We start from the raw sequence: 56,741 nt of genomic DNA on the forward strand, positions 1-56,741 counted from the left end.
CATCCCAAGGGGGCGACCGTCTTCTGTGTACCAGGCATCGGACCGCGTTTCGGCGGCGATTCGCGGCGCCGGGCGAAGAGGGGCCGAACGGCCCCATCGATTCAGGCACAGCGGCCCCACGGGTCCCGCCCGTGCGGGGGCCGGATGGTGCAGGACCGACCGCCCGTCGGCCCTGTCCGCTGCCAGTGCCGCTGTCGGAGGCGACCGAGAACGACGGCGCCCGCGGGCACATGGCCGACGCCACGCCCGCCAGATAGCCGATGAGCACGGGCCGGGACAGCAGATCCGCGAGGAAGCGGCCGCGTCGCCCGGGCCACCACGTTCAGCGGCCCCACCGCGATCGCGAGTGTGGCCGGCGTCGCGTACCGGGCCGGCTCTCCGGCGGCGAGCGGTGCGACCACCGTCGCCGTCATCAGCGCGGTCGTCGACTCCGGGCCGACCGAGAGCAGGCGGGAAGAGCCGAGCAGGGCGTACACGACGAGCGCGGGCAGGATCGCCCGCAGCCCGGTGACCGGCGGCGGCCCGGCCACCCCCGCGTACGCCATCACCCGGGGAATGAGCCGGCGGCCATCGTCACCCCGGCCAGGATGTCGCCCTTTCAGCCACGAGTACCGGTAGCCCCGTTGCCCCACCGCATGTCACCGCCCACAGGGTCCACTGGCCCCGGTCGGGGACCTGCGGCCCCCTGCGCCACCGGCCCCCGCACCACCACGCTGGACTCGAATCCCCGATGAGGAGGCAGAACATGACCCGCAGTGTCGTCATAGGTCTCGACGGCTCGGCCGAGAGCCGTGCCGCGGCGGAGTGGGCGGCCCGCGAGGCGAAGCGGCGCTTTCTGCCGCTCAAGCTCGTCCACGTCTGGGAGGCGGTCCCCGAGCCCTTGGCCCTGGCGCAGCTCCTCGGTGCCGATACACGTCAGCAGTGGAGCGAGCGAAGCGAGATGGGGGGTATCCCGCGCGAGGTGGTCGAAGGGCTCAGGTCGCGTCACCCTGGACTGGACGTGACCGTGGAGCAGGTCTCCGGCCGGCCCGCCGAGATGCTGACCCAGGCGGCGAAGGACGCCGAGCTACTGGTCCTCGGCTCCCGGGGACTGAGCGGCATCGGAGGATTCCTCGTCGGCTCCGTGGGCCAGGCCGTCGTGGCGCACGCCGAGCAGCCTGTGGTTCTGGTTCGTGCCGGCGAGCAGGCCGTCGGCGGGCCCGTCGTCCTCGGGCTCGACACCGACCACCCCGACGAAACGGTGATCGCCCACGCCTTCGAGGCGGCTGCCCGCCGTGTGACACCCCTGCTGGTTGTCCATGCCTGGGCCCTGCCGCCGTACTTCGCCTACGGCCTGCCCGCCGACCCCGAGCTCAACGCCGTGCTGGGCAAGCAGGACGCTGCCACGCTGGCCGAGGTGCTGCACCGCTGGAAGGAGAAGTACCCGGCCGTCCAGGTCATCGAGGAGTCCCGTTCCGGTAGTCCCGCCGTTCAACTGGTCGAGGCCTCCCGCGAGGCGTCCCTGCTCGTCGTCGGCCGCCGGATCCGCCACAGCCCGCTCGGCGCCCACATCGGCCCCGTGACGCACGCCGTGCTGCACCACGCCACCGCCCCCGTCGCCGTCGTCGCACACGACTGACGCGCCGCCGAGACCATCGAGGAGAAACCACCATGAACGAGGTACACCACGGCACCATGGAACTCCCTCTGGTCGTGGGCGTGGACGGCTCCGAGCCGAGTCTGCGGGCCGTCGACTGGGCGGCGGACGAGGCCGTGCTGCGCGGGGTGCCGCTGCGGCTGGTGCACGCCTCGTTGTGGGAGTGGTACGAGGGTGCCGCGCTGGCCGAGGACCTCGGCAAGCCGTCCGACAAGGTGCTGGCCGACGAGATCGTCGACGGCGCCGCCCGACGGGCACGCACCCGGCAACCGGACCTGAAGGTGTCCACCGAGGTACTGGCCGAGGAGCCGGAGTACGCGCTGGTGCGGGAGGGACGACGCGCCTCCGCACTGGTCCTGGGCAGCCGGGGGCGCGGCGGCATCGCCGAGCTGCTGCTCGGTTCCGTCAGCCTGACCGTGGCCGCATACGCCACCTGCCCGGTGGTCGTTCTGCGCGGCCGCCAGGACAAACAGGAACAGCCGGTGACGCATGGACGCATCCTGCTCGGTGTCGGCGAGGAGACGCACGGTTCTGCGGCTGTGCGTTTCGCCTTCGAGGAGGCGGAGCGACGGGGTGCCGTACTGGAGGCCGTCCGGGCCTGGCGGTGCCCCGCACACGAGACCGCCGACCACCCCCTCCTCGCCGGCGAGCCTGCCCACCTGCATGAACAGCGGGCCGCCGAGACGCTGGAGGCCGCGCTGAACGAGACGGCCGCCAAGTACCCGTCCGTGCAGGTGCGCCGGCGCACCGCCGAGGGCCCGGCCCGCAAGGTGCTGCTCGACGCTTCGGCCACCGCCGACCTGCTGGTCGTCGGCGCCCGGCGGCGGAAGCAGACCTTCGGACTCCAGCTCGGGCGCGTCGCCCACACCCTTCTGCACCACTCCGCCTGCCCGGTCGCCGTCGTGCCGCAGCGGAGTTGATACGACGACCGGCTCAGAGACCCGCCGCGTGATCGGGGACGCAGGTCTGCAGATCGCGCGGCGGCCGTACGTGGCCGGTCGACGGGGCGCGGCGGCAGGTCGAGCACCAGCGGCGGTACCTCGTGGTACGGCACGGTGCTCAGCAGGTGCGCGATCATGTTCAGCCGGGCGCGCCGCTTGTCCCGCGGCCGACGGCGGCGACGGGTTCCCCTGCCTGGTGTCGGGCCATGGGCCGGCCGACCCCATGACTGGGTCGTCCGGTACCCCGCCCGGGCCCTTCGGCACCCTGCGCCTGGACGGGCCCGGAGGTTCGATGGAGACAAGAGCCAACCCGATGGAAGTGGAAGGGGCACTGCGGCGCCGCCGCATCCATCGCCGCAGGCCGGCCCTCGTGCGGGCGGCCGAGGCGCCCCGCGGACCTGATCGGATCGCGGCCCATCGCTGAGCCGGAGCAGCCTGGAACTGCCGTACCAGGTCAACGGCAAGGCACCGGCCGCCACCGGTAACCCGAACGTCAGGCACGCACCGCCTTCCACGGATCGAAGGGCCATCAAGGCCGTCCCCGTGGCCACCTGGAGGATTCAAGCCATGCGCATCGTCATCGCTCTCGGCGGCAACGCCCTGCTGCACGGGCGCGAACGCCCCGACGCTGCCGTGCAGCAGGCGAACATCGACCGGGTGACCACCGCCGTCGCCGCTCTCGCTCTCGAACACGAGATCGTCGTCACCCACGGCAACGAGCCGCAGATCGGCCTGCTCGCCATGGAGAGCGCGGCCGACCCGGTGCTGACCGCCCCCTATCCGCTGGACCTGCTGGGCGCCCAGACCGAAGGCCTGATCGGCTCGCTGCTGGTCCGGGCTCTGCACGACACGCTGCCCGGCCGCAAGATCGCCGCACTCGTCACCCACACCCTCGTACGGGCCGACGACCCGGCCTTCGCACGGCCCACGAAACGCGTCGGCCCGGTGTACCCCCGGGACATCGCCCGCACCCTCGCGCGAAGGCGGGACTGGCACATCGCCAGGGATGCCAGAGGATGGCGCCAAGTCGTCGCCTCACCAGCGCCCGAGGGAATCGTCGAGACCGAGACCATCCGCGACCTGCTCACCTGTGGAGCGCTGGTCATCTGCGCCGGCGGCGGAGGCGTGCCCGTCACCGCCGACAGCGACACCGGCGCGCTGCACGGAGTGGACGCCGTCGTCGACAAGGACCTCACCGCCGCCCTGCTCGCCGAGGAACTCAAGGCCGACTTCCTGCTCATCCTCACCGACGTCCCGTGCGTGTACACCGGCTACGGCACCCCCGACCCGCAGCCCGTCCTCGACGCCACCCCTGACGACCTGCGCCGCGCGGGCTTCCCCGCCGACTCCATGGGCCCCAAGACGGAGGCCGCCGCCCGGTTCGTCGAACGCACCGGGGGACTGGCCGCCATCGGCGCCCTGGACGCGGCGTACGAGATCGTCCACGGGAGGTCGGGGACCCTGGTGCGCCCCGACCTGGCCGTCGGCTGAGACGCAGCCGGAACGCAGTGGACCGGACGGTCCCCTGGCCTCGGGAGGGGCACCCGTGCCGTGGCACTGCCCCTGGGGCCCGACCCGCCCCAGGACGTCCAGGTCGTTCTCCGGAATGGCCGGGACCGATGGCCCCTCACTCCTGGGCCTCGTCCGGCTCAGGATGGAAGGACGCATAACCGCTGTACCAGGCGAAAGACGGGCTGGCTGATGTACCCCAACGACGGTTTCCACGAACTCGGGCGCCAGGAGTGCCTGCGGCGGCTGGCCAAGGTGCCCGTCGGCCGCATTGTCTACACGCGCCGGGCCCTGCCCGCCGTGCTGCCGGTGAACTTCGGCGTGGACGGCGACGGCGCGGTTGTGCTGCGCACCTCCGCGGCCTCGGAACTGGTCCGCGCGATCGACGGGGCGGTGGTCGCCTTCGAGGCCGATGACGTCGACGCGGTCCGGCACTCCGGCTGGAGCGTTGTCGTCACGGGCCGGGCCACGGTGGTGACCGACCCTGCCGAGCACGAGCGCCTGGCCCGCACCGTTCCGGTCTCCTGGGTGCCCTCGCCGCAGGAGGTCTTCGTCCGTATCAAGCCCGAACTCGTCACCGGTCGTGAGCTCGTCGGCGGACGCACCCTGTACGGGGTGGACCTCACCGCCTGAACGCCCCTTCTCCTCCTTCCCTTTTCCTCCTTCGCTTTTCCTCTCGTCCGTCCGGGCCCGGGCCCGGACCGGTCGGCCCGGCGACACGGGGGCCGATCGGCGTTCCGATGGGCACTGTCGGCCCCTGCCCGGAGGGGCCGTGGACGACGAGTATCCGCAGTGGAGCCGCCGCGGGATCGACGCCCAGTCGGCCGACGGCGAGCTTGCCCACGGTTCTCGGTCCCACGAGGGCTGCGTACCCCGCGCACGAAGAGAAGGGAACAAGACAATGACTCTCCGTCATGTGGCCGTCGGTGTGGACGGCTCGCTGGTAGCCGTACGGGCGCTCGACCGGGCCACCGAGGAAGCGGTGCGCCGCGGCACCGCGTTGCGCATCGTGTACGCCGTGGCCGACCGCGACGAGGCGGGGCCGGTTCTGGCATCGGCGGCCTCACGGGTCCACGAGCGTCATCCCGGCCTGCCGGTGGAGACCCGGGCCGTGGAGGACGGCGCCGTGCGGGCGCTGGCACGGGAGAGCGAGAGCGCCGTCCTCACCGTGGTGGGCACCCGGGGGCTCGGCGGTGTCACCGGCCTGCTGGCGGGCGCGGTGAGTCAGCGGCTGGCCGCGCACACGCACGGTCCGCTGCTCGTCGTCCGCGGGGACCACCCCTGCGACAACGGGCGCGAAGTGCTGCTGGGCCTGGAGAGCGACGCCGACGCGGACGCGGCCGCCTACGCCTTCCAGGAAGCCGAGCGGCGCGGGACCCGGCTGCACGTCCTGCACTCCCGGGCGCACCGGCACACCACACCCGAACTGCCCTCGCTGGTCCCCGCCACGAGCCCCGGCCAGCAGCGCCAGGCCCGCGACGACCGGGCGGAGGAAGCCGTCGCGCGGTTCAGCATCGCCCGACTGCGGGAGGCGTACCCCGAGGTCGACGTCGACAGCCGCACGGTGCGTACCGGCCCGGGCCACGCTCTCCTGGCGGCGACCCGCGAGGCCGGCGTCGTGATCATCGGCGCGCACCGCCGCACGGGCCGGGTCGGTCCGCAGCTCGGTCCGGTCGCGCACGCCCTGCTGCACCACTCCCACTGCCCGGTGGTGCTGGTGCCGGCGACCTGATGGCGGGCACCGCGGTGAAGCGGATGGCCCGGTCGGCCCTGTCGGCCCGGGGCGGGTGGGCGGAGAGTGGAGAGGTGCGGACCGTTGCGCACCCTTTGCCCGACGCCCCGACCCGGAAGGGAAGCCCCCATGCCCGCCGACACGCAGCAGGCCCCCGGCGTACTCACGGACGAGGAACTCAACGCCCTGGACGCCCACTGGCGCGCCGCGAACTACCTGGCCGTCGGCCAGATCTACCTCGTGGCCAACCCCCTGCTGACCGAACCGCTGCGACCCGAACACGTCAAGCCGCGCCTCCTCGGCCACTGGGGAACCTCCCCGGGCCTGAACCTGGTCCACACCCACCTCAACCGCGTCATCAAGACCCGCGGCCTTGACGCCCTGTGCGTCTGGGGCCCCGGCCACGGCGGACCCGCCGTCCTCGCCAACTCCTGGCTGGAAGGCTCGTACACCGAGACCTACCCGGACATCACCCGGGACGCCGACGGCATGGCCCGGCTGTTCAAGCAGTTCTCCTTTCCCGGCGGCGTGCCCAGCCACGTCGCCCCGGAGACACCGGGCTCCATCCACGAGGGCGGTGAACTCGGCTACGCGCTCTCGCACGCCTACGGTGCCGCCCTCGACAACCCCGGCCTGGTCGTCACCTGCGTGATCGGCGACGGTGAGGCGGAGACCGGTCCGCTGGCCGCGTCCTGGCACTCCAACAAGTTCCTCGACCCCGTCCACGACGGCGCCGTCCTGCCGGTCCTGCACCTCAACGGCTACAAGATCGCCAACCCGACGGTACTCGCCCGCCTCCCCGAGTCCGAGCTCGACGAGCTCCTGCGCGGCTACGGCCACGACCCCGTCCACGTCACCGGCGACGACCCGGCGGCCGTCCACCAGGCCATGGCGCGCGCCATGGACACGGCGCTGGACCGCGTCGCCGCGATCCAGCGCGCCGCACGCGAGGACGGCGCGACCGAGCGCCCCCGCTGGCCGGTGATCGTGCTGCGCACTCCGAAGGGCTGGACCGGTCCGGCGGAGGTCGACGGCCTGCCGGTGGAGGGCACCTGGCGCGCCCACCAGGTGCCGCTGGCCGCCGTCCGCGACAACCCCGAGCACCTGCGGCAGCTGGAGGCCTGGCTGCGCTCCTACCGGCCCGAGGAACTGTTCGACGAGCACGGCAGCCCCCGCCCCCAGGTGCTGGACTGCGTCCCGGACGGTGCCCGACGGCTCGGCGCCACCCCGCACGCCAACGGGGGGCTGCTGCTGCGCGAACTGCCCCTGCCGCCTCTGGAGAAGTACGCGGTCCCGGTCGACAAACCCGGCGCCACCCTGCACGAGCCCACCCGCGTCCTCGGCCAGTTGCTGGAAGACGTCATGCGGAACACCGCCGACCGGCGCGACTTCCGTCTCGTCGGCCCCGACGAGACCGCCTCCAACCGGCTCCAGGCCGTCTACGCGGCCAGCGGCAAGGCGTGGCAGGCAGACACCCTCGACGTCGACGAGCACCTCGACCGGCACGGCCGCGTGATGGAGATCCTGTCCGAACACACCTGCCAGGGCTGGCTGGAGGGCTACCTCCTCACCGGCCGCCACGGACTGTTCTCCTGCTACGAGGCCTTCGTCCATATCGTCGACTCGATGGTCAACCAGCACACCAAGTGGCTGCGCGTCACCCGCCGCCTGCCCTGGCGCGCCCCCATCGCCTCCCTCAACTACCTGCTGACCTCGCACGTCTGGCGTCAGGACCACAACGGCTTCTCCCACCAGGACCCCGGCTTCGTCGACCACATCCTCAACAAGAGTCCGGAGGCCGTACGGGTCTACCTGCCGCCGGACGCCAACACACTGCTCTCCGTGGCCGACCACGCGCTGCGCAGCCGCGACTACGTGAACGTGATCGTGGCCGGCAAACAGCCCTGCTTCGACTGGCTGTCGATGGAGCAGGCCCGCGTCCACTGCGCGCGCGGCGCCGGGATCTGGGACTGGGCCGGCAGTGAGAGCGGCGGCGAGCCCGACGTGGTCCTGGCCTGCGCGGGCGATGTGCCGACCCAGGAGGTGCTGGCAGCCGCCCAGTTGCTGCGCCGCCATCTGCCCGAGCCGGCCGTGCGGGTCGTCAACGTCGTCGACATCGCCCGTCTGATGCCGAGCGAGGAACACCCGCACGGGATGAGCGACTTCGAGTACGACGGCCTGTTCACCCCGGACAAGCCGGTGATCTTCGCCTACCACGGCTACCCGTGGCTGATCCACCGCCTGGCCTACCGCCGCACCGGCCACCCGCACCTTCATGTGCGGGGCTACAAGGAGATCGGCACCACGACCACGCCCTTCGACATGGTCGTCCGTAACGACCTGGACCGCTACCGCCTGGTCATGGACGTCATCGACCGTGTCCCCGGGCTCGCGGTGCGCGCCGCGGCCGTACGCCAGCGCATGGAGGACGCCCGCCTGCGTCACCACGACTGGATCCGTGTCCACGGGACCGACCTGCCGGAGGTCGCCGACTGGTCCTGGGACGGCTGACCGACGCCAACGGGTCCGGACACAGAGGGCCGTTCGGCCCGCTGTCCGGGCCCTGCAGCCCCTCCGACGGGCGTAGTCGACGCGGGACATTGAAGACGCAACGAGAGTCGTCCGCATCCTGCGCGTCACAGCCCTCGAAAGGGATGAGCATCATGGCAGTGCACGGTCACCCCCACCGATACCGCGGGTTCCGCTTCCCGTCCCTGAGCAAGGCCGGGACCGCTACCGCGTCCGCCGACGCGACGACAGCCGCCGCGACGGCGACCCGCGCGTACGTGTTCGCCGGTCTGCGTCTGCTGACCGGCTTCGTCTTCCTGTGGGCGTTCCTGGACAAGACGTTCGGCTTCGGCTACGCGACCCCGTCCGGCAAGGGCTGGATCGACGGCGGCTCGCCGACCAAGGGCTTCCTCAGCGGCGTGGCCGTCGGGCCGATGGAGTCCACCTTCCACGACTGGGCCGGGGCCGCCTGGGCGAACTGGCTGTTCATGCTCGGCCTGGGCGGCATCGGCCTCGCCCTGATCGCCGGCATCGGCCTGCGGCTCGCAGCGGTCGCCGGCACGGCGATGATGGCGCTGATGTGGATCGCGGAGTGGCCGCCGGCCAGGCACCTGTCCGACGGATCGGCGAGCATGTCGACCAACCCGTTCGCCGACTACCACCTCGTCTACGCCGTCGTCCTCATCGCGCTTGCGGCGGCGGGCGCCGGCGCCACCTGGGGTCTGGGCAGGGCTTGGGCGCGGCTGCCCTTCGTCAGCCGCAACCGCTGGCTCCTCTGAGGGCCGGATGCTCCTCGGACCGGGGCACCTCCGCTCGTCGGCGGAGGTGCCCCGGTTGCCTGTGCTCTGCCTGACAGGGACCTACGGCCCGGCACGAGAGGGACGGGTGGCGCGTCCCCGGTGCGCCCAGAGGCCCTCCCCGAAGGCATCGCGAGCGACAAGCATCAAGAGCGAAGAAGTTCCACGGGAAGAGTGAGGGAGAGACCGGCGATGACGGCAACGGTGACAGCTGGACCCCGGGTGGCGACCGAGGCATGGCGGGGCTTCGCCGGTACGCTCTGGCGGGACCAGGTCGACGTACGCGACTTCATCCAGGCCAACTACACGCCGTACGAAGGTGATGCGGCGTTCCTGGCCGGACCGACCCAGCGCACGCTCACCGTCTGGGGCAAGGTTGCCGCCTTGTTCCCCGAGGAGCGGCGGCGGGGCATCCTCGATGTCGACGTGGTCCTGCCCTCCACCATCACCTCGCACCGGCCGGGCTTCATCGACCGCGACCGCGAACTGATCGTCGGCCTACAGACCGACGCCCCGCTGCGGCGGGCGATCATGCCCAATGGCGGCCTGCGGATGGTGGAGAACGGGCTGAAGGCGTACGGCTACAGGGCCGACCCCTTCGTCACGCGCGTCTTCAGCACCTACCGCAAGACCCACAACGACGGCGTCTTCGACGCCTACACCCCCGAGATGCGCGCCGCCCGTAAGGCCGGGATCATCACCGGACTGCCGGACGCCTACGGCCGCGGCCGGATCATCGGCGACTACCGGCGCGTCGCGCTGTACGGCACCGACCGGCTGATCGAGGCCAAGCGCGCCGAGCGGGCCCTGCTGGACGCGCGGCCCTCCGGCCCGGACGTCATCCGCGATCGGGAGGAGCTGGCCGAACAGATCAAGGCGCTGGCCGAGCTGACCCGGATGGCGGACTCGTACGGCTGCGACGTCACTCGGCCCGCGGCGACCGCGCACGAAGCGGTGCAGTGGCTCTACCTCGGTTTCCTGGCGGCGGTGAAGGAGCAGAACGGCGCCGCGATGTCGCTGGGCCGCACCTCCACCTTCCTGGACGTCTACCTCCAGCGCGACCTGGAGGAGGGGACGATCGACGAGACGCGGGCCCAGGAACTGATCGACGACTTCGTCATCAAGCTGCGGATCGTCCGCTTCCTGCGCACTCCCGAGTACGACGCGCTGTTCTCCGGCGACCCCACCTGGGTGACGGAGTCCATCGGCGGCATCGGCACCGACGGCCGCACCCTGGTCACCCGCACCTCCTTCCGCTTCCTGCAGACCCTCTACAACCTCGGCCCGGCCCCCGAGCCCAACCTGACCGTCCTGTGGTCGCCGCGGCTGCCCGAGGGCTTCAAGCGGTTCTGCGCGCAGGTCTCCATCGACACCAGCGCCATCCAGTACGAGTCCGACGACCTGATGCGCCCGCGCACCGGCGACGACACGGCGATCGCCTGCTGTGTCTCGGCGATGGCGGTGGGCCGGCAGATGCAGTTCTTCGGCGCGCGGGTCAACCTGGCCAAGGCGCTGCTGTACGCGATCAACGGCGGCCGGGACGAGATGACCGGCGAGCAGATCGCGCCCGAGGCGCCCGCGCTGACCGGCGAGTACCTGGACCACGAGGGGTTGTCGGCGGCGTACGACCGCATGCTCGACTGGCTGGCGGCCACCTACGTCAACGCGCTCAACGTCATCCACTACATGCACGACAAGTACGCCTACGAGCGCATCGAGATGGCGCTGCACGACTATCCGGTGCACCGTTTCATGGCGTGCGGCATCGCCGGCCTCTCGGTGGCGGCAGACAGCCTCTCGGCCGCCAAGTACGCCCGCGTCAAGGTCATCCGGGATGCGACCGGACTGGCCGTCGACTACGAGGTCGAGGGCGAGTACCCGGCGTACGGCAACAACGACGACCGCGCCGACGCCATCGCGGCCGACCTGGTGGAGTCCTTCATGGCGAAGGTGCGCCGGCACCCCACGTACCGGGACGCCGAGCACACCCAGTCGGTGCTGACCATCACCTCGAACGTGGTGTACGGCAAGCACACAGGGAACACGCCCGACGGCCGCCGCGCCGGTGCCCCGTTCGCACCTGGCGCCAACCCGATGAACGGCCGTGACCGGCACGGGGTGGCCGCCTCGGCCCTGTCGGTGGCCAAGCTCCCGTACGAGCAGGCCCGCGACGGCATCTCGCTCACGACGACGATCACGCCCGAGGGCCTGGGCCACGACCCGGCCGAGCGAGCAGGTCATCTGGTCGGCATCCTGGACGCGTACACGGCGTCCGGCGGCTTCCACATGAACGTCAACGTCCTGGACCGGGCGACGCTCGAGGACGCCATGGAGCACCCGGAGAAGTACCCCGAGCTGACGGTCCGGGTCTCCGGGTACGCCGTCAACTTCGTCCGCCTGACCCGCGAGCAGCAGCTCGACGTGATCAGCCGCACCTTCCACGGATCGCTGTGAGCACCACGGTCGAGCCGGTGACGGGCCGGGTCCACTCCTGGGACCTGTCCACGGGAGTGGACGGCCCCGGGACCCGGTTCGTGCTGTTCCTCAGCGGCTGCCCGCTGCGCTGCCTGTACTGCGCCAACCCGGACACCTGGCACATGCGCGATGGCAAGCAGGCCACCGTCGACGAGGTGATGGCCGAGATCGAGAAGTACCGGCCCTTCATCACCACCGCGGGCGGGGGAGTGACGCTCACCGGCGGTGAGGCCCTGCTGCAGCCCGCGTTCACGGCCGCGATCTTCCGCCGCTGCAAGGAACTCGGCCTGCACACCGCCCTCGACACCTCCGGACTCCTCGGCGCCCGCGCGACCGACGACTTGCTGGCAGACACCGACCTGGTCCTGCTGGACATCAAGTCCTTCGACGTCCGGACCTACCGGAAGCTGACCGGCGGCGACCTGGCACCGACCCTCACCTTCGCAACTCGCCTGGACCGGCTCGGCGTCCCGGTGTGGATCCGCTACGTCCTGGTCCCCGGCTGGACCGACGACCCGGCGGCCGTCGACGGACTCGGCGCGTTCCTCGCCGGGCTCGGCAACGTCGACCGGGTGGACGTCCTGCCGTTCCACAAGCTCGGCGCCCACAAGTACGACGCGCTGGGTATCCCCTTCCCCCTGCACGACACACCCGCGCCGCACCCGAACCTGACCGAGCGAGTGCGCGAGCAGTTCCGGGAACACGGCCTGCGGGCGCTGTGAACGAGGAGCCCATTACGGCGTGAGCGAGATGGGCTGTGGCTGGAGCAGGGCGGGCGAGATATGGGCGGCGGCCAGGGCCCATGAGTGCCCGGGGGGCGAACGGGGACGGACTGCCGAGCTGCTGCGGCGCCGTCCAGACGCCGGGGCGCAGCAGCCCGTGCGCGATCAGGAAAGCTGCCACCCATATCGAGCCGGAACGTACGTGTCCGTCAGCAAGGCGGCGATCACCGCCGGCACGGCGACGGGCCCGCCCTCCCATCAGCCGAAGTGCCGGCCGCCGACCGCGATCAGCAGACCACCCGCGGCGACGAACGGCACCATGCAGCTCACGCCGGACATCAGCCAGCTGCGCGGCTTCATGCCGAAGCGGTCGCCTGCGCGGTGCCCCTGTCGATGGGAGAGGTGCGGGCGGCAGCGGCCGGGGCGGTGGTCGCGCCGCGCTCGGCCTTGCCGCGGGCCTTGTCGATCAGCTCGCCGGGGCGGTCGACGGCTGCCTTGACGCCGACGTCGACGGTCGGCTTCCCGGCGAAGCGTTCCTTCTCCCGTACGGGGATGTCGTGGGCGGAGATCACCGCGTCTGTGCGGACAGGATGCTCAGGTGGGCGTCGTCGGCGCCGTCCGCGTGGCGATCATGAAGATCAGGTCGGCCAGGCCCTCCGGGGCGCCGAAGTCCACGGCGCGCGGGCTCCAGGCCGGTGGGCATCTGTTCCTCGCGGACGGCGATGTCGGTGAGGAAGCCGTCGAGGTCGGTGACCCGGCCCTGGCCGGCCAGGTGCTCGGCGACGCGCGGACGGCCGGCGGAGTCGGGCATGGTGACGTCGGGGCGATCGTGGTCGCCGTATCAGCGATGCGCCGCCGAAGGGGCCCGGGGATTACCGCTCGGGGAGCCAGTGGTGGGCGATCCGGCGGGAGGGGTGTTTCTCGGGTGGGCGGGTGTCGTCGATGCGGAACGTGAGGCTGTTCATCACGCCCACCACGCCGTCCATCCGCCAGGTCAGCCGGACAGCCACCGGGATGTCGCTACGGCGTTCCAGGCGTCCTTCCAGCGTGGCCGTGCCGTCGTGGACCGAGACGATGACGGTGTGGGGCGGCAGGCACATGGCGCGGGTCAGGACCTCGTCGATGATCTCCTTCCGGATCTCCTCGTCGGTGCGCAGGAAGACCCGCAGCAGGTCACGGCGAGTGGCGATGCCGATCAGGCGGTCCTCCTCGTCCACCACGGGAAGCCGTTCGATCTGGTGACGCTCCATCACCCGTGCGGCGTCCGCGACGCGTTGCTCCGGGTGCACGGTGATCGCGGGTGTCGACATCAGTTGCCCGGCGGTCATGGCGCGGGCCTTGGCCGCCGCGATCCGTGCCTTCCGGCGCAGGGTTGACGGCCGGAAACGGTCTCCCCGGCCCCGTTCGGCCTTCGCTGCCTGCCGGCGTATCAGGTCGGTCTCGGAGATGACGCCGAGGACTTTGTCGTCCGCGTCCACCACCGGCAGGCCGCTGATCCGGTGCCGGGCCAGGAGCTGTGCCACGTCCTTGAACGGTGTTTCCGGGCGCGCCTGGACGACGTCGGGGGTCATCACCTCGCTGACCTTGGAGATCTTCACGGCAGTTCCCTTTCGCCTGGTTCCTGTGGAGGGCGACCGGCTGTCCCTGCGTACGGCCGCTGCGGGACGGCCCGTATCCCCGCTGGTCGGTCCATGTGCTCCCGCGATGGGCATCGGGGGCCGGAACTCTCGGGTGAGGGCGGCCGGTCCGGCCGCTGCTGTCCCGTTGGACCGTCCCGGGTGGCCGGCCCCTCGATGCCCCTTCAGCTTCCCGCGCACCGGCCTGACGGGGCAGGGCCGACTGGTCCCGAGCTCCCGGGCCGACCCGCCCCTGATCCGCCGGCCACGGGGCCCGGAACCGGCGGCAGTGCTGATGGTCCGGTTGCCGGCTGACCGGGGGCGAGGGGCGGTCAACGGCGTCAGGCAGCCTCACCGACCGGTTCGTCCCTGCCGGACAGGGCGGTGCGGGCCGCGGCGCGAGCCTCCTCGGCGGTGTCCGCGGCGCGGGCCGCAGCTGCTGCCCACCGGCACTGGGCGAGGGTGCGCCGGGCGAGTTCGGCGCGCACGTACGGCAGTGATGCGGCACCCATGGACAGGCTGGTGACGCCGAGTCCGGTGAGGACGCGGGCGAGCAGTGGATCGGCGGCGGCCTCGCCGCACACGTCGCAACGGTGGGCCCTTTCATCCTGCTTCCCGAGGCGTACGACGCACGGCGGACTGGTTCGGTCGGGTCACATCTCGAAGACGATGCGGGCCTTGATCCGCCCGTCGAGGACGTCGGCGATGGAGTCGTTGACGGTGTCCAGCGGCCGGGTCTCGTAGATCACCTCGGTGCGTCCGGCGGCGTGCAGCTGGAACACCTCGTCCAGGTCCTGACGGGTGCCGACGATCGAACCGATCACCGAGGTGCCGTTCAGGACGGTGTCGAAGATCGGCACCTGGATCGTTCCGCCGGCGGGCAGGGCGACCATGACCAGCTTGCCGCCGCGCCGCAGACCGCCGTACACGGAGGCGAACGCCTGCTCGTTGACCGCCAGCGCGATCGCCGCGTGGGCGCCTCCGTGCTGCCTGAGCACCTCGGCCGGGTCCTCCTTGCGGGCATCGATGACGATGTCCGCGCCGAGCTCGCGGGCGAGTTCGAGCTTGTCGTCGGTGACGTCGATCGCGGCGACGGTGGCTCCGGCGATCTTCGCGTACTGCACGGCCAGGTGCCCGAGACCGCCGACCCCGGAGATCGCCACCAGTTGAGTGGGACGTACGTCGGCGACCTTCAGCGCCTTGTACGTCGTCACGCCGGCGCAGGTCAGCGGGGCCGCGTCGCGCGGGTCGATGCCGTCGGGGACCGGAGCGGCGAAGTCGGCCGGGGCGAGCATCTTCTCGGCGTACCCGCCGTCCACGCTGTAGCCGGTGTTCTGCTGCTTCTCGCAGAGCGTCTCCCAGCCCGACAGGCAGTGCTCGCACCGCCCACAGGCCCAGCCCAGCCAGGGCACGGCCACGCGCCGGCCGACGGCCAGGTGGGTCACTCCGTCGCCGAGCGCCTCGACGATGCCGACGCCCTCGTGGCCGGGGACGAACGGAGGGCTGGGCTTGACGGGCCAGTCGCCGTGCGCGGCGTGGATGTCGGTGTGGCACAGCCCGGACGCTTCCAGGCGGACGCGGACCTGGCCGGGGCCGGGCTCCGGGTCCGGGCGGTCCTCGATCACCAGCGGCTCGCCGAAGGACCGGACGACTGCTGCCTTCATGTGCTGCTCCTCGGTCTGTCTGGTTGGTGCGGTTCCAGGTTCGAACGGGCTGTGCTGCTGCGGCAGGTACCGGACGTCCCCGGGGGTGGGGCCACTCGGCCTCGAGCCGACCGGGAACCGGCCCTCAGTCGTGGGGCACCACGGCGACCGGGGCGGCGGCGTGGTGCAGCACCGCGTGGGCCACGGGCCCGATGCGCATACCGAGCGCCGGACGGTGCACCCGGCGGCCGACCACCACGAGTCCGGCCTGCGCGGCGGCACGCAGTACGACTCCGGCCGGGCGGGTGAGCTCGACCGTGTGGGCGACCGGGACCTGCGGGTACTTCTCGCGCCACGGCTCGAGAGCGTCGGCCAGCGCCTTCTTCGCCTGGCCCGTGATACCGCCTTCCTGGCTGGCCAGCTGCCCCACAACCGGGCCATGCCCGTACAGCGGCGGCAGGTTCGGCGCGTGCACGGCGCGCAGTGCGGTCCTGCGGGTGGCGGCCGCGTCGAAGGCGAATTCCAGCAGCGACTCAGTCGGGTCGCCCGGGTCGTCGAGCCCCACCACGACCTCGCCACCGTCGTGCTTGGCGGCCGAGCGGGCGTTGGCCCGCACCATGACCACCGGGCTGTTCGCCCGGGCGAGCACCTGCTGCCCGACGGAACCGAGCAGGAACCCGGCAATGGCACCGTGACCGCTGGAGCCCAGCACCAGCATCCGGGCCTTCTCCGCCTGGCCCAGCAGCACCTCGGCTGCGGTATCGGATATCCGCTCGGTGCTGACCGTCAGTTCCGGATGCCTCCCGCGCAGCTCCTCCTCGGCCTCCTGCAGAATGCTCCCCCCGCCTCCGGCCGGGGGCACCCTCGTCCCGCCTTGCTCGGCCCAGTGCTCCTGCGTGTCCAGGTCCTGAGTGACCGGTACGTCGTGTGGCTGCCGGATCCAGGCATGTACCAGATGCAGCGGCACGGCACGGCGCAGCGCCTCGCGGGCGGCCCAATCGGCGGCGGCCAGGCTTTCGGGGGAGCCGTCGAGGCCGACGGCGATGGGGCGAATCATGGGAGAGACCTCCGGATACGGGATCAGCGGGCCGTGGACGATGGCGCCGGCCCTCGTCCCGAGCTTCACGACCACGCGGCCGCGGCTCCAGGGGCCGATGGTCCCGAGTTGGACGGCATGGTCCTCACGGTGAGGGCCCGCCTGGTCTCCTCCGCGTTCGGCGGCGCCCGGCGCCGGGTAGCCGATCAGAACCGGTACGCGTGGGTACGCGGGAACAGCAGAGCGAAAAGGGCCGGTCGGCCCTGGCCGTTCGGCCCGGAATCGCGCAGGATCTGAGACAGGGAAGGACCGGTCCCGCCCATCTGGCGGGTTCCGGTTCCGGAGACAGACGACACAGGACAGGAGCCGTCGATGGCGGACAGCGAGCGACCCGGTACCGACAACCCGATCCGGGTCTTCCTGCTGGACGACCACGAGGTGGTACGCCGCGGGGTGCGCGATCTGCTGAACGACGAGCCGGACATCAGTGTGATCGGCGAGGCCGGCACCGTCGAGCAGGCCCTGGTGCGTGTTCCCGCGCTGCGTCCGCAGGTGGCCGTGCTCGATGTGCGCCTGCCCGACGGAGACGGCGTGACAGTCTGCCGCGAGCTGCGCTCACGTATGCCGGAGCTTGCCTGCCTGATGCTGACCTCGTTCGACGACGAGGAGGCCCTGCTCGACTCGATCATGGCCGGAGCCTCCGGATACGTGCTGAAGCAGATCCAGGGCACGGACCTGGTGTCGGCGGTCCGCACGGTGGCCGCCGGCCAGTCCCTGCTCGACCCGAGCGCCACCGCCAAGGTGATGGCCCGGCTGCGCCAGGACCAGCAGCCGGAGGAGGAGCCGGACGCCCTGCCGGGGCTCACCGCCCGGGAGCGGGAGATTCTGGCCCTGATCGGCGAGGGCCTGACCAACCGTCAGATCGGCCAGCGACTCTACCTCGCGGAGAAGACGGTCAAGAACCACATCTCCCGCCTGCTCGCCAAGCTCGGCGTGGAGCGGCGCATCCAGGCCGCGGTCATCGCCACGCAGGCCCAGGACCGGCTGCGGCAAGAAGGACGCTGAGCCCCGCTCGGAGCCGAACGCAGGGACGAACGCCCTTCGCCTGCCCTCTGCCCTCCGTGCAGCCCAAGCGGATCCCCTCCCCGGCCACCAGGCCGCAACACACCCGGACGATGCTGCTCCGGCGGGCGTACGGCTCTTCCTGCCGTTGCCTGTGGTCTGCACGGTTGTGCCAACTCGCCCCGATACGCGGCAACTTCTGGGGTCGGCGCTCGCGCGGGCAGGGGCCGTATCGCTGCACGATCTCCGATCACACGGCTACGCGGTCAGTCGTGCGGGACCACCGCGACCGGCGCCGTCGCGTGGTGCAGCACGGCATGGGTGACGGGCCCGATGTGGGCACCGAGCGGGGTGCGCCGTATACGCCGGCCGACGACGACCAGCGACGCATCAGCCGCGGCGTCCGCCAGGTGGGCGCCGGCGTTCCCGATCGCGGTCTGCTCGTCGACCTCCACGCCCGGGAACTTCTCCCGCCACGGTGCCAGGACCGCGTCGACGGCGTTTCTGTCCTGGCGGGCGAGTTCGTCGTTCAGCCCCGGGTCCGCAGCGGGGTCGTAGGCGACGTAGGGCGGCAGGCTCCAGCCGTGCACGACCCGAAGTCGGGCCGCGCGCTGGGCCGCGGCCTCGAAGGCGAACGCGATGACCGCGTCGTCGGGGTGCTCGTGGTCCAGGCCCAGAACGACGTCCCGGAACGGTGTGGCGGTCGACGGGTGGCAGTCCGCGTCCGGCTGGTGCTCGTCCTCGGCGCGTGCGTCGGAGCGTACGAGGACGATGGGCCGGGACATCTGCGCCGTGAGCGCGAGCCCGACCGAGCCGACCAGGAAGCCGACGACACCACCCAGGCCCCGTGAGCCGATGACCAGCGGGTCCGCCTCGGCGGACGCCGCCAGCAGTGCCGTCACGGGCGGCTGCGGCACCTGCTCCGAGGTGATCTCGAGATGGGGGTGGCGGTCGTGCAGTTGCTCGGTCGCCTCGCGCAGGACGCGGCCGCCCCAGTGCCGTTGCGCCGCGGTAGGGGGCACCGGCCGGGTGTACGGCTGCCAGTCCCAGGCGTGCACCAGGTGCAGCGGAAGGCCCCGTCGTTCCGCTTCGCGTGCGGCCCACTGCGCGGCGGCGAGGCTTTCGGGTGAGCCGTCCAGGCCGACGGTCACGGTACGGGGCATGGCGAGGACCTCCTTGGGGGGAAACGGGGGGCCTCGAGCGGCCCGTTGTCACGGTGTCACCGGAGCGGACGCGGCAGCAGGGCCGAACGGCCCGAGGCCGGGGAGCATACGGCCCTGATGATCAGTGACGCGAACCGGCCGGAGCTGTCGGAGGTCCGCCGGCGCATGCCGCCTCCATGACGGACTGAGTTCGGCCCCGCTGTTGGAGGCGTCTCACGCGTGCCGGTGGCCCCGGTGGGCGTTGAACTCCGCCCAGGCCCGGTCCCACTGCGCCCTGCGACGCACATCCAGCCGTACCCGGACGACCCACCAGCAACCCACGACCACCACGCACACACCCGCCCCGGCCGCCGCGCCGAGGACGGCTCCCTGCGAGCCGGCCTGAGCCGGGGTGGGCGGGGTGGGACGAAGACGGCCCGCGTCATCGAGCCACACCGTGGTGGACGAGCCTGCCTTGCTGCCCGCCGACACCAGGGCCTCGCCGGTCTTGGGTGAGCCGGCGGACGTCGTCCACCGCACGGTCGCCCGCACATGGCCGTCCGCAGGCCCGGAGAACCGAGACAGCGTGGCGGGGGCGTCCTCGACGAGGCGTGCGGCGGTGCGGTGCAGGCCCTGCGCCCGGTCGAGGGCGGAGCGCTCGCCGACGTCGGCCACCGCCATCCCCACCGCGGGCACCATGAGCAGGAGCAGCACCGCCGCTGCCACGCCGAACCAGGCTTCGGCGATGTCGGAGCGTCGCTTGAGCGGGTTGCGCCGCCAGCGCCAGAGCCGCACCCTGCCACTCTGTTTCAGCATCTGTATCCCTCCGGGTGCGACGGATCTCGTCATCGACCTACGGTGACGGATCGGCGATCGATGGCGGCAGAGACCAACGGGGTCGTCCTGTGTGGGCCGATCGGCCCCATTGCGAGACCCGGCCGGGCCCCGGCGGCCGAAGCGTCGCCGGGCACAATGCCGTTCGAGGGAGGTCGGTGACATGGCCGCCGCCCGGGGTATCGGTCCCGAACTGATGGTGGCGGCCCTGAGGTGCGTGAGGGCCTCGGCCGGCTGAACGACCTCATCCGCGCGGCCGGGATCGTGCCGGCGCTGCCTCATCTCCTGGAGGACGGGGAGGAGATCTCCGTACGTCCTTCGCCGACCGCCGGTAACGACCCGCGTCGGTGGACCGCACCCCGCACGCGCGCCGCGTGTTCGCGGAGTCCTTCGGCCCCCTGGGCATCTCCGTCGCGCAGTTCACTGAGCGGCAGGCCGGCCACGTTCGGGTCACCGACCTGCGCGACGTGCTGCCGCCCATGGTGGCAGCGGCGCTGGTGTGCTGATCACGCAGTGACACGACCGGCGTCGGTCATGCCGCGGAGGGCACCCCGGCTCCCGACGACTCGGGGACGGGCAGCATGGTCAGCAGCATGACGCTGGGCTCGGTGGCGCGCACCGTGTGCGGCAGCCGCGCGGGCAGGTGGATCCAGCTCCCAGGCGTCGCCTCCGTCTTCTCCTCGCCCAGGACGAGGTCGAGACGGCCCTTGACGACCTGGATGACGACGGGCAGGGCCGAGGTGTGCTCGGTCAGTTCCTGGCCGGCGGCGAAGGCGAAGCCGACCACGCGCAGACGGTCGTCGCGGTACAGGACACGGCTGAGGGTGCCGTCCTCGGGCACGGTCAGTTCGGCGGCCAGGTCGGTGATCACGGTGGCGGTCATCCGGGGTTCCTCCTCAGGGCTGGGACGGGGTGGGGACGGCGAGCAGACTGATCGCGCCCAGATGGTCGCGGTGGCGGTGGAAGACGCTGCGCATGTGCAGCACGCGGCGCAGGGCGGCCGGGTTGCGCAGTGCCCGGCCGGCGATGCGCAGCGCGGGGACCACTCCTTCGTCGGCGATCAGCCGGCGTGGTTCGAGCAGTGCCATCGGCGCCGTCTTGATGGCGGTGACGGTGAAACCCTCGGTGGCGAGCAGCTCACTCCAGGCGGTGGGGGTCAGGGGGCGGGCGCCGACGTGGATGGCCTCGTGCAGGTCATGGGTGATCCGCTCGGCGAGTGCCGGGTCGAGATCGTCGGGCAGCAGGCACAGTTCGTGGATGGCGTACCGGCCGGTGGAGCCGTCGAGCAGACGAAGGGCCTCCCGTACGATGCGCCGCTTGGCGGGTTCGGGCTGCATGGTCAGCATCGCCTCGCCGTACACGACGGTGGCGTCGCCGTCCGGCAACCGAGTGTCCGCGGCGTCCGACCGTACGGCGCGCACCTGGGTCGGGCCGGGGGCGGCGAGGGCGCTGAGTGCCGCCACGGCGGTGGCGTCGCGGTCGACGGCGGTGTAGGCGGCCGGGCGGCGGACAAGGGTCAGCCGGGCGGTGGCTCCGAGGCCGGCGGCCAGCTCCACCACACGGTCTTCCGGGTCCACGCCGAGGGCGTCCAGCATCCACCGGGTCAGCTCCACACCGCCGGGGCGCAGCACCCGCTTGCCCAGGCGGGCCAGCAGCCAGTGGCCGGGCATGCGGGACGCGTCCAGTCCGTCGCCGGGAAGGGGGATGGTCTTCTGCAGGGCCGAATGGTCTGTCGATGCCATGTTCGTGCCTCGCTCTCTGCCTGCATCGGTGTTACTTAGGCGAACCTAACTCGGAGTGGTGGTGGGGTGCGGGGGCCGAACGTCCCGATCGAAGGGGCCAGTGGGCCCGTCTCGCCGGGCGGCGTCAGCAGGCCGGAAGCACTTGTGCGTGAAAAGCGGGATCACCCCGCTACCGGACGGCGACCGGGAGCGCGCCGGTGAACCGCGCGGTTCATGGCTTTCCTCTGTGCTCCGGCTCCGTAGTGCCGTGCCGCTATTCGTCGTGGAACAGGTCCGTGCTGAGGTAACGCTCCCCGGTGTCGGGCAGGACGACGACGATCAGGGCGCCCTGGTGCTGTGGGTAGGGGGCGACGGTGGTGGCCGCGTGGAGGGCGGCTCCGCCGGAGACTCCGGTGAGGATGCCCTCGGTGCGGGCCAGGCGCCTGGCCGCGGCGCGGGCCTGGGGCGCGGAGACGCGCTGCACGGTGTCGTAGACCTCGGTGTCCAGGACGTCGGGGACGAAGCCGGCGCCGAGGCCCTGGATGCGGTGCGGGCCGGGGGAGCCGCCGGACAGGACGGCCGACTCCGCCGGTTCCACGGCCACCACGGTGATGGCGGGGTTCTTCTCCTTGAGGACCTGGCCGACGCCGGTGACGGTGCCGCCGGTGCCGACGCCGGCCACGAGGATGTCGACCTGTCCGGCGGTGTCCTGCCAGATCTCCTGGGCGGTGGTGCGGCGGTGGGCGTCGGGGTTGGCCGGGTTGCGGAACTGTTGCGGCATGAACCAGCCGTGGTGCTCGGCCAGTTCGGTGGCGCAGGCGACCGCGCCGGTCATGCCTTCGGCGGCAGGGGTGAGGATCAGCTCGGCGCCGTACGCGCGCAGAAGTGCGCGACGTTCGGTGCTCATGCTCTCGGGCATGGTGAAGGTGACCGGGTAGCCCTTGGCGGCGGCCACCATGGCCAGGCCGATGCCGGTGTTGCCGCTGGTCGGTTCGACGATGCCCTGCCCGGGCCGCAGCGCGCCGGTGGTTTCGGCGTCCTCGACCATCGCCAGGGCGATCCGGTCCTTGACGCTGCCGCCGGGGTTGGCGGACTCCAGCTTCACGACCAGGCGCACGGGCAGGTCCGTGCCGTAGCGGCGCAACGCCACCAGAGGGGTCCGGCCTATCAGCGCCGTGATCGAGGGCATGACCGAGGGCGTGATCGAGGGGTGCGTCGCCGTCATGGCCGTCCTTCTTCCTTGTCTGCCGAGGTGAGGATCCCGGCGTGGGCCGCCGGCGCCGTGCCGTGGGGGCGGGTGGTGGAGGCCGCCTGTGGGGCGTGGACGCGGGAGTGGGCGGGAACGTCGCGCAGGACCAGAGCGTGCGCGCCGACGATCGTGTCGTGGCCGACGTGGACCGGGCCGAGCACGGTTGCGCCGACGCCGAGGACGACCCGGTCGCCGATGGTGGGATGCCGCTTGGCGGCCTTCGTGTCGGTCCACCAGCCGGTGCCGCCCAGGGTGACGCGGTGGTACAGCATCACGTCGTCGCCCAGGACGGCGGTCTCGCCGATGACCACGCCCATGCCGTGGTCGATGAAGCAGCGGCGGCCCACGACTGCACCCGGGTGGATCTCGATGCCGGTCAGCGCGCGGGAAAGTTGGGACAGCAGCCGGGGCAGCAGCGGTACACCGAGCTGGTGCAGCCTGTGGGCGACCCGGTGGGCCCAAATCGCCCACAGGCCGGGGTACAGCAGGACCTCGACCACGTGGGCGCCGTGCAGGGCGGGGTCCTTGCGGCGGGCCGTCCGGAGGTCTTCGAAGATCATGCGCGTCTTTCTGTGAGCGGGTCGCGGCATGCAGCCGGTGGGCGTGGGGCCGGATGGCACGCCGTGCTCGACCGGGCCGCGCCGACGGAGGGAGTGAAGGCTTGTCGGGCTGGGGCCGACGAAGGTCTGTCACCGCCGTGACGGGTGCACAAGCGCCGGCCATCGATCGGTGCAGACAGCCGCGGGCCCGGTGAGCCTCAAGTCGCAGAGGAGGGAGAGCTCTTCGCGTTCGAGGTGCAGGACAAGCGTGTGACCGCAGGGAATTGACATCGCGCCGGTCCCTGTCGCGTGACGAGTCGATGCTCCCTCTCGTCGTCGGCTTCCGAGGCCACCGCGCCGGTTCTGCCCCTGCGAGTGAACGCTACGGTCCGTTCCCGGTGCGACGCCCGGTCCGAAGCGCCTGGTGTGGGTGGGCCGGATGGACCAGAACATCGCTCGTGGTCCGGGACCAACAGCCCCCGCCAAGGGACCGTTCGGCCCGAGCGCACCTTTCCGCGGTCCGGTGATGCTGCTTCCCGAGATCGAACGGGAGGAGGCCACGGGCCGCCGCCTCCATCTGCCGGCTGCGCGTTCTCCATTCCAGAGGCCGCAGTTGGAAGCGGTGTCCTCCCGGCTCGGTCACCGTCCGGCCGCCTGCCACCCGTCCCGGGCGGCCGGACGCGCCCTCGGCACGCTCGGCGCGATGCGCGGCCTTCTCCTGCCTCACCTCGGCGCCACCGAGCACGTCTTGCGACTCGCCGTGCCCGGGCCTGACGTGCGCCTGCCCGTCTGGCAGCCGGCTTGCCCCTTGGGCCGTGTGGCCCGGCTGCGAGGGCCAAGGGGCCCATGCCTGAGGGCCGCAAGCCCCAGGTCTTCGCTGGACAGGCAAGGCTAACTTCACCTTGTTGGTGATCTTTTGCTGGGCGGTTGTGCTCGGCGCAATGCCGTGGAGACACACATGAGTGGCACTGACGGGGTGTTCGAGGAAGCAAACGGCCGGGGGACCACCGTCGTCGACGCCCCACCGCGATCTTTGGCGGACCTGGCACCCGGTACGGCTGTCGTGGTGATCGCGGTCGTCGACGACGGAGAACCCGCTGTTGTCCGCCGACTGCACGACCTCGGATTCACTCCTGGAGCGGTCGTGGAGGTGGTACGCCGGGCGCCCCTGCGTGAACCGGTCCTCTACCGGGTCAGGGACTACGAGGTGTGTCTGCGCCGGGCGCAGGCGGAGTGCGTGCACGTCACCGAGGCGGAGCGGTGAACGCGGGCTGCCACGACGCCGGCGGCGCGGACGCGACCCTGACGGAGGCGCCGCGGATCGCCCTGGTCGGGGCACCCAACTCGGGCAAGACCAGCGTCTTCAACGGCCTCACGGGCCTGCGCGCCAAGACCGGAAACTACCCCGGCGTGACCGTGTCCCGCTTCGTCGGGACGGCCCGGACGGGCCGCCACCGGCACATGGTCGAGGACCTGCCGGGTACCTACAGCCTGGAGCCGATCAGCCCGGACGAGCAGATCACCGTCGACGTACTGGACGGACGACTCGAGGGCGCCGACCGGCCGGACGCGCTGCTGGTCGTCGTGGACGCCACCACGCTGCGGCGCTCCCTCGGGTTCGTCGCCCAGGTCCTGGCCCGCGGGCTGCCGACCTGTGTCGTGGTGACCTTCACCGACGAACTGGCGCGCCGTCAGGGCCGATTGGGCGTCGATGCGTTGGCGCAGGCGCTCGGCGTACCGGTGCTGCCTGTGGTCGGCCACCGCGGGGTGGGCATCGCGCAGCTGCGCGAGCAGCTCACGACCTGGCGCACCTGGCAGGCACCGGCCGTGCCACCGCCCACGCAGCCGGGCGAGCGGGACGCCTGGGCGGACTCGGTCCTGGCCTTCGCCGGCTACCGGCCCCCTGAGCGCCATCGGATGACCCAGCACGTGGACGCGGTGCTGCTGCATCCGGTGTGGGGGACGGCGGTGTTCTTCACGGTGATGGTGCTGTTCTTCCAGACCGTCTTCACCCTGGCCGCCCCGTTGCAGGGCTGGGTGGAATCGCTTGGCGGGTGGCTGTCGGGCCAGGTGGACGCCCACGTCGGCAACCCGTGGCTGTCCGGGCTGCTGGGCGATGCCCTCATCGGCGGTGTCGGCGGCGTGCTCGTGTTCGTTCCGCAGATCGTGCTGCTGTTCCTGCTCCTGGCCCTGTTGGAGGGGGTGGGGTACATGGCGCGGGCGGCGTTCCTGATGGACCGGGTGATGGCCCGCTTCGGCCTGGAGGGCCGGGCCTTCGTGGCGCTGCTGTCGTCGTTCGCCTGCGCGATCCCCGGCATCATGGCCACCCGCACCCTGCCCTCGGCCAGGGACCGCCTGGCCACCATGATGGCCGCCCCGCTGATGGCCTGCTCGGCGCGGCTGCCGGTCTACGTGCTGCTCATCGGCCTGCTGGTCGACCCCTCAGCCGGAGTCGGCCCGTTCGGCGCCCAGGGCCTGGTCATGTTCGGCCTGTACCTGCTGGGCGCGGTCTCGGCAATGCCGGCCGCCTGGGTGTTCAAGAGGCTCGGCGACCGCCACGGACAGGCGATGCCGTTCTTCATGGAGCTGCCGCCCTACCGGCTGCCCGCCCCGCGCGCGGTGCTGGTGGCGATGTGGTCCTCCGCGCGCGCCTTCCTGCGCAAGTGCACGACCGTCATCGTCGCCACCAGCGTCGTGCTGTGGCTGCTGCTCAACCTGCCGTTGCACACGGACGCGCAGCTGCGCGCGGCGGGCGTCGACGCCTCCGACTCCGTCGCGGTGTCCGCCTACAGCGTCGACCACAGCTACGCCGCCGGCCTGGGCCGCCTGGTCGCCCCCGTCTTCGACCCGCTGGGCTTCGACTGGCGCATCAACGTCGGTGTGCTGTCGGCCCAGGGCGCCCGGGAAACCTTCGTCGCCACCCTCGGACAGGTCGCCGCCGCCGAGGACCCCGACCAGCCCGCGCAGGCGCTGGCGAGCATGACCTACTCTGACGGGCCGCGTGCCGGGGAAGTGGTGTTCACGGCGCCCACCATCGCCGCGCTGCTGGTCTACTTCGTGTACGCACTGCAGTGCATGGCCACGGTGGCGGTCCTGCGCCGGGAGACCGGCACCTGGAGATGGCCGACGATCGCCTTCACCTACCTCACCGTCCTGGCCTGGCTGATGGCCTACCTGGCCCGAACGGCCACCGTCCTGCTGGGCGGGTGAGCCGACCCGATGATTCCCATGCACCCCCAGCCAGTCGCCGGCCATCCCGACCGGCTCCGCTGGATCATCCCCGCCGGAACCCTCACCGGCACCGGCCCGCTCGCCGAGGTACCCGCCCCGCTGGCCACGCTGATGGCCGACGGCACCCTCGCGCAGATCATGCTGGAACCCGCGGCTGTCGTCACCCTTCTCGGTCCGGGCCACACCTGGACCGAAGAGGGAGCCCGGGTCCGCACCGCACTCCACGCCGCCCTCGACGACCCCTCTGGATGGATCCCGGCCGTCGGCACCGATCAGGGCCACGACGACACGTTGCTGCACCGCGCGGCACGAGAGGTCCTCGCCGGGGAAGTGGGTGACTTCGCCCGATCCCACGGCGGCACGATCGACCTCGTCGACGTACACGACGGCGTCGTCACCGTCCGCCTCGGCGGCACTTGCGACGGCTGCCCCGCTTCCTGGTTCACGCTTCAGCAACGCCTGGAGAGCCGCTTGCGACGGCACCATCCCGGCCTGCGGGAAGTCCGCAACGTCGCCTCGCCCGTGAGAGGCGGCGCTGTCACGGCGTTTCATCCCGTGAGTGATGTTTGATCCCGTGGTGCCGGGTCGCGCCAGGAAATGGTTGCTTCGCCGGTGAGGCAGGGGCCCCTGAGCGGCTTGTGCGGAGTGCGCCGGCCGGTCAGACCAGGCTGCTCCAGTAGGGCCAGAAGCGGGTGAGGACGAGCAGCACGATGATCCCGTACCAGGCGCCGAGGAGCATCCAGTGCGTGTCCCGGACGACGTAGAGCACGCCCCGGGGCACGGGGACGATTCCCCGTTCCAGGCAGTGCAGGGTGACGTACCAGAAAAGGGCGATCGTGACGCCCCAGACGGCGGCGCAGTAGGGGCAGAGCTTGTTGAGCTCGTAGAGCGACTGTCCGATCAGCCAGTGCGCGAACACCACCCCCACCAGCGCCCCGGCGTCCAGCCCGAGCCACAGCCGGCGGTGCAGGCGCGCCCCGGAGAGCACGGCGACGCCCAGGGCGGTCACGGCGGCAAAGGCGCCCAGACCCAGCAACATGTTGGGGAAGCCGAACAGACTGCCCTGCGGACTGGACATGACGCTGCCGCAGCTCACGACGGGGCTGATGTTGCAGGGCGGCTGGTGGGCGGGGTCGCGCAGCAGCCGCCAGTCGTCCACGGTGAGCTGGAAGGAGGCGAGCCAGCCGACGGTCCCGGTGAGGACCATCACCCAACCCGTGCGGCGGCTCGCGGCCACTGCCTGCGGGCGCCGGGCGCTCGTGGCGTCCGGCGCCCGCGCGGGTCCGTGCCTCATGCGGCTCGCCGGGAGCCCGAGGCCGACCGGGTCCGGCCGCCTGCCGTCGGGGCTGCCACCGCCGCGGTCCGCCGCCGGTAGACCAGGTACGGCCGGGCCAGGTACCCGATCGGGGCGCTCCACACGTGCACCAGCCGGGTGAACGGCCAGGCCGCGAAGAGCAGGAAGGCGGTCAGGGCGTGGAGCTGGAACAGCAGCGGTGCCCCGGCGATCGCCTCCGGATGGGGCTGGAGCACGAACAGGCCGCGGAACCAGACGGAGACGGTGGAGCGGTAGTCGTAGCCGGCTCCGAACACGTTGTGGGCGGCGGTGGCGGTGATGCCCAGCAGGACGGTGGCGGACAGCAGGGGGAAGAGGAACTTGTCGCTGCGGTCGGTGCCCAGCCGGATCCGGCGGGTCAGCAGTCGGCGGGCGCACAGCATGCCCAGTCCCGCGACCATGGCGACGCCCGCGACCGAGCCGGCCCAGACGGCCGTGGTGTGGTAGGCGTGCTCGGTGATGCCGACGGCCTCGGTCCACGAGTCGGGGATGGCGAGTCCCACGACATGCCCGGCGATCACCATGAAGGCGCCGAGATGGAACAGGGGGCTGCCCCAGCGCAACCAGCGGTGTTCGAGGAGCTGGGTGGTACGGGAGGTCCAGCCGAACTGGTCCTGCCGGTAGCGCCAGACGTGCCCGACGGCGAACACGGCGAGGCAGATGTAGGGGACGGCGACCCACAGGAGCAGATCGGCGCCGCTCGCCGAGGCGGCCAAGGGGGAGCGCGCGGTGTTCATCGGGGGCCTTCCGTACGGCTGGTCGGAGCGGGCGGCACATGGGTCGGCGGGGCGGGCAGCGGCGGCACGAAGGTGCCGGGAGGAGCGAACTCCCCCTCCCCGTACGTCCCGTAGGGGTCGAGGCCGACCTCCTCGTTCGGCGGGCCCTCGGCGACGAGCTGGGCCACCGCCGCGCGGTCGGCCTCGGTGGGCGGCGGCAGCAGGGTGAGCAGCGCGGCAAGGACGTGCCCGTAGGGGGAGTCGGCGTCGGTCAGCGCCCGGTGGATCAGCTCCAGCCCGCGCCGATGCCGGCGCAGCGGTGCCTCGCCGCCACCCGGACCCGCCAGGGCGGCGAACTCCAGGACGACCGGGAGATGGTCGGGGAGTTCTCCGCCGTCGGTGTCCCAGCCGGCGGCCCGGTAGCGCTGGTTGAGGGTGAGCAGGGCCATGCCCCGGCGGCGGGTGTCGCCGTGCAGGTAGTAGGTGAGGTAGAGGCTGCTCTTGCGGCGCAGGTCGAACATCTCGACGTAGTGCCGCTCCAGTGCCTCGGGATCCTGTGCGGCGAACCAGCCGGTGAACCGGGCGAGGTGTTCCGCCGCGGGCGTGACCGGCAGGGCCTCCACCACGGTCGTCAACTCCGCCCGAGCTGTGGTCAGTTCGGCGTCGGGGTACTGCAGGAGCAGCGATACGAGCCGCAGTGTCAGCGCTCGGCCCGCCGTCTCCTCGGGTGTGAGCCGGGACGGGCGGCGTACGGCTGCCCGGACGCGGGCGCGGACGAGGGCGGGAATCGATGGGGGTCCCCCCAGGCGTTCGGCACTGGGGGAGGGCAGCGGGCTCACGGACGGCCTCCGGCATTGGTGTTGCGGCGCAGGGTGGGGATGCCGAGCATGATCTTGCGGGGCTCGGTGTCGCCGGACGTCTCGACCGGGCAGCGGTTCTCCATCGCGGTGAGCGCGGCGGCGTCCTCCTTGTGGGCGGCGGGGACGACGTAGCGGTCCTGGTACTTGGCGACGGCGAGGAGGCGGTGCAGGTCCTCCGCCTCGCGGGTGGTGAGGCCGACAGCCTTGAGTACGGCCTCGTCGCCGTCCTCGCCGAGGGTGCGTTCGCGCATGTACGAGCGGAGCGCGGTGAGCTTCATCAGCACCCCGGCGACCACGTCGGTGTCCCCGGCGGTGAACAGTTCCGCCAGGTACTCCAGGGGGATGCGCAGTCGGGTGACGGCGGCGAAGACGTGGTCGGGGTCGTCCTGGTTGCCGCCCGCCGCGTCGACGGCGTCGAGGACGGGGGAGAGCGGGGGCACGTACCAGACCATCGGCATCGTCCGGTACTCCGGGTGGAGCGGGAGCGCCACCCTGTAGCGCATGACGAGGTCGTACACGGGGGAGCGGCGGGCGGCGTCCAGCCAGTCCTCGGGGATGCCCGATTCCCGTGCGGCCGCACGGACTTCGGGGTCGTGCGGGTCGAGGAAGACACCGCGCTGGGCGTCCAGCAGGTCGTGCTCGTCAGGGGTGGCGGCGGCCTCGCCGACGCGGTCGGCGTCGTACAGCAACAGGCCGAGGTAGCGCAGGCGGCCGACGCAGGTCTCGGAGCAGACGGTGGGCTGGCCGGCCTCGATGCGGGGGAAGCAGAAGGTGCACTTCTCGGCCTTGCCGGTGGCGTGGTTGACGTACACCTTCTTGTACGGGCACGCCGTGACGCACATCCGCCAGCCGCGGCAGCGGTCCTGGTCGACGAGGACGATGCCGTCCTCGACACGCTTGTACATCGCCCCGGAGGGGCAGGCGGAGACGCAGGCCGGGTTGAGGCAGTGCTCGCACAGCCGCGGCAGGTGGAAGAGGAAGGTCTGCTCGAACTCGAACTTGACCTTCTCGGCCCATTCCCCGCTCAGGTTGGGGTCACCGCCGGCGTGTTCGGGCGCGCCGCCCAGGCCGTCCTCCCAGTTGGCGCCCCAGGTGATGGCCGTGGGTTTGCCGGTGAGGACGGAACGGGGGCGGGCGACGGGGATGTCCTTCTGGGCAGGGGCGCTGACGAGGTTGTCGTAGTCGTAGGTGACCGGCTCGTAGTAGTCCTCGATGGACGGCAGGTCGGGGTTGGAGAAGAGGGACAGCAGCCGCTTGATCCTCCCGCCGGAGCGCAGGACGAGACGTCCGCGCTTGTCGAGCATCCAGCCGCCCTTCCACTGCTCCTGGTCCTCGTAGCGGCGGGGGTAGCCGACGCCGGGCTTGGTCTCGACGTTGTTGAACCAGGCGTACTCGACGCCGGTGCGGTTGGTCCACGTCTGCTTGCAGGTGACCGAGCAGGTGTGGCAGCCGATGCACTTGTCGAGGTTCATGACCATCGCGATCTGGGCCATCACGCGCATGTCAGTACTCCACATCCTGCGAGCGACGGCGGATGACGGTGACCTCGTCGCGCTGGTTGCCGGTCGGGCCGTAGTAGTTGAAGGCGTAGGTGAACTGGGCGTAGCCGCCCGCGAGGTGGGTGGGCTTGAGCAGCAGCCTGGTGAGCGAGTTGTGGATGCCGCCGCGCCTGCCGCTGACCTCGGTCTTCGGGACGTTCACGTTGCGGTCCTGGGCGTGGTACATGTACACGGTGCCCTCAGGCATGCGGTGGGTGACCACCGCCCGGGCGGCGACGACGCCGTTGCGGTTGTACGCCTCGATCCACTCGTTGTCCTTCACGCCGATCTTCTCGGCGTCCTCCAAGGACATCCAGATCGTGGGTCCGCCACGGGACAGGTCGAGCATGTACTTGTTGTCCTGGTAGTTGGAGTGGATGGACCACTTGGAGTGCGGGGTCAGATATCGGACGGTGACCTCCGCCCGGTCCTTGTCGCGCAGGTGCTCGTCGCTGTAGTGCCGAGGGGTGTTCAACGGGGGCCGGTAGGCGGGGAGTTGCTCGCCGAGTTCGGCGATCCAGTCGTGCTGGACGAAGAAGTGCTGACGGCCGGTGAGGGTGTGCCAGGGCTTCTTGTGCTCGGTGTTGATGACGAACGGTGAGTAGCGACGCCCACCGGTCTCGCTGCCCGACCACTCGTACGACGTCATCACCGAGCGGGGCTGGGTGCGGGTGTCGGCGAAGGTGATCCGCTCCGCCTCGCGCTCGGAGGCGAGTTCCACCAGGCCCTCGCTGCCGGTCTGCTGCTCCAGTGCGCGGAACCCCTCGGTGGCCAGGCGTCCGTTGGTGGTGCCGGACAGGGCGAGGATCGCGTCGCACATGTTGCTCGCGGTGGCGAGCGAGGGCCGTCCGGCGGCGACTCCGTCCCTGACGGTGCCGTTGCGGCGCCGGAGGTCGTCGATCTCCGGGCCCACCTGGACGGAGACACCCTTGGTCGTGGTGCCCAGCTTGTCCAGGAGCGGGCCGACCGCGCGCATCTTCTGCGCGACCGCCCCGTAGTCCCGTTCGATGACGACCAGCTTGGGCATGGTCCGGCCCGGGACCGGCTCGCACTCGCCGGTCTTCCAGTCCCGTACGACCCCACCGGGCTGGGCGAGTTCGTCGGGGGTGTCGTGCAGCAGCGGCACGGCGAGGACGTCGGTGCGGGTGCCCAGGTGATCGGCTGCCAGTTCGCTGAACTTGTCGGCGATCGTGAGGAAGGTGTCGTAGTCGGTGCGGGCCTGCCAGGGCGGGGCGATGGCCGGGGTGAAGGCGTGCACGAAGGGGTGCATGTCGGTCGACGACAGGTCGTCCTTCTCGTACCAGGTCGCGGCCGGCAGGACGACGTCGGCGAGGAGGCCGGTGGACGTCATCCGGAAGTCCATGGTGACCAGCAGGTCGAGCTTGCCCTCGGGGGCCTCCTCCCGCCACACCACGTCCTTCGGCCGGTGCTCGGGCGGGGTCTCCTCCGAGCGGACGGCCGCGTCGGTGCCCAGCAGGTGCCGCAGGAAGTACTCGTTGCCCTTGCCGGAGGAGCCCAGCAGGTTGGCCCGCCACACGGTCAGTACGCGGGGGAAGTTGGCCGGGTCGTCGGGGTCCTCGGCGGCGAACCGCAGCCGCCCGGACTTCAGTTCGTCGACGATGTGCTCGGCGACCTCACGCCCTTGAGCCCTCGCCTCGTCGGTCAGGTCGAGGGGGTTGCGGTTGAAGCCGGGATGCCCCGGGGTCCAGCCCAGCCGCACGGCCTGCGCCAGGCAGTCCGCGAAGCCCTTGCCCTGGAACCTCCCCTTCCCCAGCGGGGAGGCCAGCTCCTCGGGGCCGAACGCCTCGTAGCGCCACTGGTCGGAGTTCAGGTACCAGTAGGAGGTGCCCGCCATGTGCCGGGTGGGCCGCTGCCAGTCGAAGGCGAAGGAGAGGTGCTGCTGTCCGGTGACGGGGCGGACCTTCTCCTGGCCGACGTAGTGCGCCCAGCCGCCGCCGTTGACGCCCTGGCAGCCGGTCATGGTGGTCAGGGCCAGGAAGGCGCGGTAGATGGTGTCGGAGTGGAACCAGTGGTTGGTGCCGGCACCCAGCGCGATCATCGAACGGCCCTGGGTGCGCTCGGCGTTGCGGGCGAACTCCCGGGCGATCCGGGCCGCCTGCTCGGCGGGCACGGAGGTGATGGTCTCCTGCCAGGCCGGGGTGTACGGCTCGGACGCGTCCTCGTACGACGACGGCCAGCTGCCCGGCAGACCCGGCCGCTCCACCCCGTACTGCGCCAGCATCAGGTCGAAGACAGTGGTCACGAGCCGCCCGCCGATCCGGCGGACCGGAACGCCCCGGACCATGACCGAACCGCCCTCGGTGTCGCCCTCGTCGAACCGGGGCAGCGCGATCCCGACGCTCTCCTCGGCCCGCTCCAGCAGGCTCAACTCCGGGACGACATCGCCCAGTTCGAGGTTCCAGCGGCCTCGCCCGGCCTCCCCCCACCGGAAGCCGAGCGAGCCGCCGGGGACCACCGGTTCGCCGGTGGCCCGGTCCAGAAGGACGGTCTTGAACTCCGCGTTCTCTTCGGTCCCCTCCTCCCGGCCGAGGTCGGCCGCCGTGAGGAACCCGTCCGGGACGAGACCGTGTTCGTGCTCGCGCAAGGTCACCAGGAACGGCGCGTCGGTGAACTTCCGCAGGTAGTCCTGGAAGTACGGCACTTCGCGGTCGACCAGGAACTCGCGCAGGATCACGTGCCCCATGGCCATCGCCAGCGCCCCGTCCGTACCGGGGTGGGGGGCGAGCCACTCGTCGGCGTGCTTGACGTTGTCGGCGTAGTCGGGACTCACCGCGACGACCTTGGTGCCGTTGTAGCGGGTCTCGGTCAGGAAGTGCGCGTCCGGCGTGCGGGTCACCGGGATGTTGGAGCCCCACATGATCAGATAGCCGGCGTTCCACCAGTCCGCCGCCTCCGGCACATCCGTCTGGTCGCCGAAGACCTGCGGCGAGGCGATCGGCAGATCGGCGTACCAGTCGTAGAACGACAGCAGCGTGCCGCCGATCAGCGAGTGGAACCGTGCCCCCGCCGCGAACGACGCCATCGACATCGCCGGGATCGGAGAGAAGCCCGCGACGCGGTCGGGGCCGTACGTCTTGACGGTGTGCACCTGGGCGGCGGCGATCAGTTCGCTCACCTCGTCCCAGTCGGCGCGCACCAGGCCACCCTTGCCGCGAGCCCGCTTGTAGGCGCGGGCCTTCGCCGGGTCGGACGTGATCTCGGCCCACGCGGCCACCGGGTCGCCCAGCCGCTTGCGGGCCTCGCGCCACAGCTTGAGCAGCGTGCCGCGGACGTACGGGTAGCGGACCCGGCTGGGGGAGTAGGTGTACCAGGAGAACGACGCCCCGCGCGGGCAGCCGCGCGGCTCGTACTCGGGGCAGTCCGCGCCGATGGACGGGTAGTCGGTGGCCTGGTGCTCCCAGGTGATGATGCCGTCCTTGACGTACACCATCCACGAGCACGAGCCGGTGCAGTTCACGCCGTGCGTGGAGCGCACCACCTTGTCGTGGGCCCACCGGTCCCGGTAGAAGCCCTCCCACTGCTGATCGCCCGTGCCGAAAACGGCACGTCCGTCGGCGGACACCTCACGGCGCGTCAGCAGCCGACGGGCGGCCAGCGGCCACCCTTCACCGGTGCGCGACTCCCGCTGCCGTGCGTTCTGATCGTTCTCCATGACCCGGAACGCTATGCGGCGCACCACGTCCCCCACCTGGGGCCGGCGGTCCCTGACGGCCGGCCTTCCGGCCCCACATGGCCGGCCGCAATAGGGCCCAATGGTCCCTGCGGTGAGGTCCGGTCGGCCGGGGAGTCGGTGCGGCCGGCGTTGCATGCTTGGCATTGATCGAACCGCAGACGCCCATCCGTACGACCGCATTCCGTGCCTGCCAGGTGGCCGAATCCCCCGTCCCCGGCCGCCGCAGGTGTAGCGCGTACGGCGCGTGGCGCCCGGTTCGGTCGCGCGTCCGGCCGCCCCTCGCGGCCGGACGCGGCATCCCTCTTCCCGGCGTCGACTCCCGGCAGGCCCCGGCAGGCCCCAGCAGGCCCCGGGAGGCCCCGGAATGCCCCGGGATGTCATACCCACCCGCACCGGTCGGCCGAGCCGACCGTGACACCTGCTGGAGGCACCGTCATGAGCGTGCTCACCCTCGCCTCGGCCCCCGAGGACGCCACAGCCCTCCAGGCCGCCGAGGCACATCACGCCCGCCTGGCCGGGGAGCTGGCCGGACGGGTGAGGATGCTGCTCACCGCCGTGGACCGCGACCCGAGCACCGCGGAGAAGATCCACACCGGGCTCGTGGCCTTCTGCGACCGCTCGCTGCTGCCGCACGCCGCAGCCGAGGAGGCCGCGCTCTACCCCGCAGCCCACGGCGTGCCCGAGGCCCGCCTGCTCATCGAGAGCCTCATCGGCGAACACCGCTGCCTCACCGCGCTCGTCGACGCCCTGCGTGCCGCACCCGGCCCGGCGGGCGCGGCGGCGGACGCCCGGGCCCTGCAGGTGCTCTTCGAAGAACACATGGCCAAGGAGAACGGCCTCGTACTGCCGCTGCTCGCCATGACGCCGGAAGTTTCCCTGGCCTCGCTACTGACGGACATGCACCACCGGCTTGCGAACGACACGGGCAGCAACAGCGCCCAAGACCACCACGACACCCAGGAAGGACAGGACATGCAAGAAGGGCAGATCGAGGAGAGCGGCGGCTGCGGCGGAGTCTGCGGTTGCGGCGGCGCGGAGGAGACGGCCGAGCCCGAACTGGATGTGCGGGAGGTTCCGCACGCCCTGCGCCACGCCACGGTCTTCGGAGCCCTGGACGCCGTCCCGGCCGGCACCGCGATGGTGCTGGTCGCGCCGCACGACCCGCTGCCGCTGCTCGCGCAGATCGAACAGCGCAGCCCCGGCACCTTCGCCGTGGAGTACCTGGAACGCGGCCCCGCGACCTGGCGGTTGAGGCTCAGCCACCGCTGACCCGAAGCCCCACCTCAAGGAAAGAAGGACAACACATCATGGACGCATCGCACCGTCGCGCCGGCACCCTGATCGCCGCGGTCGCCACAACCCTGGGCGTCGCCGGCCCGGTCATGGTGCTGCGTGGTCGCAGCGGCAGAAAGGAGATCCGCACCGAGCTGGCCGCTCAGAAGATCACCTTCCCCCATCACGGGCTGCCTGCCGACCTCGCCGCCTACGCCGGCCGACGCGTGGAAACCGGCCCCGAAGCGCATGCCTACGCCGAGTTCATCAAGGGCAATCTCGCCCATGCCACCGGCGGCCGCACCTACGCCGAGATCACCACCGAGCTGCACGCCGCCGGAGGCGACGACGAGAAGCTCTCCAAACTGCGCCAGACCGCGTTCATGGGCCAGACCCTGCGCGGTTCTCTGCTCTCCGCCTACCAGGCATGGCACCTCACCACCCTGGTCATGGGCCTCGGTGCCCTGCTGACCGGTGCCGGAGCGGCCCTGATGGCCACCGCGAGAACCCTGGGCGCGGATACGCGCTGCTCCTGACCACCGGTCATGCGGCATCCCCCTCGGTCAGCCCCGCCGCGATCACGGTAACCGCGCTGCGTGCAGACGACTGGCTCAGGGGCCGTGCGCCTGGAGCACCGCGTGCGTTCGGACGGGCCGTTCGGCCCTGGCGCGACGGTCGGACCCAGGGCCCGTCGGCCCACCGGCGAGGGACTGATCGGCCGCCGCGCCGGCCCGGGGCGGCGGCGCATGCTGATCAGCGAACGATCCGGAGGTATCCCGTGTACTACTGCAACCAGCATCCGTGCGGCCGACTCCGCTGCCGTCCCCCGTCACGGATGCTGCGCACGGGCCGGGTCGGTCACCGTCCGGCCGCCCGCCTCGTCTGCCCTGACTCCCGGGTGGCCGGACGAACGATCCGTACGAGCCGAGGCCGGAGGGCCCGGTGAGCGGCGCCCGCGCGATCCGACGGCAGCACCAGAACGTCGCGGACCGGCCGTTCATCGTGATCTGGGAGTCCACCCGTGCCTGCCCGCTGGCCTGCCTGCACTGCCGAGCGGAGGCCGTGCCGAACCGCGATCCGCGGGAGCTGGACACCAGCGCGGCCAAGGACCTGCTGGACCAGGTGGCCGCCTTCGGGCAGCCCGCCCCGATCTTCGTGATCACCGGCGGCGACCCGTTCCAGCGTCCCGACCTGACGGAGCTGATCGCGTACGGGAAGGAGGTGGGCGTACGGGTCGCCGTATCGCCCTCCGGCACCCCCACGCTCACCCCGGAGCGGCTGCGGGAGGTGCACACCGCGGGTGCGGTCGGGCTCTCCCTCAGCCTGGACGGATCCACCGCCGAACTGCACGACGGGTTCCGCGGCGTGCCCGGCGTGTTCCGGTGGACTCTGGACGCGTGGGACGCGGCCCGCGCGATGGGCATGAAGGTGCAGATCAACACCACGGTCACCCGGCACAACCTGCATGACCTCCCCGACATCGTCCGCCTGGTGGCCGAGCACGGCGCGATGCTGTGGAGTGCCTTCTTCCTGGTGCCCACGGGACGTGGCCGCGCCCTTGGCGCACTGACCTCGGCCGAGGTGGAGGATGTCCTCAACTTCGTCCACGACGTGGGTCTGACCGTGCCGGCGAAGACCACCGAGGCCCACCACTTCCGCCGCGTCGCCCTGCAGCGCCAGGTCCTCGCCGCCACCGGCGACGACCACGTGGCGGTACTCGGACTCGGTTCTCTGTACCGGGAGTTGCGCGATCGGGTGGCCGAGCTGGGCCTGGACGCCGCAGCGCGCCGGGCCAGGCGACCGCCCCTGGACGTCAACGCGGCCCGCGGCTTCGTCTTCGTCTCCCACACCGGCAGCGTGCATCCCAGCGGCTTCCTGCCGTTGGGTGCCGGAAGCGTGCGCGAGACACCGCTGACGGAGATCTACCGCGACTCCGAGCTGTTCACCGGGCTCAGAGACCCCGACCGGCTGGGCGGCCGATGCGGCCGGTGCGAGTTCCGCCGCGTCTGCGGCGGCTCGCGATCGCGCGCATACGGCGTCACCGGCGACCCGTACGCCGAGGAGCCCTGGTGCGGCTACGCCCCCGGCTCCTTCCCCCACCAGCGGGAACTGGCCGCGCTGCTGTCCGGCGGCGTCGGCGCGGAGGACGGGCCGATCCCTCGGCACAGCGCGTCCCTCGAGAACCGGGGCGAGAGTTCGGCCAAGCACCAAGGAGTGGCATGACCAGCATCGCCAGTGGGCCTCCCGGGACCGGCGACGTGAGCGGGCCCGGCAAGGACGACGCGAGCGGGCCCTCCAAGTACCCCAACAGATTCAGGGCGTCCGGTGTGAAGGCCCGTCATCTGCGCGCCCACGTCCTGGTCGTGGGGTGGCTGGGCCTTGCCCTGCCGGCGGTCGCGGCGCAGGAGTCGCTGCCGGTGGCGCGCTGGCTCGCCGTGCACATGTTCCTGCTCGGCGCGGTCACCACCGCCATCCTGATCTGGAGCGAGCACTTCGCCGTCGCCCTGCTGCACGCGAAGATCCCCGACGCACGATGGAGTGCCGCCCGGCTCGCGACGGCGAACCTCGCCGTGGCCGGGCTCCTCATCGGAGTGTGGACCGTACAGCCCGTGCTGACCGCAGTCTCCGCCGCGTTGCTGGTGGTCGCGGCCGCCGCGCACCTGGTGATGCTGCTCCGCCTCGGGCGGGGCGCGCTCGGCGGACGGCTCAAGCCGATCGTCTCCTACTACCGGGCGGCCACGGCTGCCCTGATCGCCGGTGCCCTCCTCGGCTGGATGCTGGCCACCGGCGGTGCTGGCGGCCCCGACCGGTACGCCGGGCTGCGCCTGGCCCACGTCCACGTCACGCTGCTCGGCTGGATCGGGCTGCCCGTCCTGGGCACGCTGTTCATGCTGTGGCCGACCGTGCTGGGCGTACGGATGAAGGACCGCACCACGAAGGTGTCCCGGTGGGTGCTGTGGCTCACCGGCAGTGGACTGCTGGTGACGGTCGCCGCACTGGCTCTCGGCCGGCGCTGGCCCGCTGCGGCGGGCCTCACCCTCTACGCGGCGGGAGTGGCCCTGGCCGTCAACCTGCTGGTCCGCACCGTACGCGGCAACCGGCCCGTCTCCGCGGCGGCGGCCTGGATGCTCGCCGCGGCCACCTGCTGGCTGCTGATCGCGGTCGCGGCAGATCTCGCATGGCTGGTCACCCGGCCGCTCGCGGCGGCACAGACCGGGATCGACGCCCTGCTCCCGGTACTGCTCATCGGCTTCGTCGCCCAGATCCTGATCGGCGCCCTCACCTATCTGCTCCCGGTCGTCCTCAGCAGCGGCCCGAAGGACCGCGCCGCCGTGCGGGCGGTGCTGGAGCGTGGCTGGCTGACACGGCTGGTGGCGCTCAACACCGGTGTCGCGCTGGCGGCACTCCCGCTGCCCGGCCCGGCCGCCACGACCGGCGTGCTGCTGGCCGCGCTGGCCGGGGCCGCGTTCCTCGCCCTCGCGGTGCCCGTGCTCGTCCACAGCGGCCGGAGGCTGACGCCGGACGCGGACAAGGCCGGCGTGTCACGGCGCCCGGCCCTGTGGGGCACCGCCGCGGGCGCCCTCCTGACCGTGCTGGCCGTGCTCGTGGCCAACAGCGGCGGGGAGACGAGCGGCGGGACGAGCGCCGCCGGGACGTCGGGCGTGGGCGCCGGGACCACCCGCACGGTCGACGTCACCCTGGCCGACATGCGCATCCGCCCGGCCCGCATCGAGGTGGCCGCAGGCACCGCAGTGCGGCTGAAGGTCACCAACAACGACGCACAGCGCCACGACCTCAAGGTCGAGGACGGTCCCGCCACCCCGATGCTCGCCCAGGGCGACACCCGAGTCCTCGACCTCGGACCGGTCGCCAAGAACCGCGAGGCGTGGTGCACCCTGCCGGGCCACAAGGCGGCCGGGATGACCATGGACATCGTCGTGAAGGACGAGAAGGACGAGAAGGACGAGAACGGCGAGAACGACGACACGGCGACGGACAGCAGCGCACACGAGGGGCACGAGTCGGCCGCCGACGGCGGCGGCCTGGACCTCTCCGCCGACTTCTCCACCGGCTGGCAGTCACGTGACGCCGACCTGACCCCCGCACCCGGCGGGACGGTCCACAAGGTCGAACTGCACGCCGCGCACACCACGGTCGAGGTCGCCCCGGGCGTCAAGCAGCAGATGTGGACCTTCGGCGGCACCGCACCGGGCCCCACCCTGCACGGCAAGGTCGGCGACGTCTTCGAGGTCACCCTCGTCAACGACGACCACGGCATGGGCCACGGCATCGACTTCCACGCCGGCTCTCTCGCCCCCGACCGGCCCATGCGCACCATCCAGCCCGGCGAGCGCCTGGTCTACCGCTTCCGTGCCGAGAAGGCCGGAGCATGGCTGTACCACTGCAGCACCAAACCGATGCTCCAGCACATCGGCAACGGCATGTACGGCGCCGTCGTCATCGACCCGCCGGGCCTCGCGAAGGTGGACCACGAGTACGTACTGGTCTCCTCCGAGCTCTACCTCGGCACCCCGGGCAGCACCGCGCAGGTGACGAAGATGCGTGCAGGCACCCCGGACGCCTGGGTGTTCAACGGCGTCGCCAACCAGTACGCCCAGCAGCCCCTGAAGGTGAGGGCCGGTGAGCGGGCCCGCTTCTGGGTGGTCGCCGCCGGACCCGGCGACGGCATCGCCTTCCACGTCGTCGGCACCGTCTTCGACACCGTGTACAAGGAAGGCGCCTACCTCCTCGAACCGAACCAACCGGGCGGCGCCCAGGTACTGGACCTGGCCCCGGCACAGGGCGGCTTCGTCGAGACGACGTTCCCCGAGGCCGGCCACTACGCCTTCGTCGACCACGACATGCGCCACGCCGAAGCAGGTGCGCACGGCATGGTGGAGGTGAGCAAGTAGTGGACACCGTCGGCTGGTGGTCCCTGGTGCGGTTCGCGCACGTGGCCGGTGCCGCCCTGTGGGTCGGTGGCCAACTGGCGCTCTCCCTGGTGATCCTTCCGCTGGCCCGCCACCTGCTCGCCCCCGAGGCCAAGGACCGCTTCACAGCCGCGGCCGGCCGCCGCTTCGGGATGCTGACCGGAGCGGTGTTCCTGCCTGTGCAGCTGGCGACCGGCTGGGCCATGGCGTGGCACAGGGGGGTCACCTGGGCCTCGCTCGCCGAACCCGGCTACGGCCGCACGCTGGCGACCAAGCTCGCCCTCTTCGTGGTGGTGATGCTCGCCGCGGCCGGACACGGCATCGCCCACGCCAAGGGCCGCGCCGACCTGGCCCGGGCCCTGGCGGTCGTCTCCCTCGTCGGCTCACTCGGCGTCGTCCTGCTTGCCACCGCCCTGCCCACCACCTGACCAGCGGCCACGACGAAGAAAGGAAGAGAAGCCATCATGCGCACCCAAGCCCTCCTGGACGTGGCCACCGTGGAGTCGCTCCTGGCGGCCGCCGTGGCGGCCCCGTCGATCCACAACACACAGCCCTGGCGCTTCCGCCTGAACCCCGACAGCCAGGTGCTGGAGGTCCACTCGGCGCCGGAGCGAACACTGCCGCTGACCGACCCGACGCACCGCGCCCAGTACCTGTCCGTGGGCGCCGCGGTCTTCAACCTCCGGCTCGCCGCCGTCCACCACGGCTGGCGCCCCGAGGTGAAACTGCTGCCGGACCCCCACGCCCCCGGACTGCTGGCCGCCGTACGACTGACCGGTCCCCTCGGCGCGGACGAGCAGCCGTCGGACCCTGATCTCCATGCGGCCATCGCGCGGCGGCACTCGAGCCGGATGCCGTTCACCGGCCGCCCGGTGCCCGAGCCGATCATGGCGGAGCTGGCGTCGGCCGCGCATGCCGCCGGCGCCCGCCTGCACGTACCGGACATCGCCGGAACGCGGCGGCTGCTGCGTCTGACGGCCGCGGCGGAGGCACGCAACCAGGTCCACCCGGCCCGTACCGCGGAAACCCTCACCTGGATCTCCGCACCGGGCACGGATGCCTCCTACGGCATACCGATCACCGCCCTCGGCCCGCCCGACGCGGCCGGGCGGATGCCGGTGCGGGACTTCACCCGCGCACTGCCCGCCCTCCGCCTGCCCGCCCTGTGGTTCGAACGCCACGTCCAGCTGGCCCTGCTGTGGACGTCCCACGACCGGCGGGAGGAATGGCTGCGGGCCGGACAGGCCCTGCAGTACGTCCTCCTCAGAGCGACCGCCCACGGGCTGCGCACGTCACTCCTGCACCAGGCCATGGAATGGCCCGACCTGCGTGCCGCAACAGCCCCCACGCGACACAAGCGTTGCCATCCGCAGATACTGATCCGATTCGGCTACGGCCCGGACGGCGCCCGCACTCCGCGAGCACCAGCGTGGTGACGGGCAGGCGCTCCCTCAGGAGGGCGTCCGCGGCCCCGACCCGGAACGTGCCGCGCGGGTAGCCCATCGGGGGGCTGCTGTCGAAGCAGCCCCCGGACTGGTGGACACCACCGAACCGTGTCGGTCGGCCGCCGCACCAGGTCGTCGGCGGCCGGTGTCAGCTCGACGCGCCCGGGGCGGGTGCCGGTCAGAAGAAGCCGAGCTTCTTGGGGGGCGTAGCTGACGAGCAGGTTCTTCGTCTGCTGGCGGTACAGCGGCAACGCATCGCTGACCTGCGCACAGAGCGACCATGGGCAGCTCGTCGGAGTCGTTGGCCCGGGAATGGTCCGGATCTTGATCGACGATGAGGGCTCTCGCCTCGCTCTTCGGGCCGATGACCGGCGCCGATGAACGAGGGGCGGCCCTGCACGGGAGTTGTGGGAGCGCCTGGCCGGCAGCAAGCGGTGGGATTCCCCGCGGACCGCAGGGTCGAGCTCCTCTCGCCCTGGCGGTCCTCTGCGGCGACTGTCGGATCCGGCCACTGATCCGGGCGATGGCCGCTCTCGTCGGTGCGGGGTGTGGTCAGGCGCGGTTCCAGGTGACCCGGAGTCCCTCGTCGGCGGCGAACCGTTGGAGGTGTACGGCGATGACCTGCTGGACCTCGGTCAGGGCGTTCTCGTCCGGCCCTGCGGCGGCCAGGTGCAGGGTGGTGTCGTCGTGCGTCAAAGCGCAGGAGCCGCCCGCGAGCATCAGCGTGACCGTGTCGCCGTCGTGTACGACCTCGCACTTGCGGCCGAGGTGGGAGGCGAGCTGCTTGCGCCAGCGCTCGCCCCGCAGGGTGGGCACGTCGGCGTGGGACCGTAGAGTCGTCTCGTGCGTGGTCATGTCGCTCTTCCTGTCCGTTGGTGTCCTGGTGTGCCCGGCGTCGTGACGCGGCCCGGCCGGTGGGTGGGCCTGTGATCGGGCCGGGGCATGAGCGGGTTGAGGTGCTGGGGCTGGTGCGGCAGCTGCCGTTGCTCGGGGCCGTGTCCCGGGTCGCCCGGCGGGCCCTGCGCCGAGAGGCGTCGCAGGAGCGGCTGCCCGATGCGCAGATCGAGGTGCTGCGCATGGTCGAGGCGCATCCGGGGATCGGGACGCGGGCGGTGGCCGAGCGGCTGCAGCTGGCGCCGAACACGGTGTCGACCATCGTGGGCGACCTGGTACGCGCCGGGCTGCTCAGGCGTGCCCGCGACCGTTCGGACCGGCGGGCCGCGCGGCTGTACTTGACCGAGGAGTCGGTGGCCCGCCTGGCAGCCTGGGTGGCGGCCGGGGACGAGGTGCTGTCGGCGGCGCTGCTGCGCCTGGACGAGGCCGATCGCCGGGCGCTCGAGACGGCGATGCCCGCGCTGCGTCGGCTGCTGGAAGTTCTCGACGAAGCCGAGGAAGCCGAGGAAGCCGACGAAGCCGAGGAAGCCGACGAAGCCGACGAGGCTGACGGGGACAGGGGAAGGCGACCCGGGCGGTGACATCGTTCATGGGGCGAGTCCGCGGGGCACGACCAGCGGGCGGTCGGTGTCGGGGTCGCGAAGCACGCCGGCCTCCACGCCGTAGAGGCGGCGGATCAGCTCGGGTGTGACGACCTCTCGTGGGGCGCCTTCGGCGACCATGCGTCCGGCCTTCATGGCGACGAGATGGTCGGCGTAGCGGCAGGCGAGCATGAGGTCGTGCACGACGACCACGACCGTCCGGCCGGCGGCGGCCAGTTCCCGGAGCAGTTCGAAGACTTCGAGTTGGTGACCGAGGTCCAGTGCGGACGTGGGCTCGTCCAGTAGCAGGACTGCTGTCTCCTGGGCGACCGTCAAGGCGATCCAGGCGCGTTGCCGCTGTCCGCCGGACAAGGTTTCCAGGAGGCGGCCGGCGAGGGCCGTCATGCCGGTGGCGGTGAGCGCGCGGTCGACGGCCTGCTGGTCCTGTGGGGACCACTGCCGCAGCAGGCCCTGGTGCGGCTGGCGGCCGAACCGGACCAGGTCGGCGACGGTCAGTCCGTCGGGGGCCTGGGCCGACTGGGGCAGCAGGCCGATGCGGCGGGCGGCCTCCCGGGCGGGCAGCCGGGCCAGGTCCCGGCCGTCGAGCAGGACCGTGCCGCCCGCGGGTCGGTGCAGTCGGCTCAGCCCGGCAAGGAGCGTGCTCTTGCCGCAGCCGTTCGGGCCGACGACGGCGGTGAGGCGGCCGGGTGGGGGAGCGAGCCGTATGGTGTCCACGGCGATCGCCTGCCCGTGGGCGAGGGTGACGCCGTCGGCGCGCAGGACGGCCGACGGGTCAGCGGCCTGCGCGGACGGGGGCGTGGCGGGTGGGGTCACGGCAGTCTCCGTGGACGTGAGGTGAGCAGGAGCCAGAGCAGGTAGGGGCCGCCGATGACGGCGGTGACGAGCCCGGCCGGGACTTCGACGGGGGCGGCGAGCGTGCGTCCGGCGGTGTCGGCGAGGAGGACGAGCGCCGCCCCGGCGAGCGCGCTGCCGAGCACGGGGACGCCGTACGGTCCGCAGACGCGGCGGGCGGCCTCGGGAGCCAGCAGGGCGACCATGCCGAGTGGACCGCCGACGGCGACCGCGAGCCCCGCGCACACGACCGCGACCGCGAGCGCGGCCAGCCGTACCGCACGCACCCGCACGCCGAGTCCGGCCGCCACCGAGTCGCTCAGGCGCAGCACAGAGAGCCGCCGCCCGATCAGCAGCGCGAGCGGCAGACACCCGGCGAGGCCGTAACCGAGCAGGGTCACGGCTGCGGCGGGGCGCGTGTTGAGCGTGCCGACCGTCCACGGGAACGCGGCGTTGGCGGCGTCGATCGGCGCGCGGACCAGCAGCAGGCTGGTGACCGCGCCGAGCACCGCGCCCACGCCGAGTCCGACGACGACGAAGCGGTAGCCGGAGGTGCCCGCTCCGCCCGCCAGGCCGAGGGCCAGTGCCGCGGCGGTGGCGGCGCCGGCGAGGGCCATCGCGGAGGGGGCGAGCGAGGTGGAGGCGCCCACGACGGAGGCGACCGCGAAGGCGGTGGCGCCGTCGTCGATGCCCACGGTGCCGGGGGTGGCGAGCCGGTTGCGTGCAAGGGTCTGCATCAGGCAGCCGGAGGCACCGAGGGCGGCACCGACGAGCAGCCCGGCCACCAGCCGCGGCCCCCGCAGCCGCTGCACCACGAGGATGTCGGCCGGGTCCCCGGCCCCGGCCAGCGCGGGCAGGGAGCGCAGCGGACTCATGGGCACGGTGCCGACGGCGAGGGCGGTGGCGACGGCGACGAGCACCGCGCCGGCGAGAACGGCGCCCCCGAGGGCCGCTCGCGGACGCAGCAGTAGGGACATACCCCCGGCGCGTAGCAGAAAAGTGCCTCGGGGTGCCTCTGGGGCGGCGGTGGCGGTCACAGCGCCGGCACCCGTCGGGCACGCGCCACGACGACGAGCACGGGGGCGCCGATCAGCGCGGTGACCACGCCGAGAGGCATCTCGTACGGACGTACCAGCAATCGGGAGACGACATCGGCGGCCACGACGACGACGGGCCCGAGCAGCAGCGACGGGACGAGTACCCGGCGCAGGTCCGGCCCGACCAGCGCCCGTGCCGCGAACGGCACGACGAGACCCACGAAACCGATCGGCCCGGCGACCGCCGTGGCACCGCCCACCAGCAGAGCCACCGCCACGACGGCGGTGAGGCGGGCGCGGCGCGGCCGGTGGCCCAGTCCGGCGGCCGCCGGCTCCCCGAGGGCCATTGCGGAGAGAGGGCGGGCCACCAGCAGCAGGAGCACCGCGCCGAGCAGCAGCGCGGGGGCCACGTCGGCCAACGCGCCGAGGTCCCGCCCGGCGACACCTCCCACCGTCCAGAACCGCACCTCGTCGGCGGTGCGGTTGTCCACCAGCAGCAGCACGGAGGTCAGGGACCCGAGCAGGCCGCTGAGCGCGGCGCCGGCCAGGACGAGCCGCAGGGGGTCGTCGCCGACGCCCCGCAGCCGCGCGGCCCCGACCGCGGCGAGGCAGCCGAGAAGAGCCCCGAGTACGGCGGCGTACGGGCCGAGCGTGGCCGCACTGCCGCCGAGCGCGATCACCAGGACGACGCCCGTCGAGGCGCCCGCGCTGACACCGAGCAGGCCCGGCTCGGCGAGTGGGTTGCGCGCGACCGCCTGGAGAGCCGCTCCGGCCGTGCCCAGCGCCGCGCCGACGACCATGGCCACGAGGGTGCGGGGCCCGCGCAGGTGCCACACGGCGAACGCCGCCTCCGGGTCCCGGGCACCGCCGGGCACCTCACGCCATGAGCGGACCGGCCCCACTTCGCCGCTGCCGATCAGCAGCGAGGCAGCGCCGGTCAGGGCCAGCAGGGCGACCGGCACGGCGACGCCCGCTGCCATGCGGCGGGCGGGGAGTCGGTCTGTTGGTGCCGCAGCCGGGGGCGCGGCGCCGCTGGTGATGGACCGCTCGTGGTTCCCGACGAGCACGTGGCTGACCTCCGACGGCTGTTCGCGCCCAAGGAGGCGCATGTGCTTAGGTTGGCCTAACCATACCTCTGTCTCAGAGGTTTATATCACCTGCCTCACCTCACCGGGAGTGACCATGCGCCGTCCGCTGCCCTCTTTGCCGCGTCGCCGGTTCGCCGCCGTCCTTGCCGCCGCCCCCCTGGCCCTGCTCACCGCCTGCGCGGCTGGATCGCCGACCCCGACCGGAGCGGTGGGCGAGGACGCGGAGTCGACCACCGTGCGCACCGCGTACGGCACCGTCGAGGTTCCGGCCGATCCCGGACGGGTGGTCGCGCTGGGTGACACGGCACTGGACAGCGCCCTCGCCCTGGGCGTCGAACCGGTCGGCACACTGTCCAGTCGGGGCGGTGATGCCGTATCGCCCTACCTGGCCGGAAAGGTGCCGGGCATCGCCCTCGTCGGCACCGTCGCGGAGACCAACCTGGAAGCCGTCGCCGCCGCCCGGCCCGACCTCATCGTCGCCGCCGCCAACACGCCACGGGAGCAGTACGACGCGCTCAAGGCCATCGCGCCGACGGTCGTGCCCGAGCCCGCGCGCTTCGGCGCCTGGGAGAGCGAGACCCGCACCGTCGCCGCCGCGCTCGGCAAGGAGGCCGAAGCGGAGCGGCTCCTCACCGGCATCGAGCAGCGCGCCAAGGGCATCGCCGACCGGCGCTCCGCCGACGGCACCGGAACTGCGGTCGTCATCCGCTGGATGCCCAACGGCCCGGTGGTCCTGTCGTCCACCCTGATGTCGGGCCGCCTGCTGAAGCGGACCGGCGACCGGACCTCGCCCGCCGCGGCCTTCACGGGCAAGCCGCACACCGACCCGCTCAGCCTGGAGAACCTGGGCGAGATCGACGCCGACCGCATCTACCTCACCACCCTCAACGCCGACGGTGAGAAGGCCTTGGCCGCGGCCGAGGCGCAGCCGGCCTTCGCGCGCCTGAAGGCGGTGAAGGCGGGGAACGTCGACGTGGTCGACGGAGACGTGTGGAGCAGCGCGGCCGGACCCCTCGCCGCCGCCAGAGTCCTCGACGACATCGAACGGCTTCGTGCCGGCGCCTGACGTGCGCGGGGCGACAGGCCGTGAGTTCAGCGTGGAGGGAGTGAGCGGCCGGTCGGCGGGCCGAGAGCCGTCGGCATGCCGCCACACCCGCCTGATGACGGCCGGCTGCCGCTTCGGCGGACCGGCGAGCAGTTGGACGGCGGTCCCGCGGTTGGCCGTCCGGCTGCATGGCGTTTCGGTGCGCCCGGCGCCGGACGGGCCGGTCCGTCGGCATGTCCCGCGACTGTGCGCGACTCGCGTGCGGGCGGGTTGCCCGTCCGCGTACGCCGTACGGCGGCGTGCCCGACCGTGTGCGCGGACCGTGCGCCGGGCCTGGGGTGGGCGTCAGGCGCGTTGCCTCACCACCCGCTGCTGAAGGATCTTTTCCAGCAGGTTCAGCGCCTCCACTACCCGGTCGCGGTCCGTGCCGAGGCTGTCGAGCAGTTCGGCCTCGGCCGCCAGCTGTCGGGGGAACATGGTGTCGATCGCGTCGCACCCCGCTGGTGTGACGGTGACCAGGGCGGCGCGGCGGTCCGCGGGGCTCGGACGGCGCTCGACGAAGCCGCGCTTCTCCAGCTTGGCCAGTGTCTTGCTGACGGCCGCGCGGGAGCAGCCCAGGGTCTCGGCGAGCCGACGGGCGATCACCGGGCCCTGGGCGTGCCGGAGTTGCACGAGGGCGTCGAGCTCGGGCGCGGTCAGCGGGGCGCCCTCGTACAGCGGCTCCAGGGCGGTGGTCAGCAGCGCCTCGATGCGCTTCACGGGGCCTACGACGTCCATGGGGGAGGTGTCGAGGTCGGGGCGTGCTGCCGTCCACATGGCGCGGAAGTCCTCGGGGGCCGACGGGGGAGTCATTGATTCCGCCAATTGTTAACCGGTAGACAAATAGTTTACTGTGCGGTCCATGGTACCCACCACGACTTCCGGACACGTGGCCACGGCGTCGGCCGCAGAGGCCCCGCAACGACGGGCCGGTGTGCTGATCGCCCTTCTCGGCGCCCTGACCGCGATCGCGCCGCTCGCGACCGACATGTACGTTCCCGGCTTCCCGGAGATGGGCCGCACGCTGCACGCGAGCGACTCGGCCGTGCAGCTGTCCATGACCTCCTTCCTGGCCGGGCTGGTCATCGGCCAACTGGTCATCGGTCCGCTCAGCGACGGCCTCGGCCGCCGTCGGCTGCTGGTCCCCGGCGCAGCGCTGTTCGCCGTGCTGTCGCTGGTGTGCGCCTTCGCCCCGACCATCGAGATGCTGGTCGCCGCCCGCTTCCTGGAGGGCATCGCGGGTGCCGCGGGGATGGTGCTGGCCCGCGCGGTCCTCACCGACCGCTTCCACGGTCCCGAACTGCCGCGCTACTTCTCGCTGTTGACCATGGTGCTGAGCGTGGCGCCGGTCGTGGCGCCGGTGATCGGCGGCGCCCTGCTGTCCGCGGGAGGCTGGCGTGCCACCTTCGTGGCGCTCGCGGTCTTCGGGGCCCTGCTCTTCCTGGCGATCCTGCCCGGAGTCCCCGAGTCCCTTCCGCCGGAACGGCGCCACCAGGGCGGGGTGGCCGGCACCTTCCACGCCATGGGCCGGCTGCTCGGCCACCGTGGCTTCCTCGGCTGCACGCTCACCCTGGCGTTCGCCGCCGCCGCGCTCTTCGCCTGCATAGCCGGCTCCAGTTTCGTCTTCCAGGAGGTGTACGGCACCTCCGCAGGGCTCTACAGCACGATCTTCGCGGTGAACGCGTGCGGCATGCTGCTCGCCGGTGCGGTGTTCGGTGTGCTCGCGCGGCGACTGACGATGGGAACGCTGCTCAGCGCCTCGGTGGGGGTCGCGGTGGCCGCCGTAGTGGTCCAGGTGCTCCTTCTTGTCTCGGTCGGGGGCAGCCTGGCCGGCACCTGGGTCACCCTGTTCTTCGCCGCTTTCGGTATCGGCGGCATCTTCCCGGCCGGCATGAGCCTGGGTCAGTCCCTCGGGCGGGAGGCGTCCGGAGCCGCGTCCGCGCTGCTCGGCGGGATCCAGTTCCTGTTCGGCGCCCTCGCCTCACCGCTCGTCGGCGCGTTCGGCACCGACAGCGCCATGCCGATGGCGGCCACCATGCTGGGTTCCCTGCTCTGCGCCGCCCTGTGCCTGGTGGTCCTGGTACGCCCGTGGCGGGGGCAGGGCGCGGAGGGGGGAGCGCACGCATGAGTACGGCCACGCGGAGCGCAGCGGATCACGCTCACGCACCCGCACTCGCGTCAGGACGGCCCGCGGGTGCAGGAGCCGTCAAGGCGTCGAGGCCGCTTGTGCGGAGGGGCGGGCGGTCGCCGCGCAGTGCACCGCGCACCCCGACCGGCTGACGGACGGTCAGCGGCAAAAGATGGAGCGGGAGTTCGTCGACATGTATATGGGCCTCTGTCGGCTTCCTGGCTGCCGTGTGGAGTGACGGCTGACGGCTGTGGTTCCACCCCCTCCAGGGTCGGGCCTGAGGGCGCTGGACACCACGGACTGGCGCATGTGCGCGTATGGACTGGTGATCCCCTTGTGCAGTTGGCGTATGGATTTTCACCATTCTCTTATAAGAGATTTATCGCATCATAATGGTGCATTCATATCGTAACGTCATGTTCTTCACCTACCTGAGGCGCGAACTGCGCCGCCGCAGAAAGGCGGCGCTCGTCGTCGCCTCCGGGCTCGCGCTCGGCATCGCACTGGTCATCGTCGTCAGCTCCGTTTCGGCCGGTATGGAGCAGGCCCAGGGCAAGGTCCTCCAGTCGCTGTACGGCCTGGGGACCGACATGACCGTCACCAAGGCGGCCGAACCGCCGGAAGAGGGCGACGCGGAGGGCGGACGGCCGCGCTTCCAGTTCGACGCCAAGGACGGCGGCTCCGGCGAGGAGCAGAGCACCGACCGCGTCATGGTCCAGGGCTTCCAGACCCTGTCATCCAGCACCGTCACCAAGGTCGGCGAGCAGCAGGGGGTCGCCGGGGCGGTCGGCGGGCTGAGCCTCAACGTTGTGAAGGTCAACGGCCAGTTCACCCAGGGCGAGATCCCGCCGGGCCAGGGCGGCCCCGGCGGGTCGCAGGGCAGAGTCCAGGGCGGCGGCGCCGATTTCGAGGTCAACAGCTACACCGTCTACGGCACCGACGTCACCAACCTCGCCATCGGCCCACTGACCTCCTCCACAATCGGCAAGGGCCGTACGTTCAGGAGCTCCGAGACCGATGCCAAGGTCGCGGTCGTCGACGAGTCGTACGCCAAGGAGAAGGACCTAGCCCTCGGCGACACCGTCACGATCTCGGGCACCAAGTTCGAGATCGTCGGCATCGCCACACCCGACAGCGGTGACGCGGCCGCCAACCTCTACATCCCTCTTGAGCAGGCCCAGACCCTGTCCGGCTCCAAGGACAAGGTCACCACGGTGTACGTCCAGGTGACGGACTCGCAGCGGATCGACGCCGTCAAGAGCACCATCCAGCAGAACATCTCCGGTACGACCGTGACCACTTCGGCCGATCTGGCGGACACGGTGTCCGGCTCCCTGTCCACGGCCTCCAGCCTTGCCGCGAATGTCGGCAAGTGGCTGTCCATCGCGGTGCTCGTGGCCGCGTTCCTCGTCGCCGGCCTGCTGACCATGTCGGCCGTCTCCCGCCGTGTACGGGAGTTCGGCACTCTCAAGGCGCTGGGCTGGAAGTCGGGCCGTGTCACCCGGCAGGTCGTCGGCGAGGCGGTCGTGAACGGACTGGCGGGCGGCGTACTCGGAATCGCCCTGGGCCTCGCGGGGGCGTACGCCGTCACCGCGGTCAGCCCGACGCTCCAGGCCCAGATCGGTGCCACCGGCGGAACGGCAGGTCCGGGCGGCATGGGCGGCCCCGTGCGGCAGTCCGCGTCCCAGGCGATCGAGGTCGCGCTGACCGCGCCCATCAGCCTGACCACCATCGGTACCGCTGTCGGCCTCGCCGTCGCGGGTGGGCTGATCGCGGGAGCCTTCGGAGGGTGGCGCGCCTCCCGGCTGCGGCCGGCGGACGCGCTGCGCCGCGTCGAGTAGACCCGACGGCCGGGCCACCCTCCCCCGGGGCCGGCCCGGCCGTCGATGAGCCTTCCGTGCCCGCGCACACATCGCACCGGTATGCACCCGGGGCGGCGGCTCCGTCCCACGCCCACATGAACCCCTACGCGTGCGGTGCGGCGGTCCGCGCCTTCGCCCTCGTCCCGCACCCACAGCCAAACCCCGCGTCCGCGCGCCAGTGCGCGAAACCCTTGATCCCCATGGAGTTGCACCTTGTATCAGCTCAGAAGCGTCATCAAGCAGTACCGCAAGGGCAGGGAAACGGTCCACGCGCTCGCCGGCGTCGATCTGACGATCGCGGACGGTGACCGGCTCGTCATCCAGGGCCCCACCGGCGGCGGCAAGTCCACGCTCCTCCAGATGCTCGGCGGACTCGACCGGCCCACCTCGGGAAGCGTGGAACTCGACGGCATCGACCTGGCCAGGCTGTCCGAGGCCAGGCTCACGAAGGTGAGGTCACAGTCGATCGGTTTCGTCTTCCAGAGCTTCAACCTCATTCCCACGCTGAGCGCTCAGGAGAACGTCGAGACGGCGCTCGTGCCGCTCGGTGTCAAGGCCTCCGAGCGGCGTGAACGGGCCGCCGAGGCACTCAAGTCAGTGGGACTCGGGGAACGCCTCGGGCACCTTCCCTCCGAGATGTCCGGCGGTCAGCAGCAGCGTGTGGCTATCGCGCGGGCCCTGGTGAAGCAGCCGAAGGTACTGCTCGCGGACGAACCCACCGGCAACCTCGACGAGTCCATGCGTGACGAGATCATGGATGTGCTGGAGTCCATGTGGAAGGAGCACGGGCTGACCTTCATCATGGTCACCCACGACTCCTCCATCGCGAAGAAGGCACCGCGCCTGGCGACGATCCGCAAGGGAGCCCTGACGGTCACCGAGAAGGCAGCCTGAGCGAGATCGGCCGCCCCTCCGTCCAAGGCCCGGTGCGCCGGGGTGGCTCCACCTGGATCGTCGTGAGCGAGCTGGTCGGCGAACGCCTTACGGCACGCGAAGGTACAAGTGCTTGGGCCGAGCAGAGCGGGAGTCTGCGGGGCAGGACCAGCAGTGAGAGGAGAAGTCGCCCATCGCCGTCCGCGGGAACTGCCCGGCGGCCGGGCCGGCCAGGATGCCCGCCGTGCGGTGAGCGGACATCCCGTCGTGGCTGCCGGCCCGGCCGCCTGTCGCCGTGGGAGACCAGGGGTATGAGACCTCCCACGCGTCTCAGGGGCGGGATTTCCCGCCCGTCACCGCTCCTCGGCCGTGCGGCCGGTGAGCGTGGCCAGCATGCGCGGGCTGCCCTGGAGGGCGGTGCGCTGCATGTGGTGGAGGACGCCGCGGATGCCGCCCATCTCCTCGCCGCCGCCGGCCCGTCCGGGACCGCCGTGGATCAGGGCGGGCAGCGGGGAGCCGTGGCCGGTGGACGCCTTGGCGGACTCGGTGTCGAGGACCAGGAGCCTGCCGTGCCAGGGCGCGACCCCCAGCGCCACCTCGCGGGCGAAGTACGGGTCGCCGGTGACGACGGACCCCGCGAGGCTGCCCCGGCCCAGCGAGGCCAGGAAGGCCACGTGCTCCGGTGACGTGTAGGGGATGAGCGTACTGACCGGACCGAACGCCTCCACCTCGTGCGGTGCGGAGGCGCCGGGGTCGTCGCAGCGCAGCAGCAACGGGGAGAGGAAAGCGCCCCGTTCGGCGTCGGCGCCCCGGACGTCAACCCGGTCGGGGTGACCGAAGATCAGGCGCGCGGAGTCGAGCAGCGTCTTCACACAGCGGCGTACCTCCTCGCGCTGCGCGAGCCCGGCCAGGGCGCCCATCCGCACGGACGGGTCGGCCGGATTGCCCACGACGACCTCCGCCAGCCGCGCTGCGGCGGCCTCACCGACCGCGCCCATCAGGTCGACGGGGACGAAGGCGCGGCGGATGGCGGTGCACTTCTGCCCCGCCTTCACGGTCATCTCGGTGACCAACTGCTCGACGTAGAGATCGAATTCCGGCGTCCCGGGGGTGGCGTCCGGGCCGAGCACCGAGCAGTTGACCGAGTCCGCCTCGGCGTTGAAGCGCACAGCCTGCCGGACGACCGACGGATGGGTGCGCAGCCGTTCGGCGGTGGCCGCCGAACCGGTGAACGACACCAGGTCCTGCTCGGTGACGTGGTCCAGCAGATCGCCGGCGCCGCCGCAGACGTAACTCAGACTCCCGGGCGGCAGCAGACCGGACTCCACGATCAGTTCGACCAGTCGGCTGGTCAGCACGCAGGTAGGGGTGGCGGGCTTGATCAGGCTGGGCACGCCGGCGAGCACGGCCGGGGCCAGCTTCTCCAGGGGCGCCCACACGGGGAAGTTGTATGCGTTGATCTGCACTGCCACGCCCCGCAGCGGCGTGCAGACGTGCCCGCCGACGAAGCTGCCGTCCCGGCTCAGGGATTCCTGCGGACCTTCCGCGTAGACCAACCGCTCTTCCCCGCCGGGCAATTCCCGCAGTCCCAGCTCGGCGTAGTGACGCAGCACTCCGATGCCGCCGTCGATGTCGTACTTGGAGTCGTACAGCGTCGCCCCGGTGCGGGCGGAGAGCGCGTACAACTCCTCGCGGTGTCCGCGCAGGTGGGCAGCGAGACCCGCGAGCAGCTGGGCGCGCTGGTGGAAGGAGAGTGAGCGCAGGGCCGGTCCGCCGACGGTCCGCGCGTGTTGCAGCGCCCCCGCCATGTCGATGCCCGCGGAGGAGGCCCGGGCGATCTCCTCGCCGGTGACCGCGTCGTAGACCGGCGTACCGTCCCCGGCCGGGGTGTACCAGCGGTCCTGTACATAGCTCGGCAGCAGGTTCATCGAACCGTCCCTTCCGTTCCCGCGTACGCGTCGTCGCCGTCATTGACCGGGTGGTGGCCCCAGATGTCCGAGTGGTAGACGCGGCTGACCCAGGTCTCGTCGTCCACCCGCCGTCCCTCGGCGCCCACTTCGATGCCGAAGCCGGCGGGGGAGCGCATGTAGAAGGAGAACATCAGGTCGTTGGAGTGCCGGCCCAGCGTCGCCATCAGCGGGACCTTGTGGGCGCGGGCCCGGTCATGGGCTCGGCCGACGGCGTCCATGTCGGACACCTCGCACAGGATGTGGTGCGTGCCCTCGCGCCTGCGGGACTCGACGAAGGCGATGCTGTGGTGGCGCGGGTTGCAGCCCATGAAGTAGAAGGTGCCGCCCATGGGCAGGTGGGTCACGTCGCTGAGCCGGAAGCCCATGACGTCCCGGTAGAAGTCGACCGCCTCCATCGCGCGCGGCGACTTCAGGACGACGTGCCCCATCCCCTGGTCCCCGGTCACGAACGTCACGCCGAGCGGCGAGACGAAGGGGGCGGTCGACAGGTGCCGGCCGGTGAACAGTTCGGTGCGCACCGCGCAGGGGCCCTCGAACCAGACCATGCGGTCGACCTGCCGGTCGGCGCACTCCTCGGGCGTGCCGTCGTGGACCTCCACTCCGTGGGTGCGCAGGCGCAGAGCCATCTGCTCCAAGTCGCGCGGGTCGCCGACCTCCCAGCCGATCCGGGTGACGCCTCCGGACTCGGCGCTCTCGACACTGAACCGGTATGGATGCTCATCCAGCCGCAGCAGCCGCTCGTGCGGGGAGCCCGGCGGCCCGACGGGCATGGTGCCGATGACGTCATTGGCGTAGGCGACCCAGCCGTCGGGGTCAGGGGTGCCGATGCCGAGGTAACCCAGGCTGCGAATGCTCACCGAGACCTCCCATGGTCGATGTGTGGCCTGCTCGGGGCGGTGCGGGACGGCCCGACTGTCGGCAGGTCAATCCGGTCGAGTTCTAATCATCAAAATTCATACAGCCGAAATCCGAGAATGTAAACCTGTTGACTATCAGGGTTCTATCTATCTATCGTCCGTGCCGTGAACCACGCCAGTGACCTGTGAAGGGCGATGCCATGCCTGTAACCGAGCCGCGCCTGGCTCCGGTCGATGAGAAGGACATACCGGAGAAGGCACTGGAGGCCCTGCAGCCGTACCGCAACGGCGATGGCGACATCTACGCCATCTGGGCGACCCTGGCCGCCCATCCCGACGCGCTGCGCCGCTTCCTCGTCTTCGGCAACCACGTCCTGGGGAAGAACACCCTGCCCCTGAGGTCCCGCGAACTGGTGATCCTGCGGATCGCCTGGCTCGCCCAGGCCGAGTACGAGTGGTTGCAGCACGTCCGTATCGCCCGTCGGGCGGGGGTGTCCGACGACGAGATCCGTGCCCTGGGCCGTCCCGGCGATCCCGGATTCGGCGGCGTGGAGCGGGCCCTGCTCGCCGCCACCGATCAGCTGTTCAGGGGGGCCGACCTGGACGACGTCGTATGGAAGGAACTGCGCGAGCACCTCGCCACCGAGCAGCTCATCGATCTCGTGTACACGGTCGGCCAGTACCAGACCGTGGCCATGGCGATCAATACCTTCCGTATCCAGCCCGAACCGGACATCGCCGCGCTGCGGGAGGAACTCCCGCTGCCCGCGCCCACGGTGTCCTGACCACCCACCCCAACTGTCCCAGGAGGAAACCCGAATGAAGCTCGCCAACCTCGCCGGACGGGCCACCGTCATCGTCGGCGACCGCGCCGTCGACGTGGAGAAGGCCAGCGGCGGAGCGCTCGGTCCCGACCCCGCCGTGCTGTACGACCTGGCGAACCACGACGAGCTGCGGCGCCTCGCGCAGGCGGCGACCGACACCGACCTGGTCGCCTACGACGAGAAGCAGCTGGGCCCGGTCTCTCCGCGCGCCGGGAAGATCCTGGGCGTGGCGCTCAACTACCGGGGTCATGCCGAGGAATCGGGCATGCCCATCCCGGCCGAGCCCGGCATCTTCGCCAAGTTCACCAGCTCGCTGGCCGGCCCGTACGAGCCGGTGTCCGTGCCCGTGGGCATCGACAAGGTCGACTTCGAGGCCGAGGTCGTGGTGGTGATCGGCCGCACCATGCGCGCCGTGGAGCCGGCGGACGTGTGGCAGAACATCGCGGGCGTTACCGCCGGTCAGGACGTCACCGACCGCAAGGAGCAGTGGCGCAAGCCGCTGAACCAGT

The 56,741-nt window shown here is 71.8% G+C and carries 49 protein-coding genes and 4 pseudogenes (1 of these 53 running past the window's edge); 27 read left to right on the forward strand and 26 right to left on the reverse strand.

What is annotated here, in order from left to right; genetic code table 11:
- Positions 1-229: 229 nt before the first annotated feature.
- A pseudogene (locus FNH04_RS03745) lies at positions 230-632 on the reverse strand (SulP family inorganic anion transporter); the annotation flags it as partial.
- Between the two features lie 113 nt (positions 633-745).
- Here FNH04_RS03745 and FNH04_RS03750 point away from each other — a divergent pair.
- The gene (locus FNH04_RS03750) at positions 746-1,618 is read left to right on the forward strand and encodes a universal stress protein (RefSeq protein ID WP_152780262.1); all 873 of its coding nucleotides are present in this window, start codon (positions 746-748) and stop codon (positions 1,616-1,618) included.
- Positions 1,619-1,674: 56 nt separating this feature from the next.
- A complete protein-coding gene (locus FNH04_RS03755) occupies positions 1,675-2,556 on the forward strand; it encodes a universal stress protein (RefSeq protein ID WP_152780334.1) in 882 nt (293 codons plus the stop codon).
- A gap of 13 nt (positions 2,557-2,569) precedes the next feature.
- On the opposite strand, the pseudogene FNH04_RS47340 reads toward FNH04_RS03755, so the two are convergent.
- Positions 2,570-2,738 (reverse strand): annotated as a pseudogene (locus FNH04_RS47340) (polyphosphate kinase 2); the annotation flags it as partial.
- A 406-nt stretch (positions 2,739-3,144) separates the two neighbouring features.
- On the opposite strand from FNH04_RS47340, the gene FNH04_RS03765 reads away from it, so the two are divergent.
- The 7 genes from FNH04_RS03765 to pflA all read left to right on the forward strand — a co-directional run bounded on the left by FNH04_RS03765 (position 3,145) and on the right by pflA (position 12,320).
- Positions 3,145-4,068, forward strand: coding sequence for a carbamate kinase (locus tag FNH04_RS03765; protein WP_152780264.1), 924 nt, complete (start codon positions 3,145-3,147; stop codon positions 4,066-4,068).
- Positions 4,069-4,278: 210 nt separating this feature from the next.
- Positions 4,279-4,719: a pyridoxamine 5'-phosphate oxidase family protein gene (locus FNH04_RS03770; protein ID WP_152780266.1), complete on the forward strand. Its 441-nt coding sequence runs from the start codon at positions 4,279-4,281 to the stop codon at positions 4,717-4,719.
- A 268-nt stretch (positions 4,720-4,987) separates the two neighbouring features.
- Positions 4,988-5,818 (forward strand): universal stress protein, encoded by an 831-nt coding sequence (locus FNH04_RS03775; RefSeq protein WP_152780269.1) that lies wholly within the window; start codon positions 4,988-4,990, stop codon positions 5,816-5,818.
- 129 nt (positions 5,819-5,947) lie between these two features.
- Positions 5,948-8,329, forward strand: coding sequence for a phosphoketolase family protein (locus FNH04_RS03780; RefSeq protein WP_152780271.1), 2,382 nt, complete (start codon positions 5,948-5,950; stop codon positions 8,327-8,329).
- 152 nt (positions 8,330-8,481) lie between these two features.
- Entirely contained in the window at positions 8,482-9,105 is a 624-nt protein-coding gene (locus tag FNH04_RS03785) for a DoxX family membrane protein (protein ID WP_152780273.1), read from the forward strand.
- A 210-nt stretch (positions 9,106-9,315) separates the two neighbouring features.
- Positions 9,316-11,577, forward strand: a complete 2,262-nt coding sequence (gene pflB, locus FNH04_RS03790; RefSeq protein WP_152780274.1) for a formate C-acetyltransferase — start codon at positions 9,316-9,318, stop codon at positions 11,575-11,577.
- Positions 11,574-12,320: a pyruvate formate-lyase-activating protein gene (gene pflA / locus FNH04_RS03795; RefSeq protein ID WP_322722560.1), complete on the forward strand. Its 747-nt coding sequence runs from the start codon at positions 11,574-11,576 to the stop codon at positions 12,318-12,320. Before pflB ends, pflA begins: the two co-directional genes overlap by 4 nt.
- A 276-nt stretch (positions 12,321-12,596) precedes the next feature.
- Here pflA and FNH04_RS03800 read toward each other — a convergent pair.
- From FNH04_RS03800 to FNH04_RS03825, 6 genes and pseudogenes are all read right to left on the reverse strand, one after another.
- Positions 12,597-12,928: pseudogene (locus FNH04_RS03800) on the reverse strand (PTS lactose transporter subunit IIC); the annotation flags it as partial.
- Positions 12,889-13,131 carry a hypothetical protein gene (locus FNH04_RS03805; RefSeq protein WP_152780276.1) on the reverse strand — a complete coding sequence of 81 codons (243 nt, stop codon included), beginning with the start codon at positions 13,129-13,131 and terminating at the stop codon, positions 12,889-12,891. The gene FNH04_RS03805 and the pseudogene FNH04_RS03800, both read right to left, overlap by 40 nt.
- Positions 13,132-13,192: 61 nt before the next feature.
- Entirely contained in the window at positions 13,193-13,918 is a 726-nt protein-coding gene (locus tag FNH04_RS03810) for a CBS domain-containing protein (RefSeq protein ID WP_322722561.1), read from the reverse strand.
- Positions 13,919-14,277: 359 nt separating this feature from the next.
- A pseudogene (locus FNH04_RS03815) lies at positions 14,278-14,526 on the reverse strand (putative PEP-binding protein); the annotation flags it as partial.
- 63 nt (positions 14,527-14,589) lie between these two features.
- Positions 14,590-15,600 carry an alcohol dehydrogenase AdhP gene (adhP, locus tag FNH04_RS03820; protein WP_152780278.1) on the reverse strand — a complete coding sequence of 337 codons (1,011 nt, stop codon included), beginning with the start codon at positions 15,598-15,600 and terminating at the stop codon, positions 14,590-14,592.
- A 124-nt stretch (positions 15,601-15,724) separates the two neighbouring features.
- Positions 15,725-16,636 carry a universal stress protein gene (locus FNH04_RS03825; protein WP_152780280.1) on the reverse strand — a complete coding sequence of 304 codons (912 nt, stop codon included), beginning with the start codon at positions 16,634-16,636 and terminating at the stop codon, positions 15,725-15,727.
- 351 nt (positions 16,637-16,987) lie between these two features.
- Between FNH04_RS03825 and FNH04_RS03830 the strand changes: the two genes are divergently transcribed.
- Positions 16,988-17,680: a response regulator gene (locus FNH04_RS03830; protein ID WP_152780282.1), complete on the forward strand. Its 693-nt coding sequence runs from the start codon at positions 16,988-16,990 to the stop codon at positions 17,678-17,680.
- Between the two features lie 263 nt (positions 17,681-17,943).
- Here the strand turns inward: FNH04_RS03830 and FNH04_RS03835 are convergent, their stop codons facing one another.
- Complete coding sequence (locus FNH04_RS03835) at positions 17,944-18,840, reverse strand: universal stress protein (protein ID WP_152780284.1); 897 nt, start codon at positions 18,838-18,840, stop codon at positions 17,944-17,946.
- Between the two features lie 213 nt (positions 18,841-19,053).
- On the reverse strand, positions 19,054-19,635 hold the full coding sequence (locus FNH04_RS03840) for an Rv1733c family protein (protein ID WP_152780286.1): 582 nt from the start codon (positions 19,633-19,635) through the stop codon (positions 19,054-19,056).
- Between the two features lie 392 nt (positions 19,636-20,027).
- Between FNH04_RS03840 and FNH04_RS48530 the strand changes: the two genes are divergently transcribed.
- Complete coding sequence (locus FNH04_RS48530) at positions 20,028-20,159, forward strand: hypothetical protein (protein ID WP_265580000.1); 132 nt, start codon at positions 20,028-20,030, stop codon at positions 20,157-20,159.
- A gap of 26 nt (positions 20,160-20,185) precedes the next feature.
- Here FNH04_RS48530 and FNH04_RS03845 read toward each other — a convergent pair whose 3' ends face one another.
- The 4 genes from FNH04_RS03845 to epsC form a co-directional block, all read right to left on the reverse strand.
- Positions 20,186-20,536, reverse strand: a complete 351-nt coding sequence (locus FNH04_RS03845) for a cupin domain-containing protein (protein ID WP_152780288.1) — start codon at positions 20,534-20,536, stop codon at positions 20,186-20,188.
- Positions 20,537-20,549: 13 nt separating this feature from the next.
- Complete coding sequence (locus tag FNH04_RS03850) at positions 20,550-21,395, reverse strand: class I SAM-dependent methyltransferase (RefSeq protein WP_152780290.1); 846 nt, start codon at positions 21,393-21,395, stop codon at positions 20,550-20,552.
- A 253-nt stretch (positions 21,396-21,648) separates the two neighbouring features.
- Entirely contained in the window at positions 21,649-22,599 is a 951-nt protein-coding gene (gene cysK, locus FNH04_RS03855; protein WP_152780292.1) for a cysteine synthase A, read from the reverse strand.
- On the reverse strand, positions 22,596-23,183 hold the full coding sequence (gene epsC, locus FNH04_RS03860) for a serine O-acetyltransferase EpsC (protein ID WP_152780295.1): 588 nt from the start codon (positions 23,181-23,183) through the stop codon (positions 22,596-22,598). The genes cysK and epsC overlap by 4 nt, the downstream gene beginning before the upstream one ends.
- Before the next feature lie 937 nt (positions 23,184-24,120).
- Here epsC and FNH04_RS03865 point away from each other — a divergent pair.
- From FNH04_RS03865 to FNH04_RS03875, 3 genes are read left to right on the forward strand one after another with little or no spacing between them, the layout of a single operon-like run.
- Positions 24,121-24,426: a FeoA family protein gene (locus FNH04_RS03865; RefSeq protein ID WP_152780297.1), complete on the forward strand. Its 306-nt coding sequence runs from the start codon at positions 24,121-24,123 to the stop codon at positions 24,424-24,426.
- On the forward strand, positions 24,423-26,372 hold the full coding sequence (gene feoB / locus FNH04_RS03870) for a ferrous iron transporter B (RefSeq protein ID WP_322722562.1): 1,950 nt from the start codon (positions 24,423-24,425) through the stop codon (positions 26,370-26,372). Before FNH04_RS03865 ends, feoB begins: the two co-directional genes overlap by 4 nt.
- A gap of 18 nt (positions 26,373-26,390) precedes the next feature.
- Positions 26,391-26,963, forward strand: coding sequence for a NifU family protein (locus FNH04_RS03875; protein ID WP_228031089.1), 573 nt, complete (start codon positions 26,391-26,393; stop codon positions 26,961-26,963).
- An 88-nt stretch (positions 26,964-27,051) separates the two neighbouring features.
- Here FNH04_RS03875 and FNH04_RS03880 read toward each other — a convergent pair whose 3' ends face one another.
- The 5 genes from FNH04_RS03880 to FNH04_RS03900 are packed head-to-tail and all read right to left on the reverse strand — an operon-like array spanning position 27,052 to position 34,513.
- Entirely contained in the window at positions 27,052-27,687 is a 636-nt protein-coding gene (locus FNH04_RS03880; RefSeq protein ID WP_228031090.1) for a vitamin K epoxide reductase family protein, read from the reverse strand.
- Entirely contained in the window at positions 27,684-28,463 is a 780-nt protein-coding gene (gene narI / locus FNH04_RS03885; RefSeq protein ID WP_228031092.1) for a respiratory nitrate reductase subunit gamma, read from the reverse strand. Before narI ends, FNH04_RS03880 begins: the two co-directional genes overlap by 4 nt.
- Entirely contained in the window at positions 28,460-29,281 is an 822-nt protein-coding gene (narJ, locus tag FNH04_RS03890; RefSeq protein ID WP_322722563.1) for a nitrate reductase molybdenum cofactor assembly chaperone, read from the reverse strand. Before narJ ends, narI begins: the two co-directional genes overlap by 4 nt.
- Positions 29,278-30,804 (reverse strand): nitrate reductase subunit beta, encoded by a 1,527-nt coding sequence (narH, locus tag FNH04_RS03895; RefSeq protein WP_194236542.1) that lies wholly within the window; start codon positions 30,802-30,804, stop codon positions 29,278-29,280. Before narH ends, narJ begins: the two co-directional genes overlap by 4 nt.
- Before the next feature lies 1 nt (position 30,805).
- Positions 30,806-34,513 (reverse strand): nitrate reductase subunit alpha, encoded by a 3,708-nt coding sequence (locus FNH04_RS03900; RefSeq protein WP_152780345.1) that lies wholly within the window; start codon positions 34,511-34,513, stop codon positions 30,806-30,808.
- Positions 34,514-34,969: 456 nt separating this feature from the next.
- On the opposite strand from FNH04_RS03900, the gene FNH04_RS03905 reads away from it, so the two are divergent.
- The 6 genes from FNH04_RS03905 (at position 34,970) to FNH04_RS47345 (ending at position 42,173) form a co-directional block, all read left to right on the forward strand.
- Entirely contained in the window at positions 34,970-35,803 is an 834-nt protein-coding gene (locus FNH04_RS03905; RefSeq protein ID WP_152780303.1) for a DUF2249 domain-containing protein, read from the forward strand.
- Positions 35,804-35,841: 38 nt separating this feature from the next.
- Entirely contained in the window at positions 35,842-36,342 is a 501-nt protein-coding gene (locus FNH04_RS03910; RefSeq protein ID WP_152780305.1) for a hypothetical protein, read from the forward strand.
- A gap of 406 nt (positions 36,343-36,748) precedes the next feature.
- Positions 36,749-38,029, forward strand: coding sequence for a TIGR04053 family radical SAM/SPASM domain-containing protein (locus FNH04_RS03915; protein ID WP_322722564.1), 1,281 nt, complete (start codon positions 36,749-36,751; stop codon positions 38,027-38,029).
- Positions 38,026-40,719, forward strand: coding sequence for a multicopper oxidase domain-containing protein (locus FNH04_RS03920; protein ID WP_152780307.1), 2,694 nt, complete (start codon positions 38,026-38,028; stop codon positions 40,717-40,719). Before FNH04_RS03915 ends, FNH04_RS03920 begins: the two co-directional genes overlap by 4 nt.
- A complete protein-coding gene (locus tag FNH04_RS03925; protein ID WP_322722565.1) occupies positions 40,719-41,165 on the forward strand; it encodes a hypothetical protein in 447 nt (148 codons plus the stop codon). The genes FNH04_RS03920 and FNH04_RS03925 overlap by 1 nt, the downstream gene beginning before the upstream one ends.
- Positions 41,166-41,201: 36 nt before the next feature.
- Positions 41,202-42,173 carry an Acg family FMN-binding oxidoreductase gene (locus FNH04_RS47345; protein WP_152780308.1) on the forward strand — a complete coding sequence of 324 codons (972 nt, stop codon included), beginning with the start codon at positions 41,202-41,204 and terminating at the stop codon, positions 42,171-42,173.
- A 561-nt stretch (positions 42,174-42,734) separates the two neighbouring features.
- Here FNH04_RS47345 and FNH04_RS03940 read toward each other — a convergent pair.
- Positions 42,735-43,037 carry a DUF2218 domain-containing protein gene (locus FNH04_RS03940; RefSeq protein ID WP_152780310.1) on the reverse strand — a complete coding sequence of 101 codons (303 nt, stop codon included), beginning with the start codon at positions 43,035-43,037 and terminating at the stop codon, positions 42,735-42,737.
- Between the two features lie 101 nt (positions 43,038-43,138).
- Here FNH04_RS03940 and FNH04_RS03945 point away from each other — a divergent pair, with 101 nt between their 5' ends.
- Positions 43,139-43,657 (forward strand): MarR family winged helix-turn-helix transcriptional regulator, encoded by a 519-nt coding sequence (locus tag FNH04_RS03945; RefSeq protein WP_322722566.1) that lies wholly within the window; start codon positions 43,139-43,141, stop codon positions 43,655-43,657.
- Positions 43,658-43,663: 6 nt separating this feature from the next.
- Here FNH04_RS03945 and FNH04_RS03950 read toward each other — a convergent pair whose 3' ends face one another.
- The 3 genes from FNH04_RS03950 to FNH04_RS03960 are packed head-to-tail and all read right to left on the reverse strand — an operon-like array spanning position 43,664 to position 46,655.
- Positions 43,664-44,491, reverse strand: coding sequence for an ABC transporter ATP-binding protein (locus tag FNH04_RS03950; protein ID WP_386573751.1), 828 nt, complete (start codon positions 44,489-44,491; stop codon positions 43,664-43,666).
- Entirely contained in the window at positions 44,488-45,486 is a 999-nt protein-coding gene (locus tag FNH04_RS03955) for a FecCD family ABC transporter permease (protein ID WP_152780312.1), read from the reverse strand. Before FNH04_RS03955 ends, FNH04_RS03950 begins: the two co-directional genes overlap by 4 nt.
- A 56-nt stretch (positions 45,487-45,542) precedes the next feature.
- Positions 45,543-46,655: a FecCD family ABC transporter permease gene (locus tag FNH04_RS03960; protein WP_228031094.1), complete on the reverse strand. Its 1,113-nt coding sequence runs from the start codon at positions 46,653-46,655 to the stop codon at positions 45,543-45,545.
- Between the two features lie 73 nt (positions 46,656-46,728).
- On the opposite strand from FNH04_RS03960, the gene FNH04_RS03965 reads away from it, so the two are divergent.
- Positions 46,729-47,700 carry an ABC transporter substrate-binding protein gene (locus FNH04_RS03965; protein WP_194236543.1) on the forward strand — a complete coding sequence of 324 codons (972 nt, stop codon included), beginning with the start codon at positions 46,729-46,731 and terminating at the stop codon, positions 47,698-47,700.
- Positions 47,701-48,024: 324 nt separating this feature from the next.
- Here the strand turns inward: FNH04_RS03965 and FNH04_RS03970 are convergent, their stop codons facing one another.
- The gene (locus FNH04_RS03970; protein ID WP_228031095.1) at positions 48,025-48,495 is read right to left on the reverse strand and encodes a MarR family winged helix-turn-helix transcriptional regulator; all 471 of its coding nucleotides are present in this window, start codon (positions 48,493-48,495) and stop codon (positions 48,025-48,027) included.
- 85 nt (positions 48,496-48,580) lie between these two features.
- Between FNH04_RS03970 and FNH04_RS03975 the strand changes: the two genes are divergently transcribed.
- The 3 genes from FNH04_RS03975 (at position 48,581) to FNH04_RS03985 (ending at position 52,602) form a co-directional block, all read left to right on the forward strand.
- A complete protein-coding gene (locus FNH04_RS03975; protein ID WP_152780320.1) occupies positions 48,581-49,846 on the forward strand; it encodes a multidrug effflux MFS transporter in 1,266 nt (421 codons plus the stop codon).
- Positions 49,847-50,262: 416 nt separating this feature from the next.
- Positions 50,263-51,687 carry an ABC transporter permease gene (locus tag FNH04_RS03980; RefSeq protein WP_152780322.1) on the forward strand — a complete coding sequence of 475 codons (1,425 nt, stop codon included), beginning with the start codon at positions 50,263-50,265 and terminating at the stop codon, positions 51,685-51,687.
- Between the two features lie 234 nt (positions 51,688-51,921).
- Positions 51,922-52,602 carry an ABC transporter ATP-binding protein gene (locus tag FNH04_RS03985; RefSeq protein WP_152780324.1) on the forward strand — a complete coding sequence of 227 codons (681 nt, stop codon included), beginning with the start codon at positions 51,922-51,924 and terminating at the stop codon, positions 52,600-52,602.
- 332 nt (positions 52,603-52,934) lie between these two features.
- On the opposite strand, the gene paaZ is transcribed toward FNH04_RS03985, so the two are convergent.
- Together paaZ and FNH04_RS48920 are read right to left on the reverse strand one after the other, a co-directional pair.
- Positions 52,935-54,509 carry a phenylacetic acid degradation bifunctional protein PaaZ gene (gene paaZ, locus FNH04_RS03990; protein ID WP_152780326.1) on the reverse strand — a complete coding sequence of 525 codons (1,575 nt, stop codon included), beginning with the start codon at positions 54,507-54,509 and terminating at the stop codon, positions 52,935-52,937.
- Complete coding sequence (locus FNH04_RS48920; protein WP_152780328.1) at positions 54,506-55,408, reverse strand: VOC family protein; 903 nt, start codon at positions 55,406-55,408, stop codon at positions 54,506-54,508. Before FNH04_RS48920 ends, paaZ begins: the two co-directional genes overlap by 4 nt.
- A 200-nt stretch (positions 55,409-55,608) precedes the next feature.
- Between FNH04_RS48920 and FNH04_RS04000 the strand changes: the two genes are divergently transcribed.
- On the forward strand, positions 55,609-56,193 hold the full coding sequence (locus FNH04_RS04000) for a carboxymuconolactone decarboxylase family protein (protein WP_152780330.1): 585 nt from the start codon (positions 55,609-55,611) through the stop codon (positions 56,191-56,193).
- Positions 56,194-56,227: 34 nt separating this feature from the next.
- Positions 56,228-56,741, forward strand: partial view of a fumarylacetoacetate hydrolase family protein gene (locus FNH04_RS04005; RefSeq protein ID WP_152780332.1) — the 5' portion only. The gene runs 335 nt beyond the window's last position; the window shows 514 of its 849 coding nt (coding positions 1-514); the start codon lies at positions 56,228-56,230; its stop codon lies beyond the right edge, outside the window.

It is taken from the genome of Streptomyces phyllanthi (genome assembly GCF_009377205.1).
Lineage (GTDB): Bacteria > Actinomycetota > Actinomycetes > Streptomycetales > Streptomycetaceae > Streptomyces > Streptomyces phyllanthi.

Coding starts and splice junctions, on each gene's coding strand:
- FNH04_RS03750 (WP_152780262.1), top strand. CDS start 746: ATGACCCGCAGTGTCGTCATAGGTCTCGACGGCTCGGCCGAGAGCCGT.
- FNH04_RS03755 (WP_152780334.1), top strand. CDS start 1,675: ATGGAACTCCCTCTGGTCGTGGGCGTGGACGGCTCCGAGCCGAGTCTG.
- FNH04_RS03765 (WP_152780264.1), top strand. CDS start 3,145: ATGCGCATCGTCATCGCTCTCGGCGGCAACGCCCTGCTGCACGGGCGC.
- FNH04_RS03770 (WP_152780266.1), top strand. CDS start 4,279: ATGTACCCCAACGACGGTTTCCACGAACTCGGGCGCCAGGAGTGCCTG.
- FNH04_RS03775 (WP_152780269.1), top strand. CDS start 4,988: ATGACTCTCCGTCATGTGGCCGTCGGTGTGGACGGCTCGCTGGTAGCC.
- FNH04_RS03780 (WP_152780271.1), top strand. CDS start 5,948: ATGCCCGCCGACACGCAGCAGGCCCCCGGCGTACTCACGGACGAGGAA.
- FNH04_RS03785 (WP_152780273.1), top strand. CDS start 8,482: ATGGCAGTGCACGGTCACCCCCACCGATACCGCGGGTTCCGCTTCCCG.
- pflB (WP_152780274.1), top strand. CDS start 9,316: ATGACGGCAACGGTGACAGCTGGACCCCGGGTGGCGACCGAGGCATGG.
- FNH04_RS03805 (WP_152780276.1), bottom strand. CDS start 13,131: ATGCCCGACTCCGCCGGCCGTCCGCGCGTCGCCGAGCACCTGGCCGGC.
- adhP (WP_152780278.1), bottom strand. CDS start 15,600: ATGAAGGCAGCAGTCGTCCGGTCCTTCGGCGAGCCGCTGGTGATCGAG.
- FNH04_RS03825 (WP_152780280.1), bottom strand. CDS start 16,636: ATGATTCGCCCCATCGCCGTCGGCCTCGACGGCTCCCCCGAAAGCCTG.
- FNH04_RS03830 (WP_152780282.1), top strand. CDS start 16,988: ATGGCGGACAGCGAGCGACCCGGTACCGACAACCCGATCCGGGTCTTC.
- FNH04_RS03835 (WP_152780284.1), bottom strand. CDS start 18,840: ATGCCCCGTACCGTGACCGTCGGCCTGGACGGCTCACCCGAAAGCCTC.
- FNH04_RS03840 (WP_152780286.1), bottom strand. CDS start 19,635: ATGCTGAAACAGAGTGGCAGGGTGCGGCTCTGGCGCTGGCGGCGCAAC.
- FNH04_RS03845 (WP_152780288.1), bottom strand. CDS start 20,536: ATGACCGCCACCGTGATCACCGACCTGGCCGCCGAACTGACCGTGCCC.
- FNH04_RS03850 (WP_152780290.1), bottom strand. CDS start 21,395: ATGGCATCGACAGACCATTCGGCCCTGCAGAAGACCATCCCCCTTCCC.
- cysK (WP_152780292.1), bottom strand. CDS start 22,599: ATGACGGCGACGCACCCCTCGATCACGCCCTCGGTCATGCCCTCGATC.
- epsC (WP_152780295.1), bottom strand. CDS start 23,183: ATGATCTTCGAAGACCTCCGGACGGCCCGCCGCAAGGACCCCGCCCTG.
- FNH04_RS03865 (WP_152780297.1), top strand. CDS start 24,121: ATGAGTGGCACTGACGGGGTGTTCGAGGAAGCAAACGGCCGGGGGACC.
- FNH04_RS03875 (WP_228031089.1), top strand. CDS start 26,391: ATGCACCCCCAGCCAGTCGCCGGCCATCCCGACCGGCTCCGCTGGATC.
- FNH04_RS03880 (WP_228031090.1), bottom strand. CDS start 27,687: ATGAGGCACGGACCCGCGCGGGCGCCGGACGCCACGAGCGCCCGGCGC.
- narI (WP_228031092.1), bottom strand. CDS start 28,463: ATGAACACCGCGCGCTCCCCCTTGGCCGCCTCGGCGAGCGGCGCCGAT.
- narH (WP_194236542.1), bottom strand. CDS start 30,804: ATGCGCGTGATGGCCCAGATCGCGATGGTCATGAACCTCGACAAGTGC.
- FNH04_RS03900 (WP_152780345.1), bottom strand. CDS start 34,513: ATGGAGAACGATCAGAACGCACGGCAGCGGGAGTCGCGCACCGGTGAA.
- FNH04_RS03905 (WP_152780303.1), top strand. CDS start 34,970: ATGAGCGTGCTCACCCTCGCCTCGGCCCCCGAGGACGCCACAGCCCTC.
- FNH04_RS03910 (WP_152780305.1), top strand. CDS start 35,842: ATGGACGCATCGCACCGTCGCGCCGGCACCCTGATCGCCGCGGTCGCC.
- FNH04_RS03920 (WP_152780307.1), top strand. CDS start 38,026: ATGACCAGCATCGCCAGTGGGCCTCCCGGGACCGGCGACGTGAGCGGG.
- FNH04_RS47345 (WP_152780308.1), top strand. CDS start 41,202: ATGCGCACCCAAGCCCTCCTGGACGTGGCCACCGTGGAGTCGCTCCTG.
- FNH04_RS03940 (WP_152780310.1), bottom strand. CDS start 43,037: ATGACCACGCACGAGACGACTCTACGGTCCCACGCCGACGTGCCCACC.
- FNH04_RS03955 (WP_152780312.1), bottom strand. CDS start 45,486: ATGTCCCTACTGCTGCGTCCGCGAGCGGCCCTCGGGGGCGCCGTTCTC.
- FNH04_RS03960 (WP_228031094.1), bottom strand. CDS start 46,655: ATGCGCCTCCTTGGGCGCGAACAGCCGTCGGAGGTCAGCCACGTGCTC.
- FNH04_RS03965 (WP_194236543.1), top strand. CDS start 46,729: ATGCGCCGTCCGCTGCCCTCTTTGCCGCGTCGCCGGTTCGCCGCCGTC.
- FNH04_RS03970 (WP_228031095.1), bottom strand. CDS start 48,495: ATGTGGACGGCAGCACGCCCCGACCTCGACACCTCCCCCATGGACGTC.
- FNH04_RS03975 (WP_152780320.1), top strand. CDS start 48,581: ATGGTACCCACCACGACTTCCGGACACGTGGCCACGGCGTCGGCCGCA.
- FNH04_RS03980 (WP_152780322.1), top strand. CDS start 50,263: ATGTTCTTCACCTACCTGAGGCGCGAACTGCGCCGCCGCAGAAAGGCG.
- paaZ (WP_152780326.1), bottom strand. CDS start 54,509: ATGAACCTGCTGCCGAGCTATGTACAGGACCGCTGGTACACCCCGGCC.
- FNH04_RS04000 (WP_152780330.1), top strand. CDS start 55,609: ATGCCTGTAACCGAGCCGCGCCTGGCTCCGGTCGATGAGAAGGACATA.